The organism is Pseudoalteromonas byunsanensis (assembly GCF_001854475.1).
Classification (GTDB): Bacteria; Pseudomonadota; Gammaproteobacteria; order Enterobacterales; family Alteromonadaceae; genus Pseudoalteromonas; species Pseudoalteromonas byunsanensis.
In genome coordinates this window covers 57,672-115,342 of sequence record NZ_MNAN01000030.1, presented here as the reverse complement: position 1 = coordinate 115,342, position 57,671 = coordinate 57,672, and the positions used below count along the sequence as shown (strand labels likewise).

At 42.6% G+C, this 57,671-nt stretch carries 49 protein-coding genes (2 of these 49 cut by a window edge); 24 read left to right on the top strand and 25 right to left on the bottom strand.

The features are described 5' to 3' along the window. Both folK and BIW53_RS10055 read left to right on the top strand, forming a co-directional pair. On the top strand, nt 1–142 hold the final stretch of the coding sequence (gene folK / locus BIW53_RS10060) for a 2-amino-4-hydroxy-6-hydroxymethyldihydropteridine diphosphokinase (RefSeq protein ID WP_070991748.1). The gene continues 347 nt to the left of window position 1, outside the view; only the last 142 of its 489 coding nucleotides appear in the window; its start codon lies beyond the left edge, outside the window; the stop codon is at nt 140–142. Continuing rightward, nucleotides 139–942 carry an undecaprenyl-diphosphate phosphatase gene (locus BIW53_RS10055; protein ID WP_070991747.1) on the top strand — a complete coding sequence of 268 codons (804 nt, stop codon included), beginning with the start codon at nt 139–141 and terminating at the stop codon, nt 940–942. The genes folK and BIW53_RS10055 overlap by 4 nt, the downstream gene beginning before the upstream one ends. Before the next feature lie 49 nt (nt 943–991). On the opposite strand, the gene BIW53_RS10050 is transcribed toward BIW53_RS10055, so the two are convergent. Continuing rightward, nucleotides 992–2,101, bottom strand: a complete 1,110-nt coding sequence (locus tag BIW53_RS10050) for a tRNA nucleotidyltransferase/poly(A) polymerase-related protein (RefSeq protein WP_070991746.1) — start codon at nt 2,099–2,101, stop codon at nt 992–994. 103 nt (nt 2,102–2,204) lie between these two features. Here BIW53_RS10050 and BIW53_RS10045 point away from each other — a divergent pair, with 103 nt between their 5' ends. Together BIW53_RS10045 and BIW53_RS10040 are read left to right on the top strand one after the other, a co-directional pair. Further along, nucleotides 2,205–3,119 (top strand): ExeA family protein, encoded by a 915-nt coding sequence (locus BIW53_RS10045; protein WP_070991745.1) that lies wholly within the window; start codon nt 2,205–2,207, stop codon nt 3,117–3,119. A 10-nt stretch (nt 3,120–3,129) separates the two neighbouring features. Continuing rightward, nucleotides 3,130–4,173 (top strand): general secretion pathway protein GspB, encoded by a 1,044-nt coding sequence (locus BIW53_RS10040; RefSeq protein ID WP_070991744.1) that lies wholly within the window; start codon nt 3,130–3,132, stop codon nt 4,171–4,173. Nucleotides 4,174–4,176: 3 nt separating this feature from the next. On the opposite strand, the gene BIW53_RS10035 is transcribed toward BIW53_RS10040, so the two are convergent. Then, nucleotides 4,177–5,415: a cyclic di-GMP phosphodiesterase gene (locus BIW53_RS10035; RefSeq protein ID WP_084228121.1), complete on the bottom strand. Its 1,239-nt coding sequence runs from the start codon at nt 5,413–5,415 to the stop codon at nt 4,177–4,179. Nucleotides 5,416–5,589: 174 nt separating this feature from the next. Continuing rightward, nucleotides 5,590–9,393, bottom strand: a complete 3,804-nt coding sequence (gene putA / locus BIW53_RS10030) for a bifunctional proline dehydrogenase/L-glutamate gamma-semialdehyde dehydrogenase PutA (protein ID WP_070991743.1) — start codon at nt 9,391–9,393, stop codon at nt 5,590–5,592. A 290-nt stretch (nt 9,394–9,683) separates the two neighbouring features. On the opposite strand from putA, the gene BIW53_RS10025 reads away from it, so the two are divergent. Then, on the top strand, nt 9,684–10,169 hold the full coding sequence (locus tag BIW53_RS10025) for a winged helix-turn-helix transcriptional regulator (RefSeq protein WP_070991742.1): 486 nt from the start codon (nt 9,684–9,686) through the stop codon (nt 10,167–10,169). Between the two features lie 50 nt (nt 10,170–10,219). Here BIW53_RS10025 and BIW53_RS10020 read toward each other — a convergent pair whose 3' ends face one another. Continuing rightward, nucleotides 10,220–10,864, bottom strand: coding sequence for a TIGR04211 family SH3 domain-containing protein (locus tag BIW53_RS10020; RefSeq protein ID WP_070991741.1), 645 nt, complete (start codon nt 10,862–10,864; stop codon nt 10,220–10,222). Nucleotides 10,865–11,029: 165 nt separating this feature from the next. On the opposite strand from BIW53_RS10020, the gene BIW53_RS10015 reads away from it, so the two are divergent. From BIW53_RS10015 to BIW53_RS10000, 4 genes are all read left to right on the top strand, one after another. Further along, nucleotides 11,030–12,550, top strand: a complete 1,521-nt coding sequence (locus tag BIW53_RS10015) for a CYTH and CHAD domain-containing protein (RefSeq protein WP_070991740.1) — start codon at nt 11,030–11,032, stop codon at nt 12,548–12,550. Nucleotides 12,551–12,556: 6 nt separating this feature from the next. After that, entirely contained in the window at nt 12,557–13,219 is a 663-nt protein-coding gene (locus BIW53_RS10010; RefSeq protein WP_070991739.1) for an START domain-containing protein, read from the top strand. Between the two features lie 81 nt (nt 13,220–13,300). Then, nucleotides 13,301–14,218 (top strand): DMT family transporter, encoded by a 918-nt coding sequence (locus BIW53_RS10005; RefSeq protein WP_070991738.1) that lies wholly within the window; start codon nt 13,301–13,303, stop codon nt 14,216–14,218. 110 nt (nt 14,219–14,328) lie between these two features. Then, nucleotides 14,329–16,146, top strand: a complete 1,818-nt coding sequence (locus BIW53_RS10000; RefSeq protein WP_084228120.1) for an FAD-binding oxidoreductase — start codon at nt 14,329–14,331, stop codon at nt 16,144–16,146. Nucleotides 16,147–16,172: 26 nt separating this feature from the next. Here the strand turns inward: BIW53_RS10000 and BIW53_RS09995 are convergent, their stop codons facing one another. Both BIW53_RS09995 and BIW53_RS09990 read right to left on the bottom strand, forming a co-directional pair. Beyond that, nucleotides 16,173–16,988, bottom strand: a complete 816-nt coding sequence (locus BIW53_RS09995) for a sterol desaturase family protein (RefSeq protein ID WP_070991737.1) — start codon at nt 16,986–16,988, stop codon at nt 16,173–16,175. After that, on the bottom strand, nt 16,978–17,385 hold the full coding sequence (locus BIW53_RS09990; protein ID WP_070991736.1) for a hypothetical protein: 408 nt from the start codon (nt 17,383–17,385) through the stop codon (nt 16,978–16,980). Before BIW53_RS09990 ends, BIW53_RS09995 begins: the two co-directional genes overlap by 11 nt. Before the next feature lie 99 nt (nt 17,386–17,484). Here BIW53_RS09990 and BIW53_RS09985 point away from each other — a divergent pair, with 99 nt between their 5' ends. Then, nucleotides 17,485–18,426 carry an AraC family transcriptional regulator gene (locus BIW53_RS09985; RefSeq protein ID WP_070991735.1) on the top strand — a complete coding sequence of 314 codons (942 nt, stop codon included), beginning with the start codon at nt 17,485–17,487 and terminating at the stop codon, nt 18,424–18,426. Between the two features lie 55 nt (nt 18,427–18,481). Here the strand turns inward: BIW53_RS09985 and metK are convergent, their stop codons facing one another. Next, complete coding sequence (gene metK / locus BIW53_RS09980; RefSeq protein ID WP_070991734.1) at nt 18,482–19,633, bottom strand: methionine adenosyltransferase; 1,152 nt, start codon at nt 19,631–19,633, stop codon at nt 18,482–18,484. Nucleotides 19,634–19,899: 266 nt separating this feature from the next. On the opposite strand from metK, the gene tkt reads away from it, so the two are divergent. Continuing rightward, on the top strand, nt 19,900–21,891 hold the full coding sequence (tkt, locus tag BIW53_RS09975) for a transketolase (RefSeq protein WP_070991733.1): 1,992 nt from the start codon (nt 19,900–19,902) through the stop codon (nt 21,889–21,891). A 145-nt stretch (nt 21,892–22,036) separates the two neighbouring features. On the opposite strand, the gene BIW53_RS09970 is transcribed toward tkt, so the two are convergent. The 7 genes from BIW53_RS09970 to lptD all read right to left on the bottom strand — a co-directional run bounded on the left by BIW53_RS09970 (nt 22,037) and on the right by lptD (nt 30,705). Then, nucleotides 22,037–24,052 (bottom strand): methyl-accepting chemotaxis protein, encoded by a 2,016-nt coding sequence (locus tag BIW53_RS09970; RefSeq protein WP_070991732.1) that lies wholly within the window; start codon nt 24,050–24,052, stop codon nt 22,037–22,039. 116 nt (nt 24,053–24,168) lie between these two features. Continuing rightward, nucleotides 24,169–24,969 carry a symmetrical bis(5'-nucleosyl)-tetraphosphatase gene (locus tag BIW53_RS09965; RefSeq protein WP_070991731.1) on the bottom strand — a complete coding sequence of 267 codons (801 nt, stop codon included), beginning with the start codon at nt 24,967–24,969 and terminating at the stop codon, nt 24,169–24,171. Nucleotides 24,970–24,974: 5 nt separating this feature from the next. Then, nucleotides 24,975–25,364 carry a Co2+/Mg2+ efflux protein ApaG gene (gene apaG, locus BIW53_RS09960; RefSeq protein WP_070991730.1) on the bottom strand — a complete coding sequence of 130 codons (390 nt, stop codon included), beginning with the start codon at nt 25,362–25,364 and terminating at the stop codon, nt 24,975–24,977. Then, nucleotides 25,348–26,154 carry a 16S rRNA (adenine(1518)-N(6)/adenine(1519)-N(6))-dimethyltransferase RsmA gene (gene rsmA, locus BIW53_RS09955; protein WP_070991729.1) on the bottom strand — a complete coding sequence of 269 codons (807 nt, stop codon included), beginning with the start codon at nt 26,152–26,154 and terminating at the stop codon, nt 25,348–25,350. Before rsmA ends, apaG begins: the two co-directional genes overlap by 17 nt. Further along, nucleotides 26,151–27,143 carry a 4-hydroxythreonine-4-phosphate dehydrogenase PdxA gene (pdxA, locus tag BIW53_RS09950; RefSeq protein ID WP_070991728.1) on the bottom strand — a complete coding sequence of 331 codons (993 nt, stop codon included), beginning with the start codon at nt 27,141–27,143 and terminating at the stop codon, nt 26,151–26,153. The genes rsmA and pdxA overlap by 4 nt, the downstream gene beginning before the upstream one ends. A gap of 6 nt (nt 27,144–27,149) precedes the next feature. Continuing rightward, nucleotides 27,150–28,442, bottom strand: a complete 1,293-nt coding sequence (gene surA, locus BIW53_RS09945) for a peptidylprolyl isomerase SurA (protein ID WP_070991727.1) — start codon at nt 28,440–28,442, stop codon at nt 27,150–27,152. Nucleotides 28,443–28,458: 16 nt separating this feature from the next. Further along, nucleotides 28,459–30,705, bottom strand: coding sequence for an LPS assembly protein LptD (gene lptD / locus BIW53_RS09940; protein ID WP_070991726.1), 2,247 nt, complete (start codon nt 30,703–30,705; stop codon nt 28,459–28,461). A gap of 87 nt (nt 30,706–30,792) precedes the next feature. Here lptD and BIW53_RS09935 point away from each other — a divergent pair, with 87 nt between their 5' ends. The 3 genes from BIW53_RS09935 to djlA are packed head-to-tail and all read left to right on the top strand — an operon-like array spanning nt 30,793 to nt 33,328. Continuing rightward, entirely contained in the window at nt 30,793–31,806 is a 1,014-nt protein-coding gene (locus BIW53_RS09935; RefSeq protein ID WP_245699391.1) for an aminoglycoside phosphotransferase family protein, read from the top strand. Continuing rightward, on the top strand, nt 31,803–32,471 hold the full coding sequence (gene murU / locus BIW53_RS09930) for an N-acetylmuramate alpha-1-phosphate uridylyltransferase MurU (protein ID WP_070991725.1): 669 nt from the start codon (nt 31,803–31,805) through the stop codon (nt 32,469–32,471). Before BIW53_RS09935 ends, murU begins: the two co-directional genes overlap by 4 nt. Then, nucleotides 32,471–33,328: a co-chaperone DjlA gene (gene djlA / locus BIW53_RS09925; protein ID WP_070991724.1), complete on the top strand. Its 858-nt coding sequence runs from the start codon at nt 32,471–32,473 to the stop codon at nt 33,326–33,328. The genes murU and djlA overlap by 1 nt, the downstream gene beginning before the upstream one ends. On the opposite strand, the gene BIW53_RS09920 is transcribed toward djlA, so the two are convergent. Continuing rightward, nucleotides 33,329–34,174, bottom strand: a complete 846-nt coding sequence (locus BIW53_RS09920; RefSeq protein WP_070991723.1) for a DUF3530 family protein — start codon at nt 34,172–34,174, stop codon at nt 33,329–33,331. A 161-nt stretch (nt 34,175–34,335) separates the two neighbouring features. Between BIW53_RS09920 and BIW53_RS09915 the strand changes: the two genes are divergently transcribed. Together BIW53_RS09915 and nhaD are read left to right on the top strand one after the other, a co-directional pair. Beyond that, nucleotides 34,336–35,271: a polyprenyl-phosphate transporter gene (locus tag BIW53_RS09915; protein WP_462938471.1), complete on the top strand. Its 936-nt coding sequence runs from the start codon at nt 34,336–34,338 to the stop codon at nt 35,269–35,271. A gap of 336 nt (nt 35,272–35,607) precedes the next feature. Continuing rightward, nucleotides 35,608–36,981, top strand: a complete 1,374-nt coding sequence (gene nhaD / locus BIW53_RS09910; RefSeq protein ID WP_070991819.1) for a sodium:proton antiporter NhaD — start codon at nt 35,608–35,610, stop codon at nt 36,979–36,981. Here nhaD and BIW53_RS09905 read toward each other — a convergent pair. After that, nucleotides 36,973–37,968, bottom strand: coding sequence for an ATP-dependent 6-phosphofructokinase (locus BIW53_RS09905; protein WP_245699389.1), 996 nt, complete (start codon nt 37,966–37,968; stop codon nt 36,973–36,975). The genes nhaD and BIW53_RS09905 overlap by 9 nt on opposite strands. A 170-nt stretch (nt 37,969–38,138) precedes the next feature. Further along, entirely contained in the window at nt 38,139–38,540 is a 402-nt protein-coding gene (locus BIW53_RS09900) for an MmcQ/YjbR family DNA-binding protein (RefSeq protein ID WP_070991720.1), read from the bottom strand. A gap of 542 nt (nt 38,541–39,082) precedes the next feature. Here BIW53_RS09900 and BIW53_RS09895 point away from each other — a divergent pair. Beyond that, nucleotides 39,083–39,277 carry a hypothetical protein gene (locus BIW53_RS09895; protein WP_070991719.1) on the top strand — a complete coding sequence of 65 codons (195 nt, stop codon included), beginning with the start codon at nt 39,083–39,085 and terminating at the stop codon, nt 39,275–39,277. 4 nt (nt 39,278–39,281) lie between these two features. Here the strand turns inward: BIW53_RS09895 and BIW53_RS09890 are convergent, their stop codons facing one another. Further along, entirely contained in the window at nt 39,282–41,534 is a 2,253-nt protein-coding gene (locus tag BIW53_RS09890; protein WP_070991718.1) for a putative bifunctional diguanylate cyclase/phosphodiesterase, read from the bottom strand. A gap of 84 nt (nt 41,535–41,618) precedes the next feature. Further along, nucleotides 41,619–44,291, bottom strand: coding sequence for an insulinase family protein (locus BIW53_RS09885; RefSeq protein WP_070991717.1), 2,673 nt, complete (start codon nt 44,289–44,291; stop codon nt 41,619–41,621). Between the two features lie 162 nt (nt 44,292–44,453). On the opposite strand from BIW53_RS09885, the gene sixA reads away from it, so the two are divergent. The 6 genes from sixA (at nt 44,454) to yegD (ending at nt 51,115) form a co-directional block, all read left to right on the top strand. After that, nucleotides 44,454–44,921, top strand: a complete 468-nt coding sequence (gene sixA / locus BIW53_RS09880; protein WP_070991716.1) for a phosphohistidine phosphatase SixA — start codon at nt 44,454–44,456, stop codon at nt 44,919–44,921. 424 nt (nt 44,922–45,345) lie between these two features. Next, a complete protein-coding gene (locus BIW53_RS09875) occupies nt 45,346–47,646 on the top strand; it encodes a TonB-dependent receptor (protein WP_070991818.1) in 2,301 nt (766 codons plus the stop codon). A gap of 121 nt (nt 47,647–47,767) precedes the next feature. After that, on the top strand, nt 47,768–48,067 hold the full coding sequence (locus tag BIW53_RS09870; RefSeq protein ID WP_070991715.1) for a PepSY-like domain-containing protein: 300 nt from the start codon (nt 47,768–47,770) through the stop codon (nt 48,065–48,067). Between the two features lie 30 nt (nt 48,068–48,097). After that, entirely contained in the window at nt 48,098–48,754 is a 657-nt protein-coding gene (locus BIW53_RS09865) for an HAD family hydrolase (protein WP_342671977.1), read from the top strand. A 54-nt stretch (nt 48,755–48,808) separates the two neighbouring features. After that, nucleotides 48,809–49,645: a DNA ligase gene (locus BIW53_RS09860; RefSeq protein ID WP_070991713.1), complete on the top strand. Its 837-nt coding sequence runs from the start codon at nt 48,809–48,811 to the stop codon at nt 49,643–49,645. A 102-nt stretch (nt 49,646–49,747) separates the two neighbouring features. Further along, a complete protein-coding gene (gene yegD / locus BIW53_RS09855; protein WP_070991712.1) occupies nt 49,748–51,115 on the top strand; it encodes a molecular chaperone in 1,368 nt (455 codons plus the stop codon). Nucleotides 51,116–51,160: 45 nt separating this feature from the next. On the opposite strand, the gene BIW53_RS09850 is transcribed toward yegD, so the two are convergent. From BIW53_RS09850 to BIW53_RS09835, 4 genes are all read right to left on the bottom strand, one after another. Then, nucleotides 51,161–51,619 (bottom strand): methylglyoxal synthase, encoded by a 459-nt coding sequence (locus BIW53_RS09850; protein WP_070991711.1) that lies wholly within the window; start codon nt 51,617–51,619, stop codon nt 51,161–51,163. An 8-nt stretch (nt 51,620–51,627) separates the two neighbouring features. Next, entirely contained in the window at nt 51,628–52,257 is a 630-nt protein-coding gene (locus BIW53_RS09845; protein ID WP_070991710.1) for a LysE family translocator, read from the bottom strand. A 123-nt stretch (nt 52,258–52,380) separates the two neighbouring features. Continuing rightward, a complete protein-coding gene (locus BIW53_RS09840; RefSeq protein ID WP_070991709.1) occupies nt 52,381–54,213 on the bottom strand; it encodes a S8 family serine peptidase in 1,833 nt (610 codons plus the stop codon). Between the two features lie 298 nt (nt 54,214–54,511). Continuing rightward, nucleotides 54,512–55,699: a multidrug effflux MFS transporter gene (locus BIW53_RS09835; RefSeq protein ID WP_070991708.1), complete on the bottom strand. Its 1,188-nt coding sequence runs from the start codon at nt 55,697–55,699 to the stop codon at nt 54,512–54,514. A gap of 157 nt (nt 55,700–55,856) precedes the next feature. Between BIW53_RS09835 and BIW53_RS09830 the strand changes: the two genes are divergently transcribed. Beyond that, complete coding sequence (locus BIW53_RS09830; RefSeq protein ID WP_175442118.1) at nt 55,857–56,327, top strand: hotdog fold domain-containing protein; 471 nt, start codon at nt 55,857–55,859, stop codon at nt 56,325–56,327. On the opposite strand, the gene BIW53_RS09825 is transcribed toward BIW53_RS09830, so the two are convergent. Together BIW53_RS09825 and BIW53_RS09820 are read right to left on the bottom strand one after the other, a co-directional pair. Then, a complete protein-coding gene (locus BIW53_RS09825; RefSeq protein WP_234401206.1) occupies nt 56,314–56,727 on the bottom strand; it encodes a bactofilin family protein in 414 nt (137 codons plus the stop codon). The genes BIW53_RS09830 and BIW53_RS09825 overlap by 14 nt on opposite strands. Beyond that, nucleotides 56,717–57,671, bottom strand: the 3' portion of a protein-coding gene (locus BIW53_RS09820; protein ID WP_175442116.1) for a M23 family metallopeptidase. Its footprint extends 140 nt past the window's final position; only the last 955 of its 1,095 coding nucleotides appear in the window; the start codon falls outside the window, past its right edge; the stop codon is at nt 56,717–56,719. The genes BIW53_RS09825 and BIW53_RS09820 overlap by 11 nt, the downstream gene beginning before the upstream one ends.

Below are 57,671 nucleotides of genomic sequence, written 5' to 3'. Positions count from 1 at the left end.
AAATGCTTTTGTGTTATTACCACTCTTTGAAATTGCTCCTGATCATGTTCATCCTGTGTGTAAAAGAAGTATTGCCGATATTTGGCAAGCTTATAACAACCCTAATCAAAAATTGTGGAAAGTGGAGTTTTCGTTGCCGTGAGTATTATTGAAATTATAGTTTTGGCGTTAGTTCAGGGATTAACCGAGTTTTTACCGATATCAAGCTCCGCTCACCTTATTTTACCCTCGCAAATCTTGGGGTGGGCTGATCAAGGTACTGCTTTTGACGTTGCTGTACATGTGGGTACATTGTTGGCTGTGGTGATTTATTTTCGCAAAGAAGTGGCTGATATTCTGGTTGCATGGTTCGGCTCTTTTGGTGCGCAGGGTAAGAGCGATGACAGTCAATTAGGATGGTGGATACTGATTGCAACAGTTCCGTCGCTGATTATTGGTTATTTGGTAAAGGACTTTGTTGAAGTCTATTCACGTAATGCCTGGATCATTGCCACCACCACCGTGGTGTTTGGTCTATTACTTTGGTATGCGGATAAAAGCGCGAAACAAATTAAAACGATTTATCAACTTAATTGGTTAAGTGCGCTACTGATTGGTTTGTCCCAAGTGGTTGCTATGATATTTCCCGGCACTTCACGTTCGGGGATCACCATGACTGTTGGTTTGCTGCTTGGATTAAATAAGCAAAGCGCAGCGCGTTTTTCGTTTTTAATGTCTATTCCAGTGATTGCAGCGGCTGGCTCATATTACGTATATAAGCTCTCAAGCAGCGAAGAAGTAATCAATTGGAATGCTATTGTACTTGGCTCGATACTATCATTTATTACCGCATACGCATGTATTCACTTTTTCTTAAAAGTTATTGAAAGAATGGGAATGATGCCCTTTGTGATCTACCGGTTATTGCTCGGTGGCGCATTGTTTGCGTTTTTACTTTGGTAATATATCTCAGTGTATGAAGGTCCGCATACAATGATGCGGGCCTTTTTATTTACAGCGTTAAAACCTGTTTAATCGCATTTTCTCTAGCTAAAGCTAATTGATGCTTGATTTCGACACCTTTAAAGCCTTGTTTTATTATGCTTTGTGGCGCAACTGCCAGTGCAGCTTGCGCTGCTTGTTGTAACTTATCGACTATATCTTGGTTTATCTGGACATCGGCCTGTGCAACATCGCACAGCAATTCAAAGCGTTCTGGGCGACGCCAAATATCAAGCTGATTAAACAGTGTTAGCGCCGCTTGTTCATTAATCTGATTGCCTGACAAAAGCGACTGATGTTGGCAGTAGTCTCGAGCACTTTGAGCATATTTGTTGGGGACTTTTAATTGCTGCTCAATACCTTTTAAAGCGTCTAGAGAGCTTGGTGAAAGCCAAAGGCAAAATTGAATGAGTTTGTAGTTTTCTTGATTTTTATCAAGGGACTGGATGGCATTTGCCAATTGTTTTGCATACTCGTTATTCCAATATGTGAGCATGGGCATAACGACAGTCAGTGCACCTAGTTCTTGTAAGATATTACTAAATACTTCTATTTGGCCATCATTTAGGCTTTTTTCAATTTCCATCCACACACGTTCTTTGGTAAGCGTATCCAGCTCTTTGTTTGCCACCATGTTTGCCATCAACTGTTGTGTTTCTGGTGCGATGGTAAACTCAAGGTAATGATAGCGGGCTGCAAAACGGGCGACGCGTAGCACACGCAAGGGATCTTCACTAAATGCATCGCTGACATGGCGCAAAGTACGTTTTGCGATGTCTTGTTGTCCATTGTAAGGGTCAATCAAGTTTCCTTGCTCGTCTTTGGCAATGGCATTGATTGTTAAATCTCTGCGGTATAGGTCTTGTTCAAGTGTGATGGTCGGAGCAAAATCGCAAATAAACCCACCATAGCCTTGGCCTTGTTTACGCTCTGTTCTGGCGAGGGCGTATTCTTCTTTTGTTTTTGGGTGTAAAAAAACAGGAAAGTCTTTTCCTACTTGGGTGTAACCTAGCGTGAGCATTTGCTCGGGAGTGGCGCCAACCACTACATAATCTCTTTCGGTAACAGGGCGTTGTAACAGTTCATCACGTACAGCACCACCAACTAAATACACTTGCATATTAGCCTCAAATAAACAAATTACGCAAAATTAGAAACAGGGTTTTAACTTACCGTGTTTTTTTGCCATTATAGGCACCATCATAACAATAAAGAGACGCATCGTGTATTTACGCTATTTTGGACTAAGCGAAAAACCGTTTTCCATTGCACCAAATCCTGAATACTTATTTTTAAGTGACAGACACAAAGAAGCACTTGCACACTTAACATATGGCTTGGGGGATGCAGGGGGGTTTGTATTGTTAACGGGTGAAGTGGGAACGGGAAAAACCACAGTAACTCGTAGTATGCTGGCGCAGTTACCAGAAACAACTCAGGTAGCTTTTATTTTAAACCCAGCATTGTCGGAGATAGAGTTACTCGCCAGTATTTGTGATGAGTTGAAAATCGATTACCCTGCTGAGCAGGCCAGCTTAAAAGTGTTGACTGATTTAATCAAAGCAAGGTTGCTTGAAAATCATGCTGCTGGCGGTCACACCATGTTGATCATTGACGAGGCACAACACCTTGCGGCTGAGGTTTTAGAGCAATTGCGCCTATTGACCAATCTAGAAACTGATCATAAGAAGCTGCTACAGATTGTGTTGGTAGGGCAACCTGAACTGCAACACCTATTGCAACGTAACGAGTTGCGTCAGTTGGCCCAGCGGATCACCGCTCGGTACCATTTACTGCCATTAACTCAGTCACAAGTGTATGCCTATATTCAACACCGATTACAAAAGGCAGGCAGTCAAACGATGATATTCAATCATGATGCGATTGCTTATATGCACAAGGTGACAGCAGGGATCCCAAGACTTTTGAACCTACTTGCAGATAGATGTTTACTGGGGGCATACTCAGCGCAACAGCAAGTTGTGGATAAAAAGATAGCGATGCAGGCTGCCAAAGAGGCATTACCGCTTAATTTAGTGCCTGAAAAATCAAAACCAGTCAAGCCTAAAGTTTGGTGGCTGTCATCAGCGGCCCTATCAAGCTTTGTGTTTGGTATTATCCTTTCATTTGTTTTTTAATTGGTGAGTTATGTCGTATTTAGTTAATGCATTAAAGCAATCGCAGCAATCAGAGCATAGTGAACAGGATCACTTAGCTTACCAGCATCAAAAACAACTTAAACTCTATCGTACGGCGGTATTTGGTTTATCGGCAGTGTTGTTTATCGGCGGGTTTACCTTTGCGGGTTATCTAAGTGGTCACTATCTGCAATCTTCGCTAGCTCAGCAACATCAACCTAAGCAAGCTATGATTGAGCAAAGCACCAACAAGCCTGAAGAAGGACCTAGCGAAGCATCTCAAGCTAATGTTGCAGACGCGCCTGTGAAGGCTTCAAATATTGTAGCGTCTTCATCACAATCCACACCAGCTAATACTGGGGTGCCCATGCAGGTTTCACAGCCTGTAAGCCAACCTATGGCAAATAACGCTGTTATGAACCCTCAGGTACAGTACCAATGGATGTCGGTTCAGATAGGGGTAGATGCCAGCGGTCAGCCAGTATACAGGCAGCAACTAGTACCTGTTGTTAATCAACAAATGATCAATACGATGCCACAGCAAGTCGCATCACAAGGGAGCCCTCAGGTTGTTCAGCAGGTTGCACCACAGATTTCATCACAAATGCAGTCAACAGCTCAGGGAACAACGGAAGATTTAAGTCAATATAGAGTGTTAGGCAAGCCGCTAAGTCAGCCTCTATCACAGACAACTCAAGACCCTGAATTGGCAGGGGTATCAAAAGAGCTCAAAGATGCCTTTGCTCAAGCGGTAGTCGAAACAGAAAACAATCAGCCACATAGTATCACTGCAAGTAGCAAAGATTCAGCTCGAGCAATACCGGTTGAGCTGTTACCCAGTTCTCTACAGCAGGCACTACCGACATTGCGTTATCAAGCTCATATATATGCAACTGACCCTGAAAAGCGTTGGATCAAGTTAAATAATCGGGAGCTGTATGAGGGAGACAGCATCGGTGCACTCAAACTGTTAGAAATAACACCAGAACAAGCTTTATTTGACTTTGACGGTTATGAGTTCAGTATGAAAGCAATGCAAGATTGGCTGCCATAGGCATTATGGCAGCATTGAGTGTTTAAAAAACTTCATTAGATTGAGGCTGAACTCTTCAGGTTTGATAGCAGCTTCAATCTCGTCTTCGACACGTTTACTCGATAAATCAATGTCTCGCACTTCTGTGTAGTGCATGTTCTTTGCATGGTAAAAAACTTTGACCACGGGTTGTAGTGGGGTGTCGGGGTTACTTTGGCTGATGATACCCACCCGCTGACTTTTTAGCTTCACCAGAGTACCTACAGGAAATACGCCAATGCAGTGGATAAAGGCGTTGAGAAGTGACTCGTCATAGTGGTGTGGAACATGCTCTCGCAAAATTTTAAAAGCGGCAACAGGGGTTTTTCCATTTTTGAAAACGCGCTCAGAGGTGATGGCGTCATAGCTGTCGACGATTGTGACCATACGTACATATTGGGACAGTTCATCAGCCGATTTTGCAAAAGGGTACCCGCTACCATCTAAACGCTCGTGATGAAACCCTGCAATTTCAGTGGCAATGTCACCAAGTTTGGCATCGGAAACAATGCTATAGCTATAGCGAGCATGTTGTTTGACCTGCTCATATTCTTCAGGGCTGAGTGCGCTCGGCTTTTGTAAAATCTCATCTGGTACCTGGACCATTCCAATGTCATGTAACAGTGCACCAATAGTGATTTGCTCAATAATATGCCTATCAAGTGACAAATGTTTGGCCAGAATGCTCACTAAAATTGCGACATTAATTGAATGCTCTAACAGGTAGGCGTCTTTCTCTTTGATTTGTGCGATACATGCCAGCGCATCTTGGTTTCTAAATACGGAATCAATCAAACTGCTGGCGGTATCCTGAAATGGTGATAAATCTAGTAATTTCCCTTGCTTTAGAGCAGAAAAAGTTTTTTTCTGTAGGGCTTTAGCTTGTTGATAGAGCTCATTGGCTTTATCCAGTTCGTTTTCTATTGAAGTCGACTTATGCCACGGATCATGGGCTTTTCGAGAAACTTCCTTTGGCGGTGAAATTGGCTCTGGCGTCGGAGCTGAAGTTATTTGTTCATTGGCTTGAGTGCTTTCTTCCTGGGGCGAGCCAAGGGTCTTATCAGGGTCAATTTCTACTGCCATAACACCAGATTTGAGTAGATGTTGGATACCGTCTTGTGTTTTCACCCAGCCTTGATTCTTTACTTTTATATGCCCAGTTTGTTTGGTCACGCCAACAACGAACATTCCAGGTTTTAACTCACTGATATCTATGGTTTTCACGATAATATCTTAGAAATAACAAGTAATTTAAGGTTAGCAAAAAATCCCCCAAATAAAAGCTAAGTAAGAATAAATTATGATGAAAACGGAGGGGGACTTCTACCAAGTAATAGCATCACTTAGACAGAAAAAAAGCCAGCATATGCTGGCTTTTTCTGTTTGCGGTAAATCGACTTATTCTTCGTCTTCAACCAAGGTCATCAAAGAGGTATTACCCCCAGATGCTGTGGTATCAATACTGATGGTTTTTTCAGTAATAAGACGGTTGATAAGCGTGTCATAGTATTCGGCACTGATCACCGGCAGAATAGCCCCTGAGCGTGCCGCAAGCTGCTGACTGAAATAACCTAAACGCGATGAGCGAGCTGCAACAACCGCACCCGACAGGTGAGGGTGTGCCAAAATCGCTTGTAATTGGTTTGGCTTTGCAACTTGGAATACCCCTTCAGCAATACCTGTAGAGATAAACTTGTCTCTAAATGCCTGAGCTTCTTCATAGAATAGCTCTGAGGCAACCGTGATCACTGTATTACCTGCTGCAAGAGCTGTGATAATAGAGATAGCCCAGAAGTTAAACGAGGTACTCTTGTCTGCGTAACACACTACACAACCGCGAGGTTCCAAGTGCAAGGTATTTGACTCACCCGTTGGACCAGGCAGGGTCGTATAGGTGCGCATACGCTTTTCAAGTCTGTTTAACTGAGCACGAGCATCAGCAAGTGTTTTTGCCAAATCGTCGGCTAACTCATCGATGATCTCAACAGTTGCTATCTTAGCAAGTAGCTGACGAACAGAAGATACGCGGTCATTCAGTGCCGTGTTACGCCAAATTTTCTCATCACGCATAGAGTTGCGCATCAATAAGTCAACTTGCTCTGCTGCACCCGGGAAATCATGCGTTTCAAGTTCATCAGAGGTTAGGTTGGTCATTTGTACGTTTTCTGGTGAAGCTTTCTCTTTCACCAGACGGTACAAGTAGTTAGGACCGCCTGCTTTAGGTCCCGTTCCTGATAAACCGCGGCCACCGAACGGTTGCACACCTACAATAGCACCTATCATGTTGCGGTTTACGTATACGTTACCAGCGCGAGACATTTTGGCTAAATACTGACAGCGCTCTTCAATACGTGAATGAACACCCATTGTTAAGCCGTATCCAGTGTTGTTGATTTGGTCTATAACTTTGTCTAAATCGTTTGCTTTGTAGCGCACAATATGAACGATTGGACCAAATACCTCACGCTTAAGTACTGACAAATCAGCAATTTCGTATAAACGTGGCGCAAAGAAGTAGGCACCATTTTCGCTGTTATCTGGAATTTTAGACTCAAATAACAATTTACCATTGCTCTTGAGGTACTCTACGTGCGCCGTTAAGGTGTTAAGTGCCTTTTCATCAATGACTGGGCCCACGTCAGTAGACAGTAAAGATGGGTCGCCAACGTGTAGTTCTTGAAGCGCCCCTTTTAGCATTGTAATAATGCCATCGGCTACATCATCTTGCAGGAACAAAACACGTAAAGCAGAACAGCGCTGCCCCGCACTTTGGAAACCAGATGAAATTACGTCATCAACCACTTGCTCTGGTAGAGCAGTGGAGTCCACTATCATACAGTTCTGACCACCTGTTTCTGCAATCAACGGTACTTGAATGTCGTTGCGCTCTGCAAGAATTTGCGAAATTAAAGTACCTGTTTCAGTAGAACCTGTGAACATCACAGCTTGAATACGCTCATCAGGTAGGATGTGCTTACCAACCTCGCTACCACGGGCAATAACAGGTTGAACCACATGTTCAGGTAGACCTACCGTATGCATCAATTCGATACAACGCAAGGCAATATAGCTGGTTTGCTCGGCTGGTTTTGCGATAACGGTATTACCAGTAACGATCGCAGCGGCAACTTGACCTAAGAAAATAGCGAGAGGGAAGTTCCAAGGGCTAATACATAAAATAACGCCACGAGCTTCAAAGCGCTCATCTTGTGCTAACTCTTCAGCGCGAGCTGCATAGTAACGACAAAAATCAACGGCTTCACGTACTTCATCAATACTATCCTGAGCCACTTTACCCGCTTCTTTGATACAGATAGCAACGAGTTCGTCATGATGGCGCTCTAAGATGTCTGCAACACGACGTAGTAAGTCAGCACGATCTTTAACAGGGGTTTCTGACCAGCTTGCAAACGCTTTATCGGCATTCTCCAGCATGGCTTGCATGTCACTGCTTTGATGTACACGTACCTGACCAACCACTTCTTTGTGATTAGCTGGGTTACGTACCGCTAGGTGGCCTTCTTTAACTTGGCTTTCGTCAATAAGATGCTCATCAAACCAGTTGTCTAGGTTCTCTTTAAACGGTGTTAATGTATCGATATCCGTTAGATCCATACCTTTTGAGTTAGGACGCTCATCGCCATACAACTCGATTGGCAGTTTAATCTGCTTGTTGAATTTATTACGAAGACCTTGCAGTGTTTCAACGGGGTCTGGCAGCAATGATTCAACAGGCTTAGAAGTATCTACAATCGCGTTTACGAATGAGGAGTTTGCACCATTTTCTAACAAACGGCGTACGAGATAGGCTAGCAAATCTTCGTGTTGGCCAACAGGGGCGTAAACACGACATTGAATTTTCTCATTCTCAACGATTTGATCGAATAAAGACTCACCCATGCCATGTAGGCGTTGGAATTCAAAGCCTTGGTTATCACCCTTGGCAACCTCTAAAATAGTTGCAGCTGTGTAGGCGTTGTGCGTTGCGAACTGAGGAAATAGTACATCACGTGCTTCAAGTAATTTAATTGCACATGCTTTGTATGATACATCAGTTGTAGCCTTACGAGTGAACACTGGGAAGTGGTTTAAGCCATCTTGTTGAGTGGTCTTGATCTCAGTGTCCCAGTATGCGCCTTTTACTAGACGAACCATTAAGCGACGGCCCACACGTCGGGCAAGATCGGCTAACCACTCAACGACGAAAATAGCACGTTTTTGGTAAGCCTGAACAGCGAGGCCGAAACCTTGCCAATCACCTAGCTCATCGTCAGAAAATACCGCTTCAATGACATCAAGAGAAATGTCTAGACGATCGGCTTCTTCCGCATCTACGGTAAAGCCAATGTCGTATTGTTTAGCAACCAATGCCAGCTCTTTTAGCTTAGGCACGATCTCGTTCATCACGCGCTCACGGTGGCTAAACTCGTATCGAGGGTGAATAGCAGATAATTTAACAGAGATACCTGGGCTTTTAATTGGACCACGGCCATTTGCAGCTTTACCGATAGCATGGATAGCAGTCATGTAGCTGTTGAAATAACGCTCGGCATCAGCCATTGTGCGAGCGCCTTCACCTAGCATATCGTATGAATATACGTAGCCTTTTTGCTCTTTTTCCGCAGCACGTTCGATAGCTTCATCAATATTTTGACCCATGACAAACTGCTTACCCATGATCTTCATCGCAAAGTTTACAGATTTGCGGATCACAGGTTCACCTAAGCGGCCAATGGTTTTTTTCAATACACCAAACTGCTGATCTTTATTCTTGTCAGTGTAGTTAACCATCTTGCCAGTAACTAACAGGCCCCAACTTGAAGCATTAACGAATAAAGAGTCACTGCTACCTAAATGTGAACTCCAATCACCTTTAGCCAGCTTATCGCGGATCAGGTTATCTTGCGTTTCTTTATCTGGAACTCGCAATAACGCTTCAGCCAAGCACATAAGCACCACACCTTCTTCCGTAGAAAGTGAGAACTCATTCAATAAGGCATCAACGCCATTTTGGCCGTCTTGGTCTTTACGAATGTTTAAAACCAATTGACGTGCACGTTCCCATGCTCGGCTTCGAGCCGTAACGCCTACCTCAGCAAGCGGCAAAATATGATCGATAACTTCATTTTCATCAATACGATAGAAGTCACGGATTTTTTGTCGGATAGGACAGCTAGTTGTCAAATCGCCGTTATAAAGCATAAGCAACCCTCAATAGAGTAGAGTCAAAAATACATGTAATTATCGCCTACACCCTTGGTATACGTGTAGGAGGCATAAGGCCTTCTTTCAATTACGACAAATTAAATGCAGTGTGTTTTGACCACCATATCATAATGATTTGGGTGTTTAAAATGTCATCACCACGCATTCGGTTTAATATCAATTTTCGAGAGCATTCTATCCAAAATACAGCAGTATATGCTGTCTTATTTTTTCTGATTACGGTAAATTAGCGGGAGATTATTAACTCTCACAGAATAAAATGCTGAATGACTACTTCAATCAAAACTCGCGTACTAGATCGCATTGATTTAGCTATTTTAGATGTCTTACAGAAAAATGGCCGTATATCGAACGTAAATTTAGCCAAAGCGGTTAACTTAAGTCCCAGTCCGTGCCTTGATAGAGTGAAAAAGCTTGAGTCAGAAGGCTATATTGAGGGCTACACAGCTAGACTAAATCCTGTGAAACTGGGACAACATCTAGTGGCTCATGTTGAGATCACGCTAAAAAGTTCTACAGAGTCGGTATTTGATACCTTCAAACAGCACATTGTGGATTTACCTAATGTTGTATCTTGCGACATGGTAGCTGGAGGGTTTGATTATTTACTAAAGATCCGTGTTCAAGATATGCGCCAGTATCGAGAAGTACTGGGGCAAATAGTAGAAATTCCAGGTGTAGGCACTAATCATACCTATATGGTCATTGAACACATCAAGTCTGACATGGGTGTAGAGGTGCTTAACCTATAATAAAAAAGGTCGCAATCGCGACCTTTTTTTTTATTCATAGCCTTAATAGCTTACCAGCCGTCGTAACGTTTGCGACGTGACAGTAATAGCGTGAGTATAACGCCGAACAGTAAGCCTGCTAGTGCAATGGCCGCTCCGTATGAAAGCAGTAAGTGCTGAGCTTTTTGCTTTTTATTGATATTAGCTTGTTGTTGCTCATTCAATGCTGTTTGTAATTCCGTAATACTTTGTTGTAGACGCTGGTTTTCAGCTCTTAAATCATTGTTAGCTTGTTGTAAGGTCGGTAATTGATCTCGCAATGAGTTAATTTCGCTTTGGCTATTTTCTAAAGCTTCTTTTGCTTGGGTTAGTTGTTGGCTTAATCCCGGCTCTCTGGAAACAAATTTAGCCTCAACCCATGCTTCGCGCCCTTTGTCGTCAATGATCTGAATGAACTCATTTTGCTCATTTGAGATGACTGAAATCGCTGTACCTGCATCCACCGAACCTAAAATTCGATAGTTCTTTCCTGGGCCTGAATGCATATAAATAAACAAGTTATCAACAATATAAGCGGCATCACCGGCTTGAATTGATGATGGTACTGTTTCAGTGGTAGTCGCTTCTTCGACTGGTGACTGTGTTTCTTCTGTTTGTGCTACAGCAAAGTGTGAGCATAATACCAGCAGCGTTGGCAAAACAATTCTGTTTAACATAGGTCGACCCAAGTTTTTGATAGTTTGTAGAAATAGTATGGATTTAAGTCGTTAATAGCAAGTCGGCGATGAAACTTCACTGAACTTGCGGTAAAAAGTTTGCAAACAAGCCTATCATTGTATATTTTGAGCGTTCAATAACTATATAGGTATTAACTTGCCCAAATGGACACTGAAATAGAACTGAAGTTTTTACTTTCAGACAATGAAGTTCCTCTTATCCCAGGACTCATCACGCAGTTTGCGAAAACTGTTGTTAATCAACCCGCAAAGAACCTTCAAAATGCTTACTTCGACACACCAAGTCGCGAACTTAGAGCTTTAGACATTGGCTTACGTACGCGCTGCTGTGATGAGGAATGTGAGCAAACCATCAAATTGGCGGGAGAGGTAGTGGGAGGGTTGCACCAGCGCCCAGAATATAATTTACCGTTAGACTCTGGCCGTCCTAACCTGCTTGCATTTGACATGGATATTTGGCCGCATGGTATGCAAGTAGATGTTATTAATGAAAATTTATTCCCGATCTTCAGTACGAATTTCATTCGTCGCACATGGCTCATAGAGACGGAACAAGGCAGTAAAATAGAAGTCGTTTTAGACAAGGGGGAAATTGTTGCCCAAGGTCAAGTCGAAGCTATTTCAGAACTAGAAATCGAATTGGTAGAAGGTCAGCGCAGCGATTTGTTTTTATTGGCAGACCACTTGATTAACCTATCTGGTATGCGATTGGGGTTATACTCAAAAGCTGCTCGGGGTTATCGTTTGGCAGATGATACTCCTCTTAAGCCCAACAAGTTCATTGGTTTTGTGCCTTTGCAACATGGTACGACCCAAGAGCAGGCTTTTATTGCAACGATTAATTATGGCATCCAGTTTGTACAAAAGCATGAGCAGTGCTATTTCGATAAGCCGAGTTTAAAAACGCTCAAACGCGTTATTGATGGCATTACATTGATCCGCCACAGTTTTAGGTTATTTAGTGCCATTGTTGATAGGTCATCAACTGAGCACTTGCGCAGTGAACTCAAATGGCTTCTCAGTGAGTTAGAGTGGGTTGAAAACGCGATTCATCTAAAAACCTACACGTCTAAGCGACATGCTTACTACAAAAAAATCAGCAATGCGCCAGAGCTGGCTCAAGTCATCGATGATTTGAAAGACGTCCAGCCAACGCCCACAGACATTGAAGATCTATTTCATTGTGCCCGTTATAACCGCTTGATTTTATCTTTGACGCGTTGGTTATTGGATAAAGGGTGGCGTCAAAACTGGGATCAAACAGCACTTAACGCGGCACAAATGCCACTAAGTGATGTGGCTAGAGAGTTATTTGATAGAGATTGGGATGAGTTGCACATATTACTTCCTGAAGGAAAAGTGTTAACGAAAGCTGATTATTTGCACCTTCGAGCCCGATTGGAGAACACGTTACTTAATGGTAACTGCTTAGGTGAGCTTTACGACAAGGAAGCTAGACAAGAATTTAGAACCCCCTGGATTGATATTGTGTATGGCATTTACGAATTGGATACGCTGTCATATCTGATGCAACTATGCCAAGGTCAGGAATCAGAGAACCTAGCGGATATTCAAGTTTGGCTAGAAAAGAAAGCTGACTTTTTGGTGGGGGCGATGGAGCAAAGCCGCAATGTTTCGTTTAAAAGCTTTCCATATTGGCGTTAACTCGACATGTTAAAGCTCATTGTAATCGCTACAATTGCAATGAGCCCTTTCTTATGTTCAGCAACACAGTGGCGTACTTGGCATAAAAGCGATGATCTGAATATTGCTTATAAGCCCCATGAAAGCGGTATTAATTATGTCAAAGTAAATGCTTTTTATAAGCATGTTACTGTTGATTCCTTACTCAACGTGATGAACGACACAAAAGCTGCGCCACAGTGGTTGAGTAGTGTGTCTTTCGTAGAAGTGCTGGAGCGCCCAAATTTAGCACAAGCGATTGTGTATACCTATATTGATTCACCTTGGCCTGTCAGTAATCGAGATATGCTAACCCACTCGTGCCTATCGCAAATTAGTGATCATGGCTATCGTTTGGACATTGTGAGCATTGAGGATGGTGAGCCAAGAAGTAAAGCAATTCGAGTTGAGCCAGTTCGAGGCTATTGGCTGCTTAGCGAGACGGAGCAGGGGCTTAATATAGAACATCAAATCTATGCGGATCCAAATGGTGCACTGCCAAATTGGTTGATAAACAAAACAGCGCGGGAAAATATTCGCAACAGCTTTATTGCTCTAAAAGAAATTATATCTGATGAAAAATACCAGTTTTCACCCAGTGCATTTGTTGCGGGCAACTGTGAAGAATTTAGTCAACTTGAGGGAAAGTAATTCTCAGGGACACTCGTGATTATGCAAGGTCGGTAATTTAGATCAACAACTCACAAAGCAGACGCTTTATTTAGGATCAATATGAACACACTTATCCAAGCGGAACGGCCCTCAGACTCCCCCATTATTGTTATGCTGGTGATGGCAATGTTGGTATGGGGCGCCAGTTGGATTTCTGGAAAATATATCGCTGATCTTGCGCCAGCGCCGGTAACGGTCTTTTATCGGCTTGGAATGGCGACTTTAGGCATGGTCCCTATACTCTGGTTAGTCAACCGCTTTAAGTTGGTCCATTTAAGATTTTCACGTAAAGCCTTACTCTGGTCACTGCCAGCGGGTATTATATTGGCGCTGTATAACCAATTATTCTTTTTAGGGTTACACGATGGACTACCAGGAAAAGGTGGCATGCTGGTAACCACGACCAATCCTGTATTAACCTTTTTACTGACCATCGTAGTATTTAAGCAAACAATTGGAAAGTTACAGGCGCTTGGCCTTGCTTTAGGACTTACAGGTGGCCTATGCATGATTGAAATTTGGCAGTTCGATTACCATCAACTTATCGCCACTGGCAACGCGTATTTTATTATGGCGTCATTTACTTGGGCCATTTTGACCTTAGTGAGTCAGCAAGGCACCCGTTTTGCTGACTTTTTGTTGTTTAGTACGCTTATGTACGCCAGTGCAACGCTGCTAAGCTATGGCTTTGCATTTGAGTACTCACCGCTGACGAGTATGAGTAAGTATTCGGCCTTCTACTGGCAACACATGCTGTTTTTGTCTGTAATCGTTGTGAGTGTCGCAACCAGCGTGTTTTTTTTAGCAAACCAGCAGTTAGGCTCTAATCGCTCCAGTTCATTTATTTTTGTGGTCCCTGCTTCGGCTATGGGATTGTCTGCATGGTACTTTTCTGAACCCCTTTCTTTTCCCGTAGCTTGTGGTGCTGTATTGGCGCTTATGGCGGTCTACCTAATCAATAGCAAACGCTCCCAGTAGGAGCGCTTGCTTGAGCCCGTTCATAATGTAACGTCGTGTAATAGGACATCATTTAAAAATCCATAATACTTTAATGCGGATCTCAGCTACAAGTATAAGGATACGTAAGCATGCATAGTGAACAATCACAGATACAAGATGTTGTTATTGGATTAACGGAACAACTTACCCAAAGAGCCTCACAGGATACACCCGACCCTCATAATCAAAGGCGTGAAGTACAAGCCGTTTTTGCCGAAACGGTGAATAACTTTAAGTTATTCTATCAAGCAGTTATTGAGGGGGGATTTAGTCAGTCACGCCTTTTGAGCCAGATTATCAATGGGTTGAGTGACGTGGCAGGTTTGAATAATTATCAAACCGAAGCGATGATCTTTAATACGCGTTTTCAGCAACACCCGTTTGCTATCGCACTGTGTGAATCGACACTTGAAGTGCAATTTATCTATAAATTAGCCATCAAATACAATTTACCCATTAGAGTGCGAGCCGGTGGGCATGATCATGAAGGGGAGTGCAGTGGCAGTAACACCATTTTAATTGATGTGAGTCGCATCAAGCACTTTAGCTATAACTCATGTTCGGAAGTCGCCACGATAGGTGCTGGCTATCGGTTTTATCAACTAACCCCCAAACTGGCTGAATGTGGCCGTATGATAGCTCATGGAACCTGTGCAACCGTTGGTTTAACTGGTTTCATTCAGGGCGGTGGTTGGGGCCCATGGACTCGTAAATATGGTATGTGTTGTGAACATTTAGTTGCCGCGACGGTGGTATTGGGCAATGGTGAAGTTGTTGAAGTGAGTGAAAGCTGTGAGCCCGAGATCCTTTGGGCATTGCGTGGTGGTGGTGGCATGAGCTGGGGGATTGTCACAGAGTTGAAGGTAAAAACATTCGAATTACCTGATGAAATACACCGGTTCGAAGTAATCTGGAATACACTTTCAAAATCAAAAAAAGGTAGTTATGAGCCTTTGTGTCAAAGACCGACACTAGAAATACTCAAGGCGTGGGAAGACGCAATACAGGCGACTGACACACCCGACTTGTTAGGTACAAACTTGAAAATCAATGCCATCGCAGAAAGTGCTGACAATTGCGCATTGCCGTACGACAAATTGTACCATCCATGTACCATGTATGGTTATTGGCAGGGTACAGAGCAGGCTATGCGAGATTTTATTGATCAGACCTTTGGCCCCATTAAAAATAATGCAGCTAAGCCGAAAATTACATATGCCAAGGTAGGCGGTAAAGTGAAACTCAAAGGAAAAGCGAAGGGCAGAGGTGCGCCTACTTATAGCTATGATCACACGCTGCTAAGCAATTGGGCAAGAGAAAGCCTTGCAGACCAAGATATCCCTCTACACCATGATTTACAGAAGCAAAAACAAGCATTTACGCCAGATTATGACGCGCCCGCTCCACATAAAATAACCTCAAAGTTAGTGAACCAAACAGGCCTAAGTGAAAGGGGTTATCAGCAATTATTGATGTCTTTAACCTCACCCCTTATTCAAGCAAATAACCCTTCAGTTGGATTATTTAGTTATGTGACTTTGGGCGCGATTGTTGGGGATTTCTACCACAGTCTTAAAGAAGAGTGTAATGCGCTTGGGGTATCATTCCCATACCGAGATTGCTTATATACAATTCAATATCAAACTTGGTGGAATGAAAGTGTCAAAGACAAACTAGAACTACAAAACAACACAGTTTATGTAGACACGAATCGGGCTATGGATTGGATTTCAGCCAGTCGAAGCACTGAAATAGACGGCGCATATGGTGCATTTATCAGTTTTAAGGATGCCTCAATTCCTACACCCATTTATTTTCAACAAAATTACGAGCGATTAGTAAAGATTAAAAAGTCCTACATCATGGATGATTACAATCATCTTCGAACCAGAAAAACCATCATTTAATGGATAGCTCTGCGAAGGGGCAGCGCCTACTTTAGTTTTTTAGGGCTGCCCAGCAGGATATTTAATTTGCCTCGCCAGGAAGAGTGTTTTTTCAAGTTACGGAAAAGTATGCACCAAGGTGTAAGAAGTACATCCACAAAAGAAAGGCTGTAAACTCGGTCGGTAACGCCATATTTTGGAGGATGAGAGGTTTCAGGTTGAGCAAATGTGCCAAACAACTTATCCCAAATGATTAGGACTCCACCAAAGTTCTTATCCACGTAGCAAGTGTTATGAGCATGGTGTAAACAGTGATGAGTGGGGGTGTTGAATGCCTTACCAAACCATTTTAATTTAGGACCGTGCTCCGTATGTACAAAAAATTGATAGGCGAGATTAAGCGCAACAATGGACATGACGAGCTCAGGTGTATATCCCAGCAAAACCAAAGGCAACCAGAATAGCCACATCCCCACGATTGGATAAAAAAGACTTTGTCGCATAGCGGTAGAGAAGTTCATATTGGTAGAGCTGTGATGCACTATGTGTGCTACCCACAGCCAGTTACAGTGATGACTTGCGCGGTGGAACCAATAATATAAAAAGTCTTGTATGATAAATGCTATGAGCAGGGTGTAAGCATTGAGTTCGAATGTAAAGATTGCGCCGTGCTGGTACAGCCAATGAAAAAATGGCATCAGTAAAATGAGTGCCAATAAATCAGTAACCTGATGTGACAAAGCCAAGACTGTGTTTAAAGCGAACTCTTTAAGCGTATAACTGGCTTTGGCGATGCGGTATTCTGCAAGTATTGCAATGATAAAAATAGGGCTTAATGCCAGAAGGATATAATCAGCTTGCATTGTTGAACGCCCTTAAACGACCTATCGCTATTTTGAAGTCGTACAGTAGTATCAGTTTCAGTAACCAATTTGGCAGTAAGGTATTACTCAGCCCAAAAATCTGATACCTGAGCTTAAGGTGCGTATTCATAGTGGTTAATGAGATCACGCCCTGATGATGTTTTATGGGCCCGTGTCCTTCTATTTGATAGCACAACCGCTGCGGGCTTATATGTGTGATAACTTCAACGAAGGAGTATCCTCGCATCATCACTTGCCGTCTTGCTCGCTGGTTGATTTCGGGTAAAGGTTGAAACTTACCCTTAAAGATTTTGCTCAGGATCTGCGTGTCACAGAACTGCTCTAAAGTCAGCTGACTATCCAAAGGTAAGGAAATAAATATATCGAGCAGCCGCATAATCTTCTCGCGTTATTATGATGTCCTTGCGCTAGCATAACTTTATAAGAAACGGCATACTTGACCCTAACTCTTATATTTTTGTCTTTTTGCGCCACTATGTTTGATGTTTGCCGCCAGTACTGTCAGGTCATTGCAGAATATTTGCCAGCCAATACTTTGATAAACAATCGTATTTCCATGGCGCAATATTTTGCCGCGTTAGATGAAGGGGCGAAGTTGCATAAGGATCCACTGTGGGGGTTTGAACTGGGCAAACAAGTAGACAGCGCACATTATGGTTTGCTGGGATATCTCGTTGAGTCTTCAACTACGCTATTAGAAGCTTTGGATGCGCTGCTAATGTTTGATAAAACGGTGGCAGATATTGGTGTGTGTCAATTTAGCCAATCAAATCGACAAGCATGCATCGTGTGGCAGCCCTACGAGAATAATCGCCATGCAATTTTGCGTAACATGACAGGGTGGGTGGCCATGGTGAGAAAGATCACGGGAAAAGCCCTTTATCCTCATCATGTTGAATTTACAAGTCAATGTACAGATACACAGGTGCAGCGTTTAACATCTTGGTTCGGGTGTAAGGTTGTTGACAACGCGACACGCAATGCCATCATTTTTGACAGCGAGTTTTTAAACTTACCCATTTTAACTAGAAATGAACTAGTTAATGCAAACTTATATCCGTTGATTAAGGATTTACAACGTGCCCACAATAGTGATCAAAGCTGGCTTGCCAAGTTACAGCCGACCTTACATAGTTGTGACTTACAGCTAATGTCGGTCTCGCAGTTGGCAAAAATGGCGGGTACTTCATCTAGAACTTTACAGCGTCATTTAAAATTACATGGTTTGAGCTTTAGTAAATTGGTAGAGCAAGAACGCAAACGTAGATTTACTTTATTCTGTGATGTATTAAATAAGCAGGCATTGAGCGAACTGTTGGGCTATGCAGAACAAGCATCGTTGAATCGTGCTGTACGGCGTTGGTACGGAAAATCACCGAGTGACTACGTGAGACAAAAACAACAGGATATGAGTTAAAACACGTAATAAAAAAGGTGCCAACAGGCACCTCTTTTAACTTAAACTCGATGGCTTAAAGGCCAGCTGCTGCTTTTAGTGCCTCAGCTTTGTCGGTTTTCTCCCACGGGAATTCATTACGACCGAAGTGACCGTATGCCGCAGTAGGTTGGTAAATTGGACGCTCTAAGTCTAGCATTGTCAAAATGCCATAAGGGCGTAGGTCGAAGTGATCACGAATGATTTCGATCAAACGCGTCTCTTCTAGTTTACCTGTGCCGAATGTTTCAACGCTGATAGATGTTGGCTCAGCAACACCGATAGCGTAAGAAACTTGAATTTCACACTTGTCTGCAAGGCCTGCTGCAACAATGTTTTTAGCAACATAACGTGCTGCGTAAGCTGCTGAGCGGTCAACTTTTGAAGGATCTTTACCAGAGAAAGCACCACCACCGTGACGAGCCATGCCGCCGTATGTATCAACGATGATTTTACGACCTGTTAAACCACAGTCACCCATTGGACCACCGATCACGAAGCGACCCGTAGGGTTGATGAAGAACTTTGTCGCTTCAGTAATAAACTCTGCTGGAAGTACAGGCTTGATGATGGTTTCCATCACCGCTTCAACTAAATCACTTTGTGAGATAGAGTCACAGTGCTGTGTCGAAAGTACTACAGCATCAATGCCTACAGCCTTACCGTTTTCGTATGCAAAAGTCACCTGTGATTTTGCATCTGGACGCAGCCAGCTTAGTTCACCACTTTTACGAACCTCAGCTTGACGTTGCACTAGACGGTGTGAATATGTGATAGGGGCAGGCATCAATACATCAGTTTCGTTACACGCATAACCGAACATTAGACCTTGGTCACCAGCGCCTTGGTCTTCAGGACGCGCACGGTCAACACCTTGGTTAATGTCAGGAGATTGTTTACCAATGGTATTTAAAATGGCACATGAATCAGCATCAAAGCCCATATCTGAGTGTGTATAACCGATTTCACGAACAGTTTTACGTGTCAATTCTTCGATGTCTACCCAAGCGCTTGTAGTAACTTCGCCGCCAACCATAACCATACCGGTTTTAACGTAAGTCTCACACGCAACACGTGCTTTTGGATCTTGTTCTAAGATTGCATCAAGTACCGCATCAGAAATTTGGTCGGCGATTTTATCCGGATGACCTTCAGAAACTGATTCAGAAGTAAATAAGTGTTTTGCCATTTTATTTATGCTCACAAACGTTGCGCTTCACAAACAACCATGGATAAGCGCGAAAAAAATAAGGCAGATATTTTAACGAAATTTTGTGCACATGCCTAGTTTTTTTACGCCTAGACGTCCAAATTCATAAAAATGCTTTGTAAGGCCCGAAAATCATGGGGTGAAGCAACTTTTTCTGGCATTTTCCGTTGCAGTTTGGCCCAAAAATAAGTAAGAATGGGGACTTTCAACACCCGCGCATAACAAACTTAAAGGTAGGAGAATTCATGCCATCTCGCAAAGAACTTGCAAATGCAATCCGTGTTCTATCAATGGATGCGGTTCAAAAGGCCAAATCTGGTCACCCTGGTGCCCCAATGGGCATGGCGGACATCGCTGAAGTGCTTTGGCGCGACTATCTAAAGCATAATCCGAGTAACCCAGAGTGGGCTGACCGCGACAGATTTATTCTGTCAAATGGCCATGGCTCAATGCTAATTTATTCTTTGCTTCATTTGAGTGGTTATGAATTATCAATCGATGACCTGAAAAATTTCCGTCAGATGCACTCAAAAACACCGGGCCACCCTGAATATGGGTATGCACCGGGCATAGAAACAACGACAGGTCCTCTAGGTCAAGGTATTACCAATGCGGTTGGTATGGCGATTGCTGAAAAGTCTTTAGCGGCTCAGTTTAACCGTGGCGAGCACAATATTGTTGATCACTACACTTATGCGTTTTTAGGTGATGGTTGTTTAATGGAGGGGATCTCTCATGAAGCATGTTCACTGGCAGGTACACTAGGTCTTGGAAAACTGATCGCATTTTGGGATGACAACGGTATTTCAATTGATGGTGAAGTGGAAGGTTGGTTTAGCGACGATACGCCAAAACGTTTTGAAGCATATGGCTGGCATGTTATTGCAAATGTTGATGGTCATGATAGCGAAGCAATTAAAGCTGCAATTGAGGCCGCTCGTAGTGAATCTGACAAGCCAACACTAATTTGCTGTAAAACGGTCATTGGTTATGGTTCTCCAAATAAATCTGGTAGCCACGATTGTCACGGTGCACCGTTAGGGGACGAAGAAATTAAGGCTGCTCGTGAGTTCTTGGGTTGGGAGCATGGTGCATTTGAAATTCCAGAAGATATTTATGCAAAATGGGACGCTTCAGCACGAGGTCAACAGCAACAAAGCGAATGGCTAGTTAAGTTCACAGAATATCAAATGGAATACCCAGAGCTGGCAGCCGAGTTTGAGCGCCGTATGAAGGGTGATCTACCAGCGAACTGGAGCGAGCATAGCGAAGCATATATCGCTAAGCTTCAGGCAAACCCTGCTAACCCAGCGACTCGTAAAGCATCTCAAGACGCACTTAACGCTTATGGTCCGATTTTACCTGAATTCATGGGCGGCTCTGCTGACCTTGCAGGCTCTAACCTTACGCTATGGGAAGGCTCAAAGGGTTTGACTGCGGATGATGCATCAGGTAACTACATTTTCTATGGTGTCCGTGAATTTGGTATGTCAGCCATCATGAATGGTATTACCCTTCACAAGGGGTTTGTGCCTTACGGTGCTACATTCTTAATGTTTATGGAATATGCGCGTAACGCGGTACGTATGGCCGCATTAATGAAACAACCAAGCATTTTTGTATACACTCATGACTCGATTGGTCTAGGTGAAGATGGTCCTACACACCAACCAGTAGAGCAGATAGCTAGTATGCGTTTGACACCAAACCTTGTTAACTGGCGTCCATGTGATCAGGTGGAATCAGCAGTTGCATGGCAACAGGCAATTGAACGTAAAGATGGTCCAACATCATTGATCTTTACTCGCCAAGGTCTTGAACAACAAGCTCGTGATGAAGAACAGGTACAGGCAATTAAGAAAGGCGGTTATGTATTGAGTTGCGATGGCAACCCTGACCTAATCTTAATTGCAACGGGTTCAGAAGTACAACTAGCCGTTGATGCAGCAAAAGAACTACGAGAGTCTGGTAAGAAAGTACGTGTTGTTTCTATGCCTTCCACTGATGTATTTGATGCTCAGTCTGCGCAATATAAAGAAAGCGTATTACCAAGCTCAGTGACACGTCGTGTTGCTGTTGAAGCGGGCATTGAAGACTACTGGTACAAGTATGTTGGTTTAAATGGTGCCGTGGTTGGTATGAATACCTTTGGTGAGTCAGCGCCAGCCAATGAACTGTTTGTTCACTTTGGTTTCACTGTAGAAAATGTAGTTAACAAGGCAAACAGCTTGTTTTAATTACTAAGTAAGTTTAATGAAAACCCGCACTTGCGGGTTTTTTTATGTCTCAAGCAACTCACTTTTTAGAGTTTTAAAAGTATGAGTACGAAAAACGGGTAATAAAAAAGCGCCTCATGGGCGCTTCTATATATTCACAGTGAGCTTAAACTTTAAACTGCTCTACAGACTGCCTTAATTCTTCAGCAAGCTGAGCCACTTCACTACTTGAGATAGACGTTTGGTTTGCGCCTTCAGCAGTTTGTTCTGCAATAGAAACTATTGACTCAAGTCGTTCACTTATCTCCTGTGCAACCTGCTGTTGCTCATTAGCTGCATTTGATATCTCTTCACTCACATCATGTGCTTGAGATACTGCTAGGGTAATGCTGTTTAGCGCTTCATTGGCTAAATCACTTTGCTCTACGCAAGACTCAGCTTGTTGTTTACCCTTAGACATTGCCCTTACAGCTTCCTCTGCGCCTGCTTGTAGCGATTCAATCATTGATTGGATCTCTTGAGTAGACTCTTGAGTTTTACTTGCAAGTGAGCGTACTTCATCTGCTACTACGGCAAAACCACGGCCTTGTTCACCAGCTCTGGCAGCCTCTATGGCAGCATTGAGCGCTAACAGGTTAGTTTGCTCAGCAATGCCACGGATCACATCCAAAATCCCGCCAATTGATGCACTATCTTGATGTAGTTTGTTAATCACGGAAGAGGCTTCGTCTACCTCTCTTGCCAACTGTTCAATGGTGTGCTTATTCTCAAAAGAAATACCTTTTACGCGTTCAGCTTCTTTATCAGCATTTTTAATTTCTAATAAAGCTTGGTGAGCACTGTTACTTACACCATGAGAAGTACTACTCATTTGAGTTGTAGCCGTAGCCGCTTGCTCAACCTGTGCCTGTTGATTACGAATAGCTTGGCTTGATTCTGTCGTAATGGCAGATGTCTCTTCAGAGGCTGCTGCAAGCTGCGTAGAACGAGAGACGATACCCGTGATTAACTCTCGCAAGCTGGTAATAAGGGTATTACAGCTACGTGATAGTTCTCCGAATTCGTCTTTTGCAGAGTCATCTAATCTTTGTGTCATATCTCCACGAGCAACAATGGTTAGTACGCGGTTTACTTCTGTTAAAGGCTTAGTAATTAGATTTACAGTAATGTACGCAACTATGACGGCCATCAGCGTTGCGACAATCATACCTACCCAGGTCCACAAGTTTGCAGAACGAACGTCCTCACGTACACCTTGTTGAAGGTTAAACGCAACTTTACTTGCTTCGTCTAAAAGTTCATCCAGCTGTTTAATAGCCCCTAGAGTTGCTTGCTCTGAATCTTGTAGTTCTTTGCGCGTCATATCAATTGCATTGAGTAAGCGCTTCTTATTTTCGTAAAGGCTTTGATTGCCCGTGATCTGTTTTGTCAATGCTTGATGGTACGACTCTAGATCAGCGAATAGATCTGCATCTAATGCTTCTACAGGTCCTTTCATCAAAGCCATGTTACGTTCGAGTTCTTCAACAAGGTAGCTTTGATCATTTTTAACAATTGAAAGCGTATTAAGATTGTCGATAGAGAGCATATCAGTGCTATTTGTTACCACTGAGGAGAAGTTATTCTCCATACTCGTTGCGGCTTGATAGGCTCGAGCGTTTTGTTCTTTAAGACCGTCTAAGTCTATGATATCCAATACCACTGTTGTCGCATCTTCTGCATTTAACTCAATGTTTTCTAGTTGTACCTTGAGTGTTTTACGTAGTTCCAATTCAAGTGCTTTATCTTTTTGCAAACTGGTCACGGATTTTATGAAGGTATTGAAGCTTTTTCCTACATCTCGAGCACTGCTCGATAATTTAGGGTTTGCCTGTACAACGTCTTGCAACTGAGCATAAGTTCTTTCAAACGTTTGTTGCCTTTTGCCAAACTGTGATTTCAGTTTATCCAGCTCAGGCTGTGTTTGCGCATAGAAAGTTCCTTGCGCCATCTTACTCATTAATGAAAACTCTACTTGCAATTCAGAGCTTTTATCTAGAGCGGGAAGCGACAATCGATTCACCTGTTGCGTAGAGCTATCGATATTTGCAATCCTTAGCAAGGAGTTTCCGCCAATTAACAGCAGTAAAAGGGTGATAAATATAAAGCCACCCCAAATTCTTTGGCTAACGGTCAAGTTCATACAGGTTCCATAAATTTACTAATAGGATTGAATAACTTATCGGTTTCATTCAGGATAAGTTAAGTATTTTATAGCAGAAGTGACTAAAAAATTCAGCAAAACTAGGCAAGTATACCTTATTTGCTTGAAAAATACTCACATGTTTGTAGGTCTAGCAGTGTCATTGGACCACCCCAGACACATCCTGTATCTAAAGCAATGACATTCTTCATATTGGTTTTACCTTCAAGTGCCGCCCAATGGCCAAAAATATAACGAGTTTTATCGTGTTCAAAACGTTCATGCTTAAACCAAGGGCTGAGCACCTTAGTTGAGCTCGTTGGACCCTTGTGACTCAAGTTTAAATGCTGTTTATCATCTAAAAACCGCATACGGGTAAAAGTATTCACGATGGCTTTAAATTTATCCTGAGAATTCAACTTATTGAGTGGTTTCTCAGGGTGTTCACCATACATATTTTCAAAATAGGATAAAGCGTCACCAGATTGATAGCAGTGTTGGGCAAATTCAGCGAGTTTCATTGCCTGTGATATGCTCCAATTTGGATGGATCCCCGCATGAGATATGAAGGTATCAAGCTCAGGTAGAAACACAGCTAAAGGTTGGGCGCGCAATAAAGCAACATATTGTGGTAACTTGCTGCTGGCGAATACTTTTTCAAGTTTGTCTTTTGGGTTCGGTGTTTTGTTGAGTGCAGCGCAAGCCAAAAAGTGTAAATCGTGATTGCCCAGTGTGATGCTGATAGCATGTTGATTCTGGCATAAAAAATCTAAGCAGGCTTGAGAATCTGGACCTCGTGCAATAACATCCCCAACTAGATACAAGTGATCTCGGTTGGGGTTAAAGTCAATAATCTCCAACAGTTGCATGAATGGTTTATAGCAACCTTGTATATCGCCTATTGCGTATTGAGCCATCGTATTTAATGCAGGATATTTGGGCAGGCTAAACGAAACACCTCTACAGGTGCTTTGAACTCATTGCCAAATTCGTTACGCATAACATAGTAGCCTTGCATCGTACCAAGCGGTGTATCGAGTATTGCGCCACTGGTATATTTATAGCTTTCACCAGGCCCGATGGTAGGAGTTTCACCTACAACACCTTCACCTTCTACTTCAGTCTCTTTGCCGTTTGCATCGGTGATAAGCCAATAGCGGCTGTGTAACTTAGCGCTACACAGACTATGGTTTTTAATTGTAACGGTATAGGCAAATACGTATTTGTCTTTTTCAGGCTGCGATTGGGCTTCTACGTAAAACGTTTCTACAGAAACCTTGATTGGCGAGCCTATATTACTGCTTGTTGTCATAGATCCAGTTAGCTATATCAATAAATTGTGCAAGTGAAAGGTTTTCAGCACGTTTAGAGGCATCAATACCTAATTGTTCCATTTCTTCACTGGTTAACAGGTTTGATAAGCTATTACGTAGTGTTTTACGGCGCTGATTGAATGCCTCTAAACATACGGTGTTTAGTATTTTTGTGGACTTGGCAGTACGTTGCTCTGGCTTTTTAGGGATCAAGCGGATCACTGCCGAATCAACTTTAGGTGCCGGTTTAAAGCACTCTGGCGGTACGTCGATAACTGGCATTGCATGACAGTAGTATTGTGTCATCACGCTCAAACGGCCAAAGGCTTTACTGTCTGGGCTTGCCACCATGCGCTTAACAACCTCTTTTTGCAGCATAAAATGCATATGTTTGACATGGTCTGCAAATTCAAATAGGTGAAACAACAAAGGTGTTGAGACGTTGTATGGCAAGTTACCGAAAATCTTTAACTTCTCATCACTTTTGATAAGGCTTGAGAAGTCAAACTTCATTGCATCACCCTGATGCACTGTTAACTTAGGTCCCATAAAAGGGTGGTGTATTAAGCGCTCAGCGAGATCTTTATCAAGCTCCACAACAGTTAAATGCCCACTTAGGTCAACTACAGGCTCTGTGATTGCACCAAGACCAGGGCCTATCTCAACCAGGTTGTCTGTGGGCTTTGGGTCAATGGCTGTAACTATTTTGTCGATGATCATGTCATCGTTTAGAAAGTTCTGGCCAAAACGCTTACGGGCGCGATGCCCTAAATGTACTTTATCTGTCATGAATTCTGTGCTTTTTCAGTGGCGAGCTTGATAGCTTCGCGGATCGCTAAGTCAAAACTACCCACCTCAATGTTATTTGTGGCGGCTAAATCTAAAGCCGTGCCATGATCAACAGAGGTGCGTACAAAGGGTAATCCTAGAGTGATATTGACCGAATTACCAAATCCTTTGTATTTTAACACAGGTAAGCCTTGATCGTGATACATAGCGAGCACGGCATCTGCATTATCAAGATATTTTGCTTGAAATAGCGTGTCTGCCGGTAATGGACCGATAAAATTCATTCCTTGCTGGTTTAGCACCTGTAAGGTTGGAGAAATCGTATCTATTTCTTCTCTGCCTAAGTGGCCATCTTCACCTGCGTGGGGGTTCAATCCACATACCAGCACTTTGGGCTGCTCAATGCCAAATTTATTTTGTAGATCATGATGTAAGATAGTTGCAACTTTTGCTAATCGTTCCTTAGTCACTGCTCTGGATACATACTCAAGTGGGATATGGGTAGTAACTAAAGCCACGCGTAATCCCTCAGTCGCTAACATCATTACTACATCGGCGGTTCCTGATTGCTGAGCAAAGTACTCAGTATGACCACTAAAAGAAATACCAGCTCGGTTGATGATGCCTTTATGAACTGGCCCTGTCACCACTGCATCAAACGTACCGTCCATATTTTTTTCAGAAGCCAAACGCAGTGTTTCTAAAACATAAAGACCATTCTTTTCATCTAAAACGCCAGGTGTAACTTCACCCCCTTTATCAACCTGCATATAGTACAAGCTGCCAGCATCTGCTGGAGTTGCAGGTAGGCTAGGGTCAAATTCGATCATGTTGACTGACAGTCCAAGTTGATCCGCACGTTGTTCCATCAAACTTTTATCAACCACTGCCACCAGTTGTACTGGCCAGCTTTTTTGCGCCAGCTTGATAACAAGATCAGGTCCAATTCCAGCAGGTTCACCAGGTGTGATCGCAATTCTTAAGCTCATAGTCACTTACTCAGCAGGGAAGATATCAATATGGGCTTGCTCTCTTATTTCGCTTTGCCATTTGAATGCTTCTTCTTTGAACTTACGGTTGTACAACAATCCATGAGCGCGATTCAGTTTAGCCTGCTCGGTTTTATCTGCTACACGTTTATCAAGCAGTTGCACAATGTGCCAACCAAACGAGCTTCTAAATGGATCACTTATTTCATTTTTCTCTAGCGACAACAAAGTATCTCTAAACGCAGGGACATAGGTAGTTGGGTCAGTCCAGTCGTATTCACCCCCCTTAAGGGCCGAACCAGGATCCTCTGAATGCTCTTTAGCTAACTTTGCAAAATCAGCTTTACCTGCTCGTAGGTCAGCAACAAAGCCTGTGAGCATTTCTTTTGCTTTTTCTTCGCTGAGAATAATGGAAGGTTTTATCAAAATATGTCGCGAACGAACTTCTGTAGTCTCAACAACCTGACGGCCACGAATATCCTGAACTTTCAAAATGTGGAAGCCAGCTCCTGAACGAACAGGGCCAACGATTTCATCTTTTTTCTTGCCTTTGATTGCTTCGGCGAACAAAGATGGCATCTCGTTAATACTCATCCACCCTAATTGACCACCCTCTAGAGCTTTAGGGCCACTTGAAGAAGCAATGGCAATACGTTTGAACTCTCTACCTTCATTAAGAAACTCGATCACTTTGTCTGCACGTGTTCTTGCGTCTTCGATTTCTTCTGGAGTTGCTTTGCTTGGGATCTTGACCAAAATATGGCCTAGGTCAAACTCTTCAGCGCTACCAGTCTGTTCTGAAAGTATTTTTTGTAAATTAGCAATTTCGCGAGGACTAATATAAATACGACGGTCCACGTTAGCTCTTCGTACTTGACCTATGGTGATCTCTTTACGAATTTGCTCACGATATTCTTGGAAGTTTTCGCCACTGCTTTCAACGGTTTTTCTTAAATCAGCGATGGTTCCGCCTTGCTCTTGAGCAATATTCGCAAGTGTTTGATCAAGCTGTGCATCGGAAATTTCCATTCCCATACGCTCGCCAAGTTGTAGCATCAGCGTTTGATCAACAAGACGGTCCAGAGCTTGAATACGTAACGTATTATCAGAAGGAAGCTCAGTGTTTTGTTGCTTCGCTTGCTCTTTTACACGCTGGATAATTTGGTCTACTTCACTTTGTAAAATCACCCCGTCATTTACGGTAGCGACTACTTTATCAATTTGCACTCGCTCAGCGAATGCGTGTTGGTTGATGCTCATCCCAAGTAGGGCAACCAATAACAGCTTTTTAAAATTCATAATGTTCTAATATTTATTAATTATTTAAAAAATAAGGGCGTCGATAGTTGAATAACCCCTGTTGCAGAGATTGTTCAATATCATAATTTGACTTTCCGCCAAGGCCTTTTAACACAAAGCTAAAGCCTATGCTTGAGTCAAACTGCGCATCGTTTTGATTAATTGTGCGATTTAAATCTGTTTCAATCTGCCTTTTACCCGTAATTTGAATTGCCCAGCAACAGCTTTCATAGCGTATCCCTGCAAATACCTCTACACTGCGTGAAGTGGTTAAGTCTCGGTGATAGCTTGCAACTAACTGCCAATTATCATTAATGGGTAAACTGGCAAACATACCAGCTTGATCAATTTCATATCCTGAGACATCACTGGCATAACGATGGTTCAATTGAACTAACTTATTGTTGTCACCTTTATAATCCAGTGTTGTATGAGATTCAATGAGCTCTTTTGCGTCGGCATCATACTGAATACCTGCAGAGAAGTACCAACGCCTGTGCCAATGTATCATGGTTTGGGCTGCAAACAAGGCATTATAATTTGTTTGGCCACCAAGACTCTGTGCACTTGGCTTAACAGCATCTTCCAAATATATAATTTGTCCCGCACTGAAGTTGAATCGCTCCAAATTCTTATCATCGAACAAGCGCGTCGTTGCGCCTACTGTGATTTGGTTAGCTTGTGCGATTCTGTCTACGCCAGAAAACCGCTGCTCGCGGAATAGGCCATAAAAATCATCTTGTGTTTTGGTGGTGTCGTACAAGCCGATATTTTGCTGGTCACGCTCAGGCGTATACAGGTATTGCATCTGTGGCTCTAAAGTTTGAGTACCACCTGAAGAAAATAATTGACTCTGACGTTCAAAATTAAGCTGTGTGTGTATTCGAACCTTTGGCAAAGTACGAGTCACATCACTATCAAATTGGGTATTTTGTAAATTCCCCTCTTGTTTATAGCGCGTATGTAACAAGCTCACTTCGCCAAGCAATGACCATGCGTAGTCACTGATGTTATAGCTAGCTTTTGGTTCTATATGAAAGCGAGTCGCTTCTTCAATTAAAAGCTCTTTGTTGCGAAAATGGCTAAGCTCGCCTTGCAGGTCAAAATCTAGACCTAAAGCGCTATAAGTAAACCGGTTTCGCCAGTTGATTTGCGGCAAAGCGGCATATGATTCGGTATGATCACCTAAGACTTCAAATGTTTGTAATTTTATATCAGTAAGCCATTGTTCACCGAGGTAGCTCAATATGCCTGTTCTATCCAATTGGGTACCTGTTTCACTGGCATAATCAGACGTTAAGTCGGTGAGATAGTTATCATCACTGACATTAGTGATATCAAGACTTAAACGCCAATTATTGCTTAAATAACTTTGTTGGTTCCAATGAACTAAATAGCGCTCACCAAGGGCGGGCTCAGAGTCATCTTTTTCTAGGTACTCTATACCTAGTAGTCCTGAGTGTTGCTCAGTTAAATATCTGAACTCACTGATAAGCTGCACACCTTGGTTTGACAGATATCTCGGTGATAAGGTGGCGTCATAATTTGGTGCGATGTTCCAGTAATACGGTAGCACCACCTCCAACCCATAACGGCTTGAGGGAGCAATCTTGGGCATTAGCAGCCCTGATTTACGTCGCTCGTCGATAGGGAAGGTGAAATAGGGTATATATAAAACCGGTGTATCGAGGATCTTAAGTACTGCATTATGTGTCTCACCCCAACCATCTTGCTTTGATAAGGTAATATTGTCAGCTTCAAGCGCCCAAAAAGGTTGCTCTGATGGACAGGTGGTAAAACTTGAGTTGAATAACGAAATTTTTTCCCCTGAAACTGAAAACTTCTCTGCGCCTCCGCGACCAAGCTGCTGTGTCAGTTGGTAGTCAGCACCAAGTAAGCTAATTTCATTATCATTCAAATTTGCATAAAGGGCGTTAGCATTGACATCGGTGAATGGGTCTCGATAACGCAGTGGACCCGTCGCATTCAGTAGGCTTTGTTTTTTGTCAATCAGAGCGCTACTTGCAAAAAGCGACATTTTGTTGGTGTTAATTTCAACGTTGCCCGAGAACTCAGCGCTTTCTTTACCTTGCATTTCGACGTCATTGGCTCGAATATCGATTGCATTGCTGGGTAATGAGCTCAGTGGTTGCCATGGTTGCGTTTGCAAAAATTGGCCACATTGTTGTGATGTAGACTCAGATGCAGCCATCGCATTGGTAGTTACCAATACGGAGACGATTGCAGCCCATGTTTTGCTCATTTATTAACCTTGAACGCCGTTATTTATATTGAGCAAGACATGATAAAGTAAAACTTAGTGAAATACAGTAATTAAGAGTGGAATTTTGTGACAAAAAAGCAAAATAGAAAAAGCCTGTATGAAGGATTTTTAAAGTCGTACTTTGGTAATATTGATTACCAACACAGTGCGATTACCAGCGATGCCAGTTTTCGTTGTTATAGCCGCGTTATATCTGGAAAACACAATTACATTTTAATGGACTCAGACCCTGACAAGTTGGATAACCGACCGTTTGTAGAGTTAAACCGCTGTTTTACGCAAAGCGGTTTGAGGGTGCCAAACATTCTGTACGCCGATCTAGATAATGGTCTAATGTTGTTGGAAGACTTTGGTTCTGAGCATTTAGCAGATAGGCTTAACACAGCAACTCGTTTGCATGATTATCAACAAATTATTGCATTGCTGCCTCGTATAGCCAGTACCCCCGCATCGGATTTTATGAAGCCCTATGACGCTGAGTTTATCAACATGGAGCTAGATATTTTCTGGCATTGGTTGATTTGTGATTGGTTAGCATTAGACGAAAGCAGTTTGCCTGATACGCAGTGGAATATGCTTAAAAAGCAGTTGGTTGATGCCATGCTCGCACAACCTCAGGTAACGATGCACCGTGATTTTCATAGCCGTAATATCATGAACGTAAGCGGTGAGTGGGCACTTATTGACTATCAGGATGCAGTGCGAGGACCTGTCACGTATGACGCAGTATCCTTACTCAGAGATTGTTATTTCAAGTTACCACAAAAAGAGTTTATCGCACTGCAAAGAACCAGCTTTGAGGTGCTACTTGACGCAAACTTACTACCACAGATGACGTTTGCGCAGTACAGCAGGTTTTTTGACTTAACTGGGATGCAACGACATCTCAAAGCTGCGGGAATATTCTGCAGGCTGTTATTGCGTGATGGTAAATCTGGATACCTACAAAATATATTGCCAACCTTGGATTATATTTATGATGTAGCGAAATGTTACGAGTCGTTTCAGTGGCTTGCAACTTGGTTACGGCATGACATAATGCCAAAAGTAGAAGCTAAGTTGAGTTATCAAACAGTATGAAAGCCATGATCCTTGCGGCTGGGCGCGGTAAACGAATGATGCCATTGACCGCTGATTTACCTAAACCTATGTTGACGGTGGCAGGCCATCCGTTGCTTGAATACCACATAGAGCGCTTGAAAAATGCTGGTATTACAGACATTGTGATCAACCTGGCCTGGCAAGGGGATAAAATCGTTCAGTATTTTGGTGATGGCTCAGCATGGGGTGTGCACATTCGTTACAGCTATGAGCCGCAAGAGGGCCTTGAAACCGCTGGCGGTATAATCAACGCACTAGAGTTATTAACTGATAAAGATGGCAAGTTCATTGTTATTAACGGGGATATATTTACAGATTATGATGTCAGCGCGTTGACGCAATTAGTATTAGAACAACAAGAGGCTCATATTGTTTTAGTCGAAAACCCAGTACATAACCCTGATGGTGATTTTCGTTTGGCGCACCAGCCAATGAATGACCAATGCTACACTTTTGCTGGTATAGGTTTGTATCACATATCTTTTTTCTCAGATTTGCACTGCGGCTTTATTCCTTTAGGGCCAATGCTACGAGAAGCTCTTGAGCAAGGACGCGTATCAACCGAGCTGTATTTAGGTCAGTGGCATGATATCGGAACCCCTGAGCGGTTATCAGAAATTAATAGCATGTGGGAGCAAAAATAATGTGGGGTAAGCTGCTTGGTACTTGTTTTGGCTTCATGTTTGGGCGTTGGGTGGGTGCGATTTTAGGTTTTTGGCTCGGCCACATGTTCGACAAAAGTTTAAAGCAAAACTTTGATAAGGTTGGAGGCTTTCAGGGATTCTTTAGTGGTGATGACTTACATCAACGTCAGGCTTTGTTCTTTTCTAGCTGTTTTGCGGTCATGGGCCATATTGCCAAATCAAATGGTCGGGTTAGTGAAATTCATATTCAAGCCGCGTCGGCGTTTATGGATGAGATGGGTCTACATGGCGAAAATAGACAGGAAGCCCAAAACGCTTTTCGTGCGGGCAAAAATGCCGACTTTCAGCTAAAAGAAGCGATAAGTGACTTTAAAGATGTATTTGCTCGCCGCTATGATTTGTTGCAGCTGTTCTTAGAAATCCAAATTCAAATGGCGTTTTCAGACGGGCACTTAGCAGCTCAAGAAAAGCAGTTATTACAAAAAGTCAGTCAATACTTAGGGATCTCTGCCACCCATTTTCAATTTATCCTTAAGCGTTACCAGGCAGAGTTTAGTTTTCGTCAGCAGCGAGCTCAGCATCAAAGCCAGCAAAACGGGCAACAACAAAGCCATTATCAGCGTAAGCAGGCAATCAACAATGGTGGCACTTTTTCTAAACCTCAGGCTCTGGCAGTACTGGGGCTTGGTAATGATGCTAACGAGAAAGAAATTAAACGTGCATATCGCAAGCTGATGGCACAGCATCATCCAGATAAATTAGTATCACAGGGCTTACCTGAACATATGATGGAGGTAGCTAAACGCAAAAGCCAAGATATTCAGTCTGCATACGAGTTTTTGAAAAAAGCCAGTTGATCATAATTGCCTGAGAAAACCGTCAAGTTCCTTTCTTAAACGCTGGTGTTGCAGGGGTTCGTTGCTTGCACCAAACAGCTCACGTTGACGGTAATCATATTTGTTATTTCGTTTAACCCATCTCTTTCTTTGTAGTGCGTTGTTTAACAGGGTTTGATTATCTTGTGAGTAGACAATGTCCAGAAGAGGTGGGCGAACTAAAGATAATACCGCCGGTAAATGCTTATTACGCTTTATGTTAGGAAGCTGCGCACTTAGTGTGATTAAAGCATCGATCTCAATGTTCGGCAGCGCTGCTAAGTGTTCTGAAAACACACCAGCACTGGTTCCGGCTGCGATAACGACAAATTGTTGGTCGGGGTTTAAATCGAGAGTTTGCTGCAATGCTTCAAAGCTTGCCAATAAGTTGTCTTTATACTCATCTAGCATATCCTCCGACCAAGGTCCCTGATACTCAATGGTCTCATTTTCAGCATTGTCGTTCTGTGAAAACATCCCAGCTTGCCAGTTCAATTCTGGACTTTGAATCGCATAGGTATCAAAGCCATCATCAGTCAGAGCCTGAGATAGATAGTTGAGGCCGTGAGGTGATAAAGGCCCTTGGTTGGCTCCTGGAAGCATAACAACAACGCCACGCTTAATTGCGCTCATATAGGGAGAAAATAACGTCAATACTTTGCCATGCTCTGTATCTAATTCAATAAGCTGCTTGGGAAAGTACTTATTTAGGTCGCTTTGTTCTATTGCAGTGCGCGCTGGCGGCATAATAAATGGTGCAGAGGCAGCGCTGCTAAAAGTACTCGTCATTACTAGGATAATGCTTAAAATTAGCGAAATAAGCTTCATAACAATACGTTAAAAAATTGGCTCATGTCAGTGTATCGGCAGTGGCACCATTTTATTTAATATAAATACACGTACCAAATACAAGAACAAGTGGTTTATGGTGCTGTTTGCAAGAGTAATTTTCCGTTAGACTAAGCCCAAATTTAAGAGGGAGTAGATAAGTGACAGAGCATCGTGATTCTAAAAGAGACTATGTTTGGTTATTTTTGAAAGGGGCCGGAATGGGCGCTGCGGATGTAGTACCGGGTGTTTCTGGTGGTACCATTGCGTTTATTACGGGAATATACTCACGTTTTTTACATGCCATAAAAAGTGTCGATTTAGCCGCATTAGGCATACTTAAAAATGATGGAATAAAAGCGTGCTGGCGTCATATTGACGGGTCTTTTCTGTTGGCTGTATTTGCTGGGTTAATAACCAGTGCTGCATCACTGGCAAAGTTAATCACATATTTGTTAGCCAATCATCAAATCTTGGTGTGGTCATTTTTCTTTGGTTTAATCGTTGCATCGTTTATCCATGTGGCTAAGCAGGTCACTCAGTGGAGATGGCAAACGATACTCAGTTGTTTATTGGGCGCCTTGATTGCCTATGTAATTACAACGCTAGCACCAACTGAAGCCCAGCCTCATTGGTGGATGTTTTTTGTTGCCGGTTCGATTGCGGTGTGCGCTATGATTTTACCTGGAATTTCAGGTAGTTTTATCCTCTTATTGATGGGCATGTATGGCCATGTTCTTCAGGCCATCACGCAAAAAGAGGTCATGTTGGTTGGACTCTTTTTAGTGGGCTGTGTGGTTGGACTCATGGCATTTTCTCGCTTTCTATCTTGGCTGTTAGATAGGTACCAACAGGTAACATTTTCACTATTAGCTGGGTTTTTATTGGGGTCGCTCAATTTACTTTGGCCTTGGAAAACCGTGTTATCAACTTATACCAATTCTAGTGGCATAGAAAAGCCTCTATTGCAGCAAAATGTAAGCCCCATGGAGTTTGCAGCAATAACAGGTATGGCGCCGCAAACTGGGTTATGTATTGCTTTGGCTGTAGGTGGCTTGTTATTGATCTTGGCGATTGAAAAGCTCACAAACCAGTAATTTTTGAGCAGCCAGCATACGCTACTGATGTGTTGGCTGTTATTTTCCTCACTCATTTGATTCGCTACTGATTTTTTAGTGAAAACCCGCCTTACCTCTTTTTTTATATCGGCTTAATACCAATGGGTAATATGTATTCCTTATCAAAAAAGCGAACATATAATATGCAAAGGTTGTTGTTTTACGTTGGTTATATGGGAATAATTATCCATTCAACCGATGTGTTATGTTTTTAACACTTTCGCACTACTCTCCGTTCACTAAATTAAAAGGCAAAATAAATCCATGAGCACAGTGAGTTACAAGTTAGGTTTGTTGGTCATTCTGTTAATAGGTATGGTTTCCCCCGCTTGGGCAAGTGCTGAGCGATTAGACCTGACTTCATCGTTTCTAGGTGCGCTTTGTATCATGATCTTTGTTGTTGCATATGCACTGGTCATGGTTGAAGAAAAACTCCATTTAAGAAAGTCTAAGCCGGTACTGGTAGCAGCTGGTGTAATTTGGATAATCATCAGTGCTTATTATGTTACTCATGACATTCCCTATGTTACGGAAGAAGCATTTCGACATAATCTACTAGAGTTTGCCGAACTGATGTTATTTCTGCTCGTAGCGATGACGTACATTAATGCGATGGAAGAGCGAAAAGTATTTGACGCGCTGCGTGCTTGGATGATCCAAAGAGGATTTAGCTACAATAGCTTGTTTTGGATAAGTGGCTTTTTAGCATTCTTTATTTCACCTGTCGCCGATAACTTGACCACGGCACTATTGATGTGTGCTGTGGTTATGAAGGTGGCTGAAGGTGACAAACGATTTATTAATTTAAGCTGCGTTAATATTGTGGTAGCTGCAAACGCAGGTGGCGCATTCAGTCCATTTGGAGATATCACTACTTTGATGGTTTGGCAAGCAGGTATGGTGCAGTTTAATGAGTTCTTGGTTTTATTTGTGCCATCACTTGTCAATTATTTGGTGCCAGCATTTGTAATGAGCTTTTTTGTAGAGAAGAAAATGCCTTCGGCGGTTTACGAACCTACTAAAATGTGCCGCGGTGCCAGACGCATTCTAGTATTATTTTTACTGACCGTTCTGACGGCGGTGCTGTGTCATAGTTTGCTACATATGCCACCAGTGTTAGGTATGATGATGGGCTTAGGATATTTACAGTTGTTTGGTTACTACTTACGCATAACACTAGAGAAAAGGCGTAGTAAAGCGCTGCAAGCTGGCGATCAAAGACGGATTGACCTGCTAGGAAGTGTCATGCCATTTGACGTTTTTAATAAAGTAGCGCGAGCTGAGTGGGATACTTTGTTATTCTTCTATGGCATTGTAATGTGTGTCGGGGGCCTTGGCTTCTTAGGGTATTTAGGCCTACTGTCGCAGATGTTATACGGACAATGGAGTGCAACGGCAGCCAATGTATTCTTGGGTGTCGTATCGTCTGTTATTGATAATATTCCGGTGATGTTTGCAGTGTTGTCCATGCAGCCTGAAATGTCACACGGACAATGGTTATTGATCACCCTCACCGCAGGCGTGGGAGGCAGCTTGCTATCAATTGGTTCTGCAGCTGGCGTTGCTTTAATGGGGCAGGCGCGTGGTTATTACACTTTCCTTGGCCACTTGAAATGGGCGCCTGTCATTGCTTTGGGCTATATAGCCAGCGTATTGATACATCTTTGGCTCAACGCAGAATTATTTTAAGTAGTGGGTTAATTGTCGCTGGTGAGCGCTGACCCAATGAGCGCTTACTGGCTTAGCAGTATTGATAACTTGATCAAGTGGTGTGGCAACGACTTCCCCTGCCGCCCGTCCTATCATTACATTGTCTTTGCCCGCTAAGATTGCATCAATAGATGCAAGCCCCAATTCAGTTCCCAGATTTCTGTCCTCAGGTACAGGGCTGCCACCTCGTTGAATATGACCAAGAATACAGATTGCGCAATCTACTTTACCTTGTTCGCTAAGGCTCTCCTTAAGAGCTTGGGCACCACCCGGCCACAAATTTTCGGCGAGCACAATAAGAAAGCTACCATGAGTATTTTGCTGTTGATCAATTGCTCGCAAGAGCTCCGCTACTTTTTGTTGGGCCTGATCGGCAGAGAAGTTTTCAAATGAAATGATAGCTTCAGCACCTGTAGCAATACCTACATTGAAAGCAATGTGACCACTGTGTCTGCCCATCACTTCGACAATAAAGATTCGCTCAAATGCATTGGCGGTGTCGCGAATTTTATCAATGGCATGAGTTGCAGTGGTGACGGCTGTAGCAAAGCCAATGGTACAGTCAGTTCCGCTGAGATCATTATCAATGGTGCCGGGTAAGCCGATGACTTGTTTTTCCCAGTGTTGCTTGATTGCTTGTAGGCCTTTCAATGAGCCATCACCACCAATCACAATCAATGCGTCAATCTCATGTTTTCTTAAGGTATTACATGCTTGCATGACTCCCTCACTAGTCAGCATGGCTTGGCAGCGAGCGCTTTTTAAAATGGTACCACCTTGTTGCAAGGTTGGGTTAACATCAAAATGTTCTATTTCTGCGCATTGATCATCTATCAAACCATTGTAACCGTGATAGAAGCCGACACACTGCAACTGGTGGTAATTACAGCTTAAAGTAATTGCTCTAATCGCGGCATTCATTGCAGGAGCATCGCCACCACTTGTTAAAACAGCAACCTTCTTCATGATAAATCCTTCTTCGAACCGTAAAATTAATTATAGATAATATTTGAGCAGCACAGCCAGCATACAGGCTTATTTAAAGGTAGAGCAAGGGAAAATAGAGACAACGAAAAGGAAAGCATGATAGGGAAATGGCCCTCGCTGAGTCACGAGGGGAGCCAAATCCAATAGATTTATTTATTTAAAGATGCTGCGATTTTTGCTAGTTCTTCTTTTTGTGCGGTTGGCAAATTATCTACAACGATATTGTAAGAATTATCGATCATCTCTTTAATTTTCTCATCGGGCACTGAGCCGTCAAGAATGATAGTATTCCACAGACGCTTGTTCATGTGGTAGCCGGGAACGATAGCAGGAAACTCATCTCGAAGTAACAAAGCCTCATCGGGATCGCACTTCAAATTAAGCCACCAGACTGGCTCACCGTTGGCATCTACTTGACCTTCTTTACCCTCAGATAAAGTAGCAAACATTTTGTGTTGCACTTTGTAGACATCAACATCTTGAGCAAACGGCTGAGTAATAAACGTCGCAGGTTTACTTTGCAAATAGTCATGTACGCTTTTTTGATCCATATGATCGTGTCCTTGACGTAACTAAATAATTTAAAACAACATGGTCTAATTTTAGCAGCTATTATGAGAATACTGTAATTACCTGTTTATAAAACGGCTTGAAAGCTTCTATTTACATAGGCCAATTTAGTATTACATATAAAAAACAACAGTTTGAACTTAATTAGTTGTTTAAATCGTATAATATTCGGCTTTTCTCATATGCTTCGCTCAATCAAATTATGAACAATGCGAAGCGTGTTCGGCTCATGCAGATACGTTTACAGCGTTCTCTAGCACGTGCTAAATCTGGCTGCTAATGATGAAAACCATACCTCGTAGTTTCAATTTTCAATGCAGTTTAGATGATCAGAAAATAAATTATTTAATAATCAACTAGCTACCATATTAGCATTAAGTTTATTGCCAATATTGCACTGAATTGAGCTGCTATTAAATTAAATAATGCAATATTTTGCAACAATTAATATTTGATTGTACAAATACTGTTCATTTTGGTAATCTGCGCGGCCTTATTAAAAAGTTGTGGGTTAAGCTGATTTATGATGTGGATTGTGTTGTCGTTATTAGGTGCATTATTACTTTATGTTGAAGCTGTGCGTAAGGGGATGCCTATTAAGCGCTGGGTGGCTGCTGGCATAATGTGCGGTCCTTGTGCATGGTGCTTACTGCGAGTGCATCACCGTCGAGCTTGGTTACGCAATCAATTAGATAGCTGCTGTATGTGGCGAGCTTAGTCTACTAATTTACGACCTTGAGTTTGGGTTGTGAGTGAGACTCTCTTTGCTTTTGTGCACGTAAGAAAGATGTAAAATCAGCGGCACAAAGCGGCTTAGAATAAAAATAACCTTGGATAGTCTGACAGTTAAGCTGCTCTAACGCACTCAGTTGCTCGGCTTTTTCTACTCCCTCAGCCACAACATGCAGATCAAGATTGTGGGCGATGGTGACGATAGAGTCCACCATGTTGCGTCCTCTTTCAGAGGACATATCGTCCACAAAAGCTTTATCCACTTTTAATGTATTCAACGGAAACTGCTTCAGATAAGCCAGTGATGAGTAGCCCGTGCCAAAGTCATCAATAGCCAGATGTATACCGCGAGCACTGAGAGAGCGCATTATTGAAATAGCTTCTTGTGGATCGTCCATGATTGTACCCTCGGTAATCTCCAGCTCCAGAAAATACGAAGGAAGTTGATTTTTTTGCAAGATGATATCAATTCTGGTTGTTAGATCGGGCAAACTAAATTGCTTAGCAGATAAATTAACAGCAACACGACCGTCAAACAAACCTTGATCAATCCAGCGTTTTACGTCTTTACATGCCTTATCTAGTACAACTTCACCGATCTCAATGATCTGCCCAGTTTCCTCTGCGATGGGAATAAATATACCAGGGCTGATAATACCTTTTTTCGGAGTAATGAATCGCACCAATGCTTCCATACCGACAAGTCGGCCTGTTTTAATATCCATTTTTGGCTGATAGTAAACGACGAAATGATCTTCTTTGAGGCCAAATCTCATGAGGTTTTCGATCTGTAGTCTTTTCACTGCTTGTTCATTCATAGAGTCGTTGAAGAACAAATAATGGTTACCTCTTTGCTTTGCATGATACATAGCAGTGTCGGCGTTTTTGAGCAAGATCTCAGGAGTCGCCCCATCTTCGGGAAACAGTACGATACCGACAGATGAGGTGATAACTAGCTCGTGGTTTGCCATTTTAAACGGTGTTGCAATAGCAGCGAGAAATAGTTTGGCTGTTCGAGTGATAGTGTGAATGTCGTTGGTACCTGTCATAACCAAAGCAAACTCATCGCCACCAAGTCGATAAAAGGTATCTTTTTGCCTAGCGAGCTTGTTCAGCCGCATTGCCAGCTTGGCAAGCAAGCTATCACCCAATTGATGGCCCAGCGAGTCATTGATTTTTTTAAAGTTATCTAAGTCGAACACAAGTAGGGCATGGTGAGTATCTTGCTGCGCTAACTTCTTAAGATTGGTAAAAAACAGATTACGATTTGGTAATCCAGTTGTACGATCTCGGTTAGATAAATTATGGAGTTGTGACTCCGCTTTTTTGCGCTCGGTTAAATCTGAGTAGACCACAACATAGTTTGTCACCTGACCATGACTGTTCTTGATTTCATCAATCGTGACTTCTATGGGCAATAAAGTATCTTTGTGATTACGAAGTCGTAATTCTTCTTGCCAGTGTTCGGTTTCTTTAAGGCTCGTGATGACTTGATTTATGTAGCGCTCATCGTAGCCTGGCAAGTTAAACGGTTTACCTACATAATTAGCACGATTACCGCCAAACAATACTAAGTAACTGGGGTTTAAATCTACCAATCGAAACTTATCGTCATAAATAGCAATGGCGTCCGTCAGGGACTCTACGCATTTGGCAAATAGATTAAGTCGTTCCTCGGTACTCTTTAGATGGCTAATATCTCGAACGGTGCCAGTCATTCTAACTGGGTTAAGATTATTATCTTTCTCAATAATCTTGCCTCTGTCCAATACCCAGTGGTATTGCTCTAAATTGTCTTTTAGTCGATAGCTTGCTTCGAAAAATGCACTTTTCTCCGAAAAGTGTTGCTTAAGAAGTTTTTCTACAAGCGGAAGGTCCTGCGGGTGAATTCGGTTTGCATTGGGAATAAAATGGCCTGACATACTTTTATGCAACATATATTTATCGTTGATCCGCACGACTTCGCCTGTTGCGATATTCCAATCCCAGAGTGTATCTCCGCTTCCTTCTACAGTACTTTTTAGGCGCTGTTCAGATAGCTGCAATATTGATTGTGCCTTCTTTAACTTTGTATTTATCACTAATAAGTAGCTAGTTATTAGGAAAAAAGTCAAACAGATCCCGGCCCAGACTGGATCTAGGAATGCTAGCTGTTGACCGGAGTTAAGTGCTTGCAAGGGAGCGCTAAGTACGGAGTACAACAGCATCATGATGGATGTTTTTTTTATTGTTTGTCTTATCATAGATGCATAACTCTTTATTGCGAGCTTTAATCTAAATGATGCAAGAGTCGGAGTCAAAGAGAAATGCAGAATTTCGTTTCTTTTTTAGTTACAAAGGAGCGCTACTTTTGGATGGGTTAGTGAAAATATCGTTTCAATGTATGCAATAAGTGATTTTTTATCCAAGGAATCAATTTGTGCCACAAGTCGTCTTTGCATATTAAATTCGTGGTCATCATTGGTGATAGCAATCCAAAAGCGCTGAGCACGAAGCCTTAAGTTTTTATCTTTTTCCGCGACCTGTAAACGTAATGCTCCAATGGCTTCATGCCATGTTGCATCGTCAAGGGTTGCTAATTGTCCAATAAACTCTGCCATAAACTGTTCATGTCTGTTGAGTAATTCTTTAGAGTCATATTGTGGGGATTGGATATAAAACGCAATACCAGCTCTGGTGTTAAATGGTGCATAGCCAGCTCCGACTAGATAGCCAAGTTGCTGTTGTGTTCTTAGGGTTTCAAAATATTGTTGGCTAACTAATTGGTTGAGCATCATCAGCGCTACTTTCTCAAACACGTCTTCACTTTGGGCTTGTATATAAAAGACTAGTGCATGTTCACTGCCGCTTTTTTCTATATGAAGTTGCTGATAACTGTCAAGCACCATCAAAGGTCGTTTTAAATCTTCGAGGATTTCGCTTTTCTCGAATAAGCGTCTAAGCTTTTTTTGCATATCAAGGGCATGTGTTTCTTGCCAGTTGCCATGTAAAAACGCTTTTATATGTACAGAATCAAAAAATTGATTTCTAAACTGACAAAACTCATTAAAGCTAATGGTTTTTAAGGCGCGAGCCAAGGCCATAGGTTCAGGGTTCCATGGCATAAGCTTTGCCCCAAGAATACTGAATAATTCACTAACAGGCTTGTTATGGTTATGGCTTTTCCAATGTCGTATTAACTGCTTTTTATATTCAGCGAAGCGGGTAGCGCTTATCACAGCGTGTAACATATGTTCAAGCAGCTGTAATGCCAGCGTAATTTGATTGCCAGATAGCCCAGCTGTGTGCAAGGTTAGCCCGCCTTGATGGGAATTGATATGGTAATTCAGGCCCGCAAGCTCAGCGGGATAGTACTGCTCAGCCATACTATCCATTAGTAAGTCGGCAAACAATCGCGTAAGTGCCATATGTTTATCGCTTTTAATACCAAGCAGAGAGTCTATTTCAATATAAAAATGACCTTTAGTAACTCGAAAAGTGGTGTCTTGTTTGAACCAAAATGCAAAACCTGGCTTGTCTTTGAGTAATGTTGGGGTGCGGTTTTTATGGGCCACATCGTATAATACATTATCTACCTGTAAGTAAGGGTTTACTTTTGGTAACTGCATCTCAGGTAAAGGCGTATCGATTGCTTCCAGTGCATTTAACCACTCATGATTTAGTTGCTCGACATCGTAAGGGGTGTGGTACCACTTGGCTTTTAAGGCGCCCTCAACACCTGGGTGTATCAAGACAATGCGCATGTTATGCGGCGATAAGTAGTCACATAACTTAGTATGTAATTGTTCATCGAAGCCTTGCATAACGTAATCGCCGTACAAATAGTCTTGTGGCTCATAGTGATGCATATTAACACTTATGCTACTGGCCCACTCGAGTAAGCGGCTGGGCTCTTGGTTGTTGAAGGCTATGTCGAGCAGTGTCTTCTTATCTTGATAAAGCTTAGGCAACACCGCAAGTTGAGACCTGATAAGTGCGATGTATTCGAACAGCATTTCTACGATGTCTTCGTAGTAATCGATGCCTTCATCAGTGAGAGCAAAGCTAACATTGAAATCTTTAAAGTTGCTGCCACTGATCCCACCTCCGGCAGATAGAGCATTGATCCAGCCTTGCTCTTTGAGAATAGAATACAGCGAACCTTCGCCTTCATAGCCTAACAAATGGGCTAAGAAACTAACGCTTTTATGCTTGTATAAATCATCGATGCCATTCATCGCAAAGCTGACAATTAACTTTTGCATATGCTTCCGAGGAGCAATATGTAGCAATAACCCTAAATCTTGTGGACGATATAAGGGGTCACATATCTTAGCCTTGCTTTGGCGTGTGCCGCGAATATGACTAAAATATTGCTCGACCTGATGTGATAACTCCTCGATCGAGTGGGGGCCCGCAACAACGAGCGTCATCCATTGCGCTTGATAATGTGTTGCAAAAAAATCACGAACTTCTTGGGCAATGCACGCGTCCCGATTTGCCAGCGTGGTCTTATTGCCCACTGAAAACTTGGCAAAAGGGTGCTGTGGATTAACAGTCTCTTTGTGTACTTGGTAAATACGACGTCCATCGTCTTTTATTTTCATTTTAAATTCAGCGTCTATCGCATTACGCTCGTTTTCAGTTTGAGAAGCATCAAGCAGCGGGTCAATAAAAAACTCAGAAAACAATGATAAAGCACTGAAAAATTGCTGTGGTGCGCAATCGAAAAAGTAGCAGCTGTGCTCTGTGCCAGTCCAAGCATTGCTTTGCCCTCCAGCCTGACTGACAAACTGAGAAAAATGGCCTGGCTGAGGATGTTGCTTTGTACCCAAAAATAACATATGTTCAAGGAAATGCGCCATGCCTTGACGATCTGCTGGATCATCAAAGTGACCCGCATTGACCGTAAGCGATGCGGCAGACTTATCGCTGGACAAGTCACTGACTACTAAAACTTGTAGACCATTGTCGAGTGTAAGCTGGTGGTAGTTGCGATTATCATTATTACTAACTTTCAAATTTTTGCCGCCGATACATAGAATGTAAATAAAGAAAGCTTACAATGCGAAATGAAGAACTTTGCTTTATGTTTATAGGGTCGTTTGTTTTAATATAGCGAACAAACGAGGTAATTAGCTACAGGTTAGCAGGCAAATTTACAAAGAACATTAGAGAGTGCAATGAAAACTATTTTAATTATGCGCCATGGTGAAGCTGTCCCTATGCAAGTTAATGATGAAGCTAGACCTCTTACTGAACGAGGAATTAAGCAAGCTAAGGAAATGGCGTGGTGGTTAAAAGGGCACTTCAAACCACAAGCTGCACTTGTTAGCCCTTACACTAGGGCACAGCAAACAGCGCAACAAGTACTGGCTATCAATGACTTCAGTTATGTAGAAATTTGCAAAGATGTTACCCCCGCAGGTAATGCAGCATTTGCAATAGATTATCTCGAAACGCTGATTAGTTTGAATGAGCACCTTGATGTTTGGCTGATTGTCGCTCACATGCCCATTGTTAGTTATTTGGTGGAGCAGCTATGTCCCGGTCATTTACCTATCTTTAATACCGCAGCAATTGCTGTCATAGAATATGATGAAGTGACACAGCAAGGGGTTTTCAAGAGTATGAACTCTCCCTCTTTATGATCCGTTTATGTACTTTTCTAAATATGACTGGCAGCATGATGAGTGCTTTTTTTACTTGCTTGTTAAGTATACGTTTCTACTCGGGGTAAAATTAGAAGGTCTCTACATTTCAAGTGAGTACCAAGGAAGGACAAATGTCCGCTTTGTTGCGCTTTTTTGTAGCTAAAAGCTGTAAACGTCGGGCTTCTTGTTGCGAAAAAATCAAAAAAAACGATTTTTTGTTGTTGGCATGTCGGTAATATTTTATTTAGCTGCTATAATGTGGGCGTCGCGTTCAGCCTCGCAGGTTCGCTTTGCACTCTCGGTTGTGAGGTCCGCGCAAAATATAAAAACGCGCGAAAAATTGAACGTACCACGCCAACGTGATACGGCGACCATACTACCGTTGAACAAAAAGAGTGCACATAAAAGGTTAAGCCCAAACATGAAAGCAATGAAAAGATCTACGTTAGCAACTTTAATCAATGCAACGTTGTTCTCTGCTGTAGCAGGTACTTCATTTTCTACTCTCGCTGCTGAACAAACCCCTGAAGCAAAAAGTAATCAACTGGAAGTGATCCAGATCACGGCGCGTAAGCGTGTTGAAAATGCTCAGGAAGTACCAGTGAGTGTATCTGCACTACAAGGGGACAGCTTGGATGCATACAGCTCTGCGGGTATGGATATTCGTTTTATGAATGCGAAGATTCCAAGCTTGTCTGTAGAGTCGTCTTTTGGTCGTACATTTCCGCGCTTTTATGTTCGTGGTCTTGGCAATACCGATTTTGATCTAAACGCGTCACAACCTGTATCTTTAGTGGTTGATGAAGTCGTACAGGAAAACCCGATCCTTAAAGGTTTCCCAGTATTTGACATCGCGCGTATTGAAGTACTTCGTGGTCCACAAGGAACACTATTTGGTCGTAACACTCCAGCAGGTCTAGTGAAGTTTGACTCTGTTAAGCCAAGTCAGTCTTTTGATGCTTACAGTGCGCTTTCTTACGGTAGTAAAGGTGCCGTCGATTTTGAAGGTGCAGTAGGTACGGGCCTGACGGATCGTATTTCGACACGTGTGTCAGTACTTTGGCAAGATAAAGAAGACTATATTGACGTTAAAGCGCCAGGTTTTGAGAAAGAAAACTCTTTGGGCGGTTATAACGAAAAAGCAGCACGTGTTCAGTTCTTATATGAAGGTGATGGTTTTACCGGGTTGCTAAATTATCACGTGCGTGATTTAGATGGTCGTCCAATCGCGTTTCGTGCGAACCTAATTGAAAAAGGTTCAAATAACATTAACTCTTTGTATGATAATGACATTGTTTATCATGATGCGGCTTCTCGTTCGACACAGCAAGTTGACTCTCAAGGTCTGAATCTTAAGTTAGAGTGGGATTTAGCTGAGCATACGGTAACCTCGATTTCTGCTTGGGAAAGCGCTGAAATATACTCTCGTGCTGACGTAGATGGTGGTTACGGTGCTGTATTTATTGGTTTCCAAGGTCCAGGGTTAATTCCTTTCCCATCAGAAACCGCAGATGCAATTCCTGATCACGACCAATATACGCAAGAGCTTCGCCTATCAAGTAACTTCTCTGGTGACATTAATTATCAAGTAGGTATTTTTCTATTCGAAGAAGACCTGACAATAGAAAGTTTTTCATATGATACGTTGACGTTTGACCCAGCAGCGAGCAACTATGGCTTGCAAAATGGTTATGCAATTCAAAACCAAGATACGTCTGCATGGGCGGTATTTGGTTCAGTTGACTTTACTGTGACGGATGATTTGAAGATCACTGCAGGCCTTCGTTATTCTGACGACGAAAAAGACTTTTATGCAAAACGTACTATGAGTCCTTTAGGTGCTGCAGATTCACTTGTTAAAACGGCAAATCCAAGTGATAGCCATGTCAGCTGGGATTTAAGTGCCGCGTATAAATATAGCGACGATATAAACCTATTTGCTCGTATTGCAAATGGCTTCAGAGCGCCAAGCATTCAAGGTCGTATTTTGTTTGGTGATGATGTGACTGTTGCAGAGTCGGAAACTACAAATTCAATTGAAGCTGGAATTAAGTCGGATGTATTAGATGGTCAGGGTCGCGTTAACGCAACCGTGTTCTATTATCAAATGAATGATCAGCAGCTGACAGCGGTCGGTGGCGGTTCAAACTTCAACCGTTTAATTAATGCAGACAAAACCACAGGCTATGGTTTTGAACTCGATACTGAGTGGGTGCTAACGGATGAGCTCAACGCAACATTCAATCTAAGTTATAATAAAACTGAGCTTAAAGACAATGGCTTAGCTGTTGCTGTTTGTGCACAGTGTACTGTAACGGATCCAACTTATCAGATTGAGGGCCCATTTGGACCTGAAACAAGAGCTATTTTAGACGGTAATAGCTTACCACATGCGCCAGAGTGGATTGCTAACGCGACACTTCGATACACTAAAGAACTAGCTGGTGGCGATTTCTTTGTATACGGTGATATGTCATATCGTAGCGAAATTGACTTCTTCTTATATAAGTCAGTTGAGTTTGAAGGCGAAGCATTATTCGAAACAGGTATCCGTACTGGTTACATGTGGGCTTCGGGTGATAATGAATATGAAGTATCAGCGTTTGTTCGCAACCTTTTTGATGAGCAAGTCGTTATCGGTGGTGTAGACTTCAACAACAACACCGGTATGTTGAACGAAGAACGTTATGTAGGTGCTGAATTTAAAGTACGTTTCTTCTAAACGTCACGGTACCTTATAATTACGGAAAACCCGCTTTAAAGCGGGTTTTTTATTGTCTGTAATGAAAACCTTGGCAAGAGCTGATAAAGTCATAGCCAAGTATGAAATAAAGAGAATTATAATGTCTGGATTTTGGAATTATCGAGTGATTTTTTGTGAAGCGACAAAAGATGAAGCTGCACTGTATCAAATTCATGAGGTTGAATATAACTTAAATGGCAAAGTTACAAACTGGTCAGAAACAGGTGCTGCACCGTTTGGCCGCAGCATTGAAGAGTTACAAGCTGATGCAGAGCGTTTAAAGTCGGCTTTTGATAAGCCGGTCTTAAAAGTTGAAAGAAAGCCTAGAGGTTATGAGTTAGTTGAAGTGGAAAGTGGTTTAGAAGCGAGTGCTGAGCCGCCTGCTGGTTTAAGCGAATAGCACCCTAAGGTAGCCATATAGAAGGAGCGAATGATGAGTTTACAGGCCATTTTATTTGATTTTGATGGAACCTTAGTGGATTCTGAAGCGCTCCACTACCAAAGCTGGATGCGGGTGCTTGAGCCTTGGCGAGTAAGCTATGATGAACTCACTTTTTGTGGTGAGTTCTCAGGTGTACCTACATTACAGGCTGCGGCTACGCTTAATCAACGCCATGGGCTGAATGTGCACGCTGAGGCTTTAACATACCAGAAAAACCAATTTTTCGTTGAAGTTGCGCGAACTTTACAGCCTAAATTGATGCCTTATGCACAAGAGGTTTTGCATCAAGCAAGAGAGCATTTTACCTTAGCACTTGTAACGGGTAGTACTCGAGCCGAAGCACTACCGGTATTAGAGTTTTATAAGCTTGATAAGCTGTTCAAGTATTTTATCTATAAAGATGATGTAGTACACGCTAAACCGCACCCCGAACCCTATTGTAAGGCACTCATAAAGCTTTCTCTAAAAGCTAATCAAGCAATAGCGATTGAGGACACCTATACAGGCTTGAGTTCAGCACGTGCGGCGGGTTTGAGAACTATCGTTGTGCCAAATCATCACTCTGAACAACAAGACTTCTCTCGAGCAAGCTTTCAAGTTGATGATTTACTTGCAGCTTGGGAGCAAGTAAAGAAGCTCGCATAACGGCGTATCTGTACTAAAGTTAAAGGCTCATTACACAGTGCAAGGAGCCTTTTAATGAAAGTATGGATACTACTACTAATAAGTCATTTCTGTTTGTTATCTGCAAGTAACGCCCAAAACCCACCGAACATTGAGTTAGCAAACACATATCATGAAAATATACCTGTAGCTGACTATTTAGTGAGCGAAAAATTTGATGGCGTACGAGCTATTTGGAATGGTTCTGAGCTATTAACTCGTGGCGGGTTTCGTATTAACGCACCTAAATGGTTTACTCAACCGTTTGGTAGTATGTCACTTGATGGAGAGCTTTGGTCTGGATATCAAGAGTTTGCGTTTGTAAGCGGATTGGTCCGCAGCAAACAAGGTCAGGATAAGGATTGGCGAAAAGTACGTTATTTAGTGTTTGATGCTCCGCATCCTAGCATGCCATTTATTAATCGTTATCAACGTTACAAAAATGAATTGAACCGTATTTCGTCAGTTCACTTACAAGCTATAAAACAACATAATTTCATAAATAACAAAGCGTTGGAGGATTATTACCACAAGGTGTTGGCTCGTGGTGGAGAAGGGGTCATGTTACATCGAAAAGATGCCGTACATCGTGCAGGTAGATCGGATAACGTGCTCAAATACAAACCCTATAGTGATGCCGAGGCTATTGTCATTGGTTACACACTGGGCAAGGGTAAGTATCAGGGGATGACAGGTGCACTCAAAGTCAGAAACAAGCATGGCATTGAGTTTAAAGTCGGGTCGGGACTTAGTGACAAATTACGTCAGCAACCACCTGCTATTGGCACACAGATAACCTATCGCTATCAAGGTTTTACAAAACACGGTAAACCTCGTTTTGCGCGCTTTCTAAGAGTGCGTGAGCGATTATAAAAGAGAAAACTTGTAAACTTTTTTATGGGGTGGAGCCATTGAGTTGAGCTTTGTTCTGCAAGTGTGCTAATCTGCGCGACCTTTTTCTGTCGTGAGGTGAGTATGATTGTTGGATTTGACTACGGAAGCTCTAATTGTGCTGTAGGTACAATGGTTGAAGGACAAAACGTAAGAATGTTGGAGCTAGAAGCGGGGCGTCATTACTTGCCTTCAACTCTCTATGCGCAGCACAATTCTTTGGTTGTTGATTTTGTTGCTAATCAACTTGCCAACACACCCCATGCTGAGCATTATCGTCATTCTAGGGCTGGATTACTTAACGGAATAAGTGCTATTCGTAGAGATTTGGACCTGACAAGTAATGAAACGGGGTTGCAAATCGGTAGTGCTGCAATTGAGGAGTATATTGATTTTCCAGAGGAAGGGTATTTTGTTAAATCTCCAAAATCATTCTTTGGTGCCATTGGGCTAAAGCCACAACAAATTGCCTTTTTTGAAGATATTGCGAGCGCAATGATCATACAAATCAAGCAACGTGCAGAGCGTCAGCTTGGTCAAAACATAACGCACACCGTGATAGGGCGTCCCGTGAACTTTCAGGCGATAGGAGGTGAGCAAAGTAACCAGCAAGCTATCGATATTCTTACCTGTGCTGCAAAGCGAGCGGGGTTTAAAGAAGTTGAGTTTCTATTCGAGCCTTTAGCTGCTGGGATCGATTATGAGTCGAGGCTCACACAAGACCAAAAGGTACTGGTTGTGGACATTGGTGGTGGTACAAGCGATTGCTCTTTTGTACAAATGGGGCCAAATTATCGTGCTCGTAGTAATCGAGAACAAGATTTTCTCTCACATACAGGTAAAAGGTTAGGCGGAAATGACCTTGATATAGCGATGGCTTATCATAATTTTATGCCGTTATGTGGGCTTGGCTCTACATTGAAGTCTGGTTTACCTATGCCAAACCAATTGTATTGGCAAGCCTGTAAGATCAATGATCTACATCTACAAACTGAGTTCTATGGCCAATCGAATCGCCGTGAGCTTCAAGCCATGCAGCGAGATGTAAATGAACCTGACAAGTTAGCCCGCTTACTTAAAATCCAGCAAAATAAGCTGGGTCATCAAGTTGTGCGCCAAGGAGAGTTATGCAAAATAGCACTGTCCAGTGATGATGAGTATTTAGCACAACTGAGCTTTGTTGAATCAGGTTTGACGACGATGATTACGCAGGCGCAGTTGCAAGATGCAGTATCGGATAGTTTAAAACAGATATGCTCTTTAGCTCAGGATGCTATCAGCAGTGCGCAAACCCAACCAGATGTGATCTATCTGACGGGAGGAAGTGCGCAATCACCGCTACTCAAAGCTGCCTTACAGCAATCACTAGGTAATATTCCGATGCTTAATGGCGATAACTTTGGCAGTGTAACAGCCGGATTAACAAAATGGGCTAGCAAAATTTTCAGTTAAGGCCATTATTATTTGTATCGTGTGTGTTCACACGATACAAATTACTCAGTCGAGTCGAGTTGCTAGGTACCCATGGTAATCGGGTAGGTTGCGAGTGATTTCTTCGCTGATGCTCGGTGAGCTGATAAGTAAATCCGCTGTAACTTCGTTACAGGCCACAGGAATGTTCCATACCGCAGCCAGTCGTAAGAGTGCTTTAACATCCGGGTCATGAGGTTGGGAAGCTAATGGATCCCAAAAAAATACCAACATATGAATTTGATGCTCGGCAATTTTTGCCCCTATCTGCTGATCACCACCCATAGGACCACTGAGCAGTTTCTCAACGTTCAGCCCTGTTGCTTTTTCAATCACATGTCCCGTGGTTCCTGTAGCGAATAGTTGATGGGTTTGTAGCACGGCTTGGTGGGCAAGACACCATGCTTTAAGTGCTGTTTTTTTCCCATCATGGGCGACCAATGCGATGTTTTTCTTACTTGGTAAAGTTTGTATCTTAGTTTGCATGTTCGTTCTCATATTATCAGGTTGACGGCCAGAGCGATGAAAATTACTCCCGATGTTCTGTCTATCCAAATTGGTGCACTAGGGTGGCGCCGGAAATATTTGGCTATTTTGTCACCGCCGTAAATATACGCGCAGTCAATTGGAAATGCCAAGATAGGGTAAAGAAGTCCAAAGATAGCCAGTTGTAATGTAGGTGAACTGAGGCTAGGGTCAACAAATTGGGGAATGAAAGCGATAAAGAACAAAGCAACCTTGGGGTTGAGCACTTCCGTCATCATAGCTTGTACAAACACATTGCCTGGCTTTTTGGTGCTGACATGAGGTTTATCTTCACTGTCTATTTTTGCTTTAAATGTAGCCTTAATTGCAGTAAAACCAAGAAAGGCTAGATAGGCCGCACCAATATACAAAACAGCGAAATAGGCGCTTTCAGAGGCTTTTAAAATTGCGGACAAACCAATTACAGCAAAAATGGTGTGAATAACGCCACCCACAGCAAAACCTAGCGCACTTTTCATACCCGCCACACGACCATGAGTGAAGGTCTGTGCCATTAAGAACGCATTGGAAGGACCAGGTGCAACTGCAATGATGGTACTGGCGATTAAGAATGAAACGAGGGATTCAGGATTGATCATTGTAAATTATGCAAAGTTCAACAATGTCAATTAGTCTAAGTGGTTTTAAATAGAAAAGATATGGTTGACCAAGTAGGCATTAAAAAGCGGGCTCTAGAGCCCGCTTATAATTAGGTTGGGTTTTTAGAACACAACAGTTTGTGTGTCAGAGCATACTGTCGTACTGCCTTGCTCACATACTTGGTAAATGTAGCTGCCGCCGCCTTTGCCACTGATGCTGTCCGTATAGCTATTATCGTTTGCAGTTGTGACAATATTGCTACCATTGCGATAAATATCTACCTGACTTGTGCTTGCACCTTGCCAGTTAAGGTCTGCAAAGTTGCTACCTTTTTGCTTGTAGCCAGAAACTGATAGGCTGATGCTGCCCTCGCCTGGGTTACCACCGTTGTCACCACCTGAACAGCCGTTTGCAGTTAGATAAGCATCTGCATCAGCTGCTTTAACGATACCGTAACCGAAGTATACGTCTTTACCAGCTGCGCCAGCATCTTCAGCAGTTGCTTTAAGTGCTGCACGGATCTCTTGACCAGTACACTCTGGGTGATTTGACCATACAAGAGCTGCTACACCAGAAACTGCTGGAGTTGCCATAGATGTACCGCTCATGAAGCCGTAATCGCTTGTACCAATGTTAACAGTTGCAGTGCTTGCAGCCATTAATGTTGCACGGTCTTCAAGTGCTGCACCTACAGCAGGAATACTTGTTGAGTTAGTATCACCAAGTGTGCCATATAACATGCCAGCTTCGTTGTTGACAATTATCGCACCGATACCACCTGAAGCTTCACAGTTTGCTACTTTGTCGTGGAAAGAAATGTTACCACGGTCAATTAGACATACTTTACCGTTAGCGCCAGCATCAGTTGCCTCAGCTGTACCCATGAAGAATAAGCTGCCGGTTACTGTACCTGAGTTTTCCATTGCTGAGCTTGCAACTACGTTGCCGTCAACGTTTAGGTTTGCTGATGTTGCCATACCCGCAGGGTAAGTTGAAAGAGTGTCTACACCACCTGCTGTTACTTCTACACAGATAGTTTCGTCTTCAGTAGCATTCTTACCACGACCACTTGCACAGCTAGGGAACTGTGAGAAATCTGCAATTTGGTTGTTCGCATCGTTTGCACCGATCATCATTACTGAAGGGTAACCTGCAGGGTATGAACGTACGTCGTTTCCATCGTTACCCGCGGCAGCGATTACTAGACCACCTGCAGCATTGAAGTTTGCAAATGCGTTTGATTCAGTGTTGTTTGAACCGCCGCCACCAAGGCTCATGCTGATGATGTTTGCACCAGCTTGTGAACATAGATTTGCTGCGTGTGCTAAATCAGAAGAGTATCCCCAACCTTCAGCATTGAATACTTTGATAATGTGCATGTCTACACCAGGTGCCATGCCTACAACACCAATGTTGTTGTCTGCTGCACCAATAGTACCAGCTACGTGAGTACCGTGTGGGCCGCCATGATCGTACCAGTTACCTGTACCAGAGTCGTTATCACCTGTGATGTTACCCCAGATGAAGTCAGGGTTAGAGCTGTCAAGACCTGAGTCAATAACACATACCTTCATGCCTGCGTTTGCGTTGAAAGTAACTTGATTTGCTTGTGATTGATAAACAGCGTATGGCGTAAGTTGCTGAGTCATCGCGTCGCCAGCGTCATCGTTATAAATAGCCATTGGTGCACGCTTAAAGTCTTGCTCAACTAGTTTTACGTGTGGGTTGTTTAATAAACCTTTAACTTGAGAGAGATCTTTGCCAGAAAAAGTTGCCGCGATGAATCCGTCACCATCAACGTGAAGTTGTGCACCTAATTGCTTAGCTAGCGCTTTTACAACGCCTTTTTTATTATTATCAACTTGAATGATGTAACGGTCATCCGCTGCTTGTGCGCCTGCTGCTGCACATATACCCGCAAACATTAATGCTGAAGTGAACTTGTTTAGTTTCATTATTATTATCTCTAGTTCGTTAAAATGAGTGAATCGCTTGTTAAACGAAGAGTGTTAATTAGTCAAAGATTGTTAAATAAATAACAATTGATTAACGGGTGAACAGAGTAGATCGAAATAGCCCATGACGTAAAGAATAATTTATTGCTTTTTTTATAAAAATTTAGAGTATTAAATTATTTGCATATACTATTTTAGTATTAGTAGAAGTCTAGCAGGTTACATGGTTTACCATAATAGATACATGATATATAAAGGAAATGATAATTATAGCTATTTAGTAAGAGGGGAGTGCGGACTAAGCCGCACTGTGTAATAACTGTTTATTTTTTCCCAATAATGCTAGTAAAAATGGCAAAGTTATGAGCAAGTGTAGGGCTAATTGATAGGGGGCTGCTAAGTATAATTGTTGTGTCAGTAGAGCTAATACACCAGCGCCACTCATCTGCATGACACCGATAAGTGCTGAGGCTGTGCCTGCTTGTTGGGCAAAACCTGAGAGTGCTTTTCCCGCTGCGGAGCCTAGTGAGAAAGCAAAACCAACAGAGGCAATATACATGGGTAGCATGAACGCAGCAGGATGCGGATATCGACTTGCCCACAACATTGCAAGACCACCTAATGTAAAGAGTGTTAAACCAACTATGAGTGCCCTGCGGCTGTGGCGCTTTATCAGAACAGGCGCGCAAAAGCTTGCAATGATACTGAGTACGGCGTTACCGGTAAACCAACTCGTAAAGTTTGCTACAGAGCCATTTAAATGGTTCATGATCCAGCCGGGGGCTGTGGTTACAAAAACAAGCATGGCGGCCATGCCAAACATAGTGATAGCAGCATTAAACATAAATTCAGAACTTGCCAACATAGGCTTAAAGCGGCGCAAGTCTAAAATATGACCGTTATAAATACTATCTGCAGGCTTGGTTTCACGATACAACCAAAGCACCAGAATCAAACCTAATAGGGAAAAGCTAGCCAGAAATACAAAGTTACTTCGCCAGCCAAATTCAAGGGTTAGCCAAGCTCCCAGCAAAGGTGCAAGGGCAGGAATAAAGCAAACGATACCATTGAGGTAGGTGATCATTTGACCGCTGCCTTTGTGCCCAAAACTGTCTCTTACAATAGCAAAAGCCGCTACGAACGTAGCACAAGCCCCAAAACCTTGCATTGCACGGGCAATCATCATCCACTGCCAACTCTCAACCAATGAAGCTAATATTGCGCCAATAATGAACAGCACAATACCGACATTTGCGATTGGTTTTCTACCATACTTGTCGGCAAGTGGTCCTGCGACTAATTGGCCAATCCCCACGGTTAGCATGTACACGCTGATAGTTTGTTGGATTTTTGATTCGGATACATTTAGGCCTTGCTGCATGGCTTGAAAAGCGGGCAAGTACAAGTCAATACCCAGTGGGCAGAAAATAACCAGTAAAGCGAGAATAAATACTAAAGATTTGCTGATAGATTGAGATTGCGGCATGACGACTCCTTTTGGCCGCTATTTTAGTGTGCTCTTACAAAAAGAACAGGACAAAGCGCCGGATCGTCAAAATAAAAGTATAAATGCATGAACTAGCATATTTTCTCAACAGGTCGGATGTGTTAATTTGATATTATTAATTCATTTTACAGAGGGATTGACCGTGTCGGCTCCATTACTCAAAATCTATAAAAGAATGCAGTGGCTACCGTTTGGACAATGGCTTTTTAGCAAAGCTGTATGTAGAAAAGCCCCTTATTTTGGCTCAATTAAACCACGAATAACTAAGTTGGAGCCCGGTGAATGTTGCGCCAGCATGCCGAAACGCAAAGCCGTGTTTAATCATATTGGAACTATTCATGCTATCGCACAATGTAATCTGGCAGAGTTATGTGCGGGAGTGATGGTTGATGCAACCGTGCCTCATAAAACTCATCGTTGGATCCCCAAAGGGATGACGGTGCAGTATCTAAAGAAGGCTGAAACAGACCTAACGGCACAAGCCAAAATTGCTTTGCCACGTCAGTGGCAAGATAAGGAAGATTTAATCGTACCTGTAGAGATCTTTGACGCTCAGGGAACAAAAGTTTTCCATGCCGATATCAACATGTATATTACTGAGCGTTAGTTGTTTTATCTTTGTTTGAGGCTTTATCTTTAAACGAGGTGATATTTGTCACCTCAGTTTTGTGAGTAAGCTTGCCTTCAATTAAGGCGCCTGCTTCTATACTGAGGGTGTCATGCATGACATCGCCATGTACTTTGGCGGTTTTTTCGAGCATGACCTTATCTGCATCAATACAGCCGTTGACAGTTCCTTTGATCCTAACAATATGAGCTTTTACATTACCCTCAATAACTCCGTGTAGTCCGATTATCAGGGTGTTGATAGCCAAATCACCAATCACCTTACCGTCGACTTGTAGTTCACCTTCGCATCTTATCTGGCCCTCAACTACGGTATTGGGAGAGATGATAGCGGGTAAACCTGAGGGCGCTTTATCGCTGCCTATTAAACTACTGAACACGATTGATTACCTTAGTTAACTTAATGGGGTTTATATGTTTGCCATTTTGTAATACTTCATAATGTAAGTGAGTACTAGTGCTACGTCCAGTACTTCCCATCAAAGCAATTACTTCAGATTTGCTGATTTGTTGCCCTTTTTTAACTTTGATGGTGTGCAAATGGCCAAAACGAGATACCAATCCGTGTTCATGCTGTATTTCTATAAATTTACCGTAGCCGCCGTTTTTCCCCGCTCTTAGCACTATACCAGCCGCGGGTGCCACAATTTCAGTCTTATGCCAGCCAGCTAAGTCAACTCCCTTATGGTATGCACGCTTACCAGTGATAGGGTCTTTTCTAAAGCCAAATTGACTGGAAATATAGTAATTGTCTTTGGCTACGGGCATTGAATCAGGAAGCGTTGTTAACACCTGTTCTAGATTGTTTAGCACGACTAAGTTGTCTATCGTGCTGAGATATTCTTCGGGAAGTTGTTCCAATTCTAATTGGTGATATGGGCCACCTTGAGCGAGCGCAGAACTTTCTTTTTGAGGCGCAATACCTACTTCTGCAAGTCCAGTCGCTAACTTTGTAACGCGGGTCTGAATATTTTGCGATAGGGCTGTGAGTAGGTCTCGCTGATTAGCGACTAGTAGTTGCGCTTGAGTATTAAAGTCTTCTTGTGGTTGTTCTTTTTGCTGCTCAGTTGAACCTGATTCACTTTGCTCAGAGTTTGTCTCGGGGATTGAATCTTGATTGCTGATGTCGTTCTCTGCGCTTGTATCGGCATTAATATTTTCGTCTACATCTTGGATATCGCCGCTGGTTTCATTCAACGAGCTGGGCAAAGCATCTACCAGGCTTTGCAGCATAAGCTGTTTTTCAGATAATTCATTAAGCGTTTGCTGCTGCTGTGCAAGCTGAGCTTGCATTTGCTGTTTCTCGTTTAAAAATCGTTGTTGA

Bases quoted from the DNA above. Each gene is read 5' to 3' on its own strand.
- BIW53_RS09965 (WP_070991731.1), bottom strand. From the start codon at position 24,969: ATGGCTCAATACGCAATAGGCGATATACAAGGTTGCTATAAACCATTC.
- BIW53_RS09920 (WP_070991723.1), bottom strand. From the start codon at position 34,174: ATGAAGCTTATTTCGCTAATTTTAAGCATTATCCTAGTAATGACGAGT.
- BIW53_RS10050 (WP_070991746.1), bottom strand. From the start codon at position 2,101: ATGCAAGTGTATTTAGTTGGTGGTGCTGTACGTGATGAACTGTTACAA.
- BIW53_RS10025 (WP_070991742.1), top strand. From the start codon at position 9,684: ATGACTACTTCAATCAAAACTCGCGTACTAGATCGCATTGATTTAGCT.
- surA (WP_070991727.1), bottom strand. From the start codon at position 28,442: ATGAATTTTAAAAAGCTGTTATTGGTTGCCCTACTTGGGATGAGCATC.
- BIW53_RS10020 (WP_070991741.1), bottom strand. From the start codon at position 10,864: ATGTTAAACAGAATTGTTTTGCCAACGCTGCTGGTATTATGCTCACAC.
- BIW53_RS09835 (WP_070991708.1), bottom strand. From the start codon at position 55,699: ATGCCGCAATCTCAATCTATCAGCAAATCTTTAGTATTTATTCTCGCT.
- BIW53_RS09865 (WP_342671977.1), top strand. From the start codon at position 48,098: ATGATGAGTTTACAGGCCATTTTATTTGATTTTGATGGAACCTTAGTG.
- BIW53_RS09890 (WP_070991718.1), bottom strand. From the start codon at position 41,534: ATGATAAGACAAACAATAAAAAAAACATCCATCATGATGCTGTTGTAC.
- BIW53_RS09870 (WP_070991715.1), top strand. From the start codon at position 47,768: ATGTCTGGATTTTGGAATTATCGAGTGATTTTTTGTGAAGCGACAAAA.
- metK (WP_070991734.1), bottom strand. From the start codon at position 19,633: ATGGCAAAACACTTATTTACTTCTGAATCAGTTTCTGAAGGTCATCCG.
- BIW53_RS09860 (WP_070991713.1), top strand. From the start codon at position 48,809: ATGAAAGTATGGATACTACTACTAATAAGTCATTTCTGTTTGTTATCT.
- sixA (WP_070991716.1), top strand. From the start codon at position 44,454: ATGAAAACTATTTTAATTATGCGCCATGGTGAAGCTGTCCCTATGCAA.
- BIW53_RS09900 (WP_070991720.1), bottom strand. From the start codon at position 38,540: ATGGATCAAAAAAGCGTACATGACTATTTGCAAAGTAAACCTGCGACG.
- murU (WP_070991725.1), top strand. From the start codon at position 31,803: ATGAAAGCCATGATCCTTGCGGCTGGGCGCGGTAAACGAATGATGCCA.
- BIW53_RS10040 (WP_070991744.1), top strand. From the start codon at position 3,130: ATGTCGTATTTAGTTAATGCATTAAAGCAATCGCAGCAATCAGAGCAT.
- djlA (WP_070991724.1), top strand. From the start codon at position 32,471: ATGTGGGGTAAGCTGCTTGGTACTTGTTTTGGCTTCATGTTTGGGCGT.
- nhaD (WP_070991819.1), top strand. From the start codon at position 35,608: ATGGTTTCCCCCGCTTGGGCAAGTGCTGAGCGATTAGACCTGACTTCA.
- apaG (WP_070991730.1), bottom strand. From the start codon at position 25,364: ATGACAACAAGCAGTAATATAGGCTCGCCAATCAAGGTTTCTGTAGAA.
- BIW53_RS09995 (WP_070991737.1), bottom strand. From the start codon at position 16,988: ATGCAAGCTGATTATATCCTTCTGGCATTAAGCCCTATTTTTATCATT.
- putA (WP_070991743.1), bottom strand. From the start codon at position 9,393: ATGCTTTATAACGGCGATTTGACAACTAGCTGTCCTATCCGACAAAAA.
- BIW53_RS09845 (WP_070991710.1), bottom strand. From the start codon at position 52,257: ATGATCAATCCTGAATCCCTCGTTTCATTCTTAATCGCCAGTACCATC.
- BIW53_RS10010 (WP_070991739.1), top strand. From the start codon at position 12,557: ATGTTAAAGCTCATTGTAATCGCTACAATTGCAATGAGCCCTTTCTTA.
- yegD (WP_070991712.1), top strand. From the start codon at position 49,748: ATGATTGTTGGATTTGACTACGGAAGCTCTAATTGTGCTGTAGGTACA.
- BIW53_RS09970 (WP_070991732.1), bottom strand. From the start codon at position 24,052: ATGAACTTGACCGTTAGCCAAAGAATTTGGGGTGGCTTTATATTTATC.
- BIW53_RS09850 (WP_070991711.1), bottom strand. From the start codon at position 51,619: ATGCAAACTAAGATACAAACTTTACCAAGTAAGAAAAACATCGCATTG.
- BIW53_RS09895 (WP_070991719.1), top strand. From the start codon at position 39,083: ATGATGTGGATTGTGTTGTCGTTATTAGGTGCATTATTACTTTATGTT.
- BIW53_RS09875 (WP_070991818.1), top strand. From the start codon at position 45,346: ATGAAAGCAATGAAAAGATCTACGTTAGCAACTTTAATCAATGCAACG.
- BIW53_RS10000 (WP_084228120.1), top strand. From the start codon at position 14,329: ATGCATAGTGAACAATCACAGATACAAGATGTTGTTATTGGATTAACG.
- lptD (WP_070991726.1), bottom strand. From the start codon at position 30,705: ATGAGCAAAACATGGGCTGCAATCGTCTCCGTATTGGTAACTACCAAT.
- BIW53_RS09990 (WP_070991736.1), bottom strand. From the start codon at position 17,385: ATGCGGCTGCTCGATATATTTATTTCCTTACCTTTGGATAGTCAGCTG.
- BIW53_RS09840 (WP_070991709.1), bottom strand. From the start codon at position 54,213: ATGAAACTAAACAAGTTCACTTCAGCATTAATGTTTGCGGGTATATGT.
- BIW53_RS10015 (WP_070991740.1), top strand. From the start codon at position 11,030: ATGGACACTGAAATAGAACTGAAGTTTTTACTTTCAGACAATGAAGTT.
- BIW53_RS09985 (WP_070991735.1), top strand. From the start codon at position 17,485: ATGTTTGATGTTTGCCGCCAGTACTGTCAGGTCATTGCAGAATATTTG.
- rsmA (WP_070991729.1), bottom strand. From the start codon at position 26,154: ATGACAGATAAAGTACATTTAGGGCATCGCGCCCGTAAGCGTTTTGGC.
- pdxA (WP_070991728.1), bottom strand. From the start codon at position 27,143: ATGAGCTTAAGAATTGCGATCACACCTGGTGAACCTGCTGGAATTGGA.
- tkt (WP_070991733.1), top strand. From the start codon at position 19,900: ATGCCATCTCGCAAAGAACTTGCAAATGCAATCCGTGTTCTATCAATG.
- BIW53_RS09905 (WP_245699389.1), bottom strand. From the start codon at position 37,968: ATGAAGAAGGTTGCTGTTTTAACAAGTGGTGGCGATGCTCCTGCAATG.
- BIW53_RS10005 (WP_070991738.1), top strand. From the start codon at position 13,301: ATGAACACACTTATCCAAGCGGAACGGCCCTCAGACTCCCCCATTATT.